A 57096-nucleotide genomic window follows, 5' to 3' on the forward strand; every position below is an offset into this window, starting at 1 on the left:
GTGGCGGCCAAGGAACGAGCCGTCCTTCGACAGCGGCTCGACGGGGCCGTCGATCTGCACGCGGGCGTTGGGCAGCTCGCGGCGGCCCTTGCCGGAGTAGGTGAAGAGCACGCCGATGCCGCCGTCGATGTCGACCCAGGAATCGGTCTTCGTGGCACCCGTGCGGGTGGAGAGCTCGTACAGCTCCGCCTTGCGTTCCGTGAGCGCGAGGGCGAGCTGCTTCAGGATCACGGCGCGCTGGTGGAAGGTGAGGGCACCGAGGGATGCCTGGCCGGTGTCGCGGGCGTAGGCCATCGCGCCGGCGAGGTCGAGGCCGGCGCTCGACACGCGAGTGACGATCTCGCCGGTCACGGCGTCGCGCACCTCCGCCGCGGGGTGCGCGGAGAGATCCGCGTCGGAGGGCTGCCACCAGGCACCCTGGACAAAACTCGGAAGGATCGGGTGAGTCATAGCGGCTCCGTTCATCAAGCAGTGGGGTTCGGGGTGTCGGGCCAGGCGTAGAAGCCCTGCCCGCTCTTGCGGCCGAGCGTGCCGGCGGCGACCATGTCGCGCAGCAGCTGCGGCGGGGCGAAGGTGTCGCCGAGGTCGCGCTGCAGCTGCTCGGCGATGCCGAGGCGCACGTCGAGCCCGACGATGTCGGTGGTGCGCAGCGGGCCGACCGGGTGGCGGTAGCCGAGCTCCATCGCGAGGTCGATGTCCGCGGGGGAGGCGACCCCCTGTTCGACCATGCGGATCGCCTCGAGGGCGAGCGCGACGCCGAGGCGGCTGGAGGCGAAGCCCGGCGCGTCGGCGACGGTGATCGGGGTTTTCCCGAGGGCGCGCACCCACCCGCGCGCGGTCTCGGGCAGTGCCTCGGCCGTGGTCTCGCAGACGACGACCTCGATCAGGGAGGACGCGGGGACCGGGTTGAAGAAGTGCAGCCCGATGAACCGTTCCGGATGGCTGAGCGCCCCGGCGAGCTGGCCGAGCGGGATCGAGGAGGTGTTCGACGCGATCGTGGCCGTCTCGTCGAGCTGCGCCTCGATGGTGCGCAGGGCGGTGTGCTTGAGGTCGAGGACCTCGGGCACGGCCTCGACGACGAGCTGAGCGCCTTGGAATCCTGTGGGATCCGCGGTGACGGTGAGGGCCGCACGGAGTACCGCGGCGTCGCCCGCGAAGCCGCGCGCGATCGAGGCGTCGATGCTGCGCTCGATCCGCTCACGCGCCGCATCGGCCGAGGCCGCGTCACGCTCCACGACGGTGACCCGGGCGCCGGCCAGCAGGAACGCGTGCGCGATCCCGCCGCCCATGCGCCCGCCGCCGAGCACGCCGACGCGCTCGGGAACGGCGCTGCCCGCGGTCTGATCCGTCTCGCTCATCACTTCTTCTTCCGTTCCAGGAACTCGGTCATGCGGCGCATCTTCTCGGGGCTCTCGAACAGGCTCGCCTGCTCGGCGAGGTCGATTGCCGGGTGTGCCTCGCGGGGGGCGCGGAGTACGCGCTTGGTGGCGCGGGTGGCCTCGGGGTCGAGCTTGCCGATCCGTGCCGCGATCTTCTCCGCGGCGGCGAGGGCGTCCTCGCCGGTGTCGTGCAGGTGGGTGACGAGCCCCGCCGCCAGCGCCTCCGTACCGTCGAGGATCCGACCCGCGAGCAGGATCTCGGCCGCGAGCGGCTCGCCGACGAGCTCGCGGAGCCGCCAGCTCGCGCCCGCCGCGGCGAGGATCCCGAGCCCGGTCTCCGGGTTGCCGATCCGCAGGGCGGGGGTCCCGACCCGGATGTCGGCGGCGTAGGCCAGCTCCGCCCCGCCGCCGAGGGCGAAGCCGTCGAGCGCCGCGATCACGGGCATCGGGAGCCCGGCTACGCGCATGAACGCGCGGGTGTTGATGCCCGCGCGGGCATCGGCGGCGCGGCGTTCGCGCAGCTGCGCGATGTCGGCACCCGCGGCAAAATCGCCGCCGGCCCCGTGCAGCACCAGGGTGCGCGGCGTGTGTTCCAGCTCGGCGCAGAGCTCGTGCAGGGCGTCGATCAGGTCCTGATCGATCGCGTTGCGCTTCTCGGGGCGGTTGAGGGTCGCGAGCACGTGCGTCCCACGATCCTCGATCCGGAGCGGCCCGCCAGCGGTCTCGGCGGTCACCCTTGTCGCGGCGCTCACGCGGTCACCCGCTCGATGATCGTGGCGGTGCCCTGGCCCACGCCCACGCACATGGTCGCGAGGCCGTAGCGCGAGTTCTCGCGCTCCATGCGGCCCAGCAGCGTGACGAGCAGGCGGGAACCGGACGAGCCGAGCGGGTGGCCGAGCGCGATCGCGCCGCCGTCCGCGTTGACCCGCGCGGGATCGAGGCCGAGCCGGCGCATGCACGCGAGCGACTGCGAGGCGAACGCCTCGTTCAGCTCGACCGAGCCGATGTCGTCGACCGTGAGGCCGGCGCGCTCGAGCGCCTTTTCGGTCGCCGGGACGGGTCCGAGGCCCATGATTTCGGGCGCGAGGGCGGCGGACACGCTGGTAACGATGCGGGCGCGGGGCACGAGCCCGTAGCGCTCCACGGCCTCGCCGCTCGCGACGAGCAGCGCGGAGGCGCCGTCGTTCAGGGAGGAGGCGTTGCCCGCCGTGACCACGCTGCCGCCGGCCACGACCGGGCGCAGGCCCGCGAGGACCTCGGCGGAGGTCTCCGGGCGGGGGCCCTCGTCGGTGTCGACGATCACGGACTGGCGGCCCTTCGGGGCGTTCACCGGCACGATCTCATCTGTGAAGTGACCGGCCGCCATCGCGGCGACCGCGCGGCGGTGGCTCTCGACGGCGAAGGCGTCGGCGTCCTCGCGGCTGATCCCGTCGACCCTGGCGACCTCTTCCGCGGTCTCCGGCATCGTAAAGGTGGCCTTGTCCCGTGCCGCAAGCAGCGGGTTGGTGAAGCGCCAGCCGATCGAGGTGTCATACTGCGCGCCGGGCTTCGCCCAGGCGCGTCCCGGCTTTTCCTGCACCCAGGGGGCGCGCGTCATCGATTCCACGCCGCCCGCGATGATCAGGTCGGCGTCGCCGGCCCGGATCGCCTGCGAGGCGCTCGCTACCGCGGTCATACCGGAGGCGCAGAGCCGGTTCACGGTATAGCCGGGAAGCGTGTCGGGCAGGCCCGCGAGCAGCACCGCGAGGCGCGCCACGTTGCGGTTGTCCTCGCCGGCCTGGTTCGCGGCGCCGAAGACGACCTCGTCGATCGCCCCGTTGGCGATGGCGTCCGGGCTGAGCCCGGAGCGCTCGACCGCCGCGCGCAGCACGATTGCCGCGAGATCGTCGGGGCGGACCCCCGCGAGTGCGCCGCCGTAGCGGCCGACCGGGGTGCGGACCCCTCCTACGAGATATGCCTCTGGCATGGGCGTTGACCTCCTCGTCTGCCCCGTCCGTCGGCCACATCGAATTAGTGACTGATCGGTCGGTAATGAATTCAGGATAGAGCGCCGAGGGGCTCCCACGCAAACCCTGCGCGGAAGCCCCTCGGGTGGTGCCTAAACGCGAGCGTACGCCGTGAGCGGCTGCTCGAGCAGGTCGACGACCGCGCGCAGGAAGCCCGCGGCGTACCCGCCGTCGCAGACGCGGTGATCGAACACGAGGGAGAGTTGCGTGATCCGGCGCGCCACGATCTCGCCGTCCACGACCCACGGCCGCTCGATGATCCGCCCGATGCCGAGGATCGCGACGTTCGGGGTGTTGATGATCGCCGCGGACCCATCGACGCCGAAGCCGCCGTAGTTGTTGACGGTGAAGGTCGAATCGCGCATCAGCTCCGGCGGGGTGCGCCCGTCGCGCGCGGTCACCGCGAGCTCGCGCAGTGCGCGGTCGAGGCCCCGGAGATCGAGGGTGTCCGCGCGCGGGATCATGGGCACCATGAGGCCGCGCGCCGTGTCGACCGCGACGCCGAGGTTCACGCCGTCAAACTGTGCGAGCTCCTCGCCGTCCCCCACGATGCGCGAGGCGAGCAGCGGGAAACGCTCGAGTGCGAGCAGCACGTAGCGGGCGAACAGCGCCGTGACCGATGGGGCCTTCTCGCCCGGCGCAGCCATCTGGGGGCGAAGCTCCCAGAGCTGCGTCACGTCGACGTCCACCCACACGGTCGCCTCGGGGATTTCGCTGCGGCTCCGGCTGAGCGTGGCGCTGACCGCCTTCCGGAGCGGTGAGAAGCGCTCGCGCTGGATCTCCCGGAGCGGGCCCGTGGGCCTGGCCGCGGTGGTGCCCGCCGCATCCGCGCCCGACGCCTGCGGTGCGGGGGAGACCGCTGGTGCCGTGCGCGCGGCCTCCGCGGCGCGCAGCACGTCGGCGCGGGTGACCGCCCCGTCGCTGCCGGTCGGCGGCACGGTGCGGGGGTCGATCCCGAGCTCGCGGGCAAGCCGGCGCACGATGGGCGAGCGCACCGCGACCGGGCGGCCCGGGGCGGCGGCGGCCGGTGCCGCGGCCGGTGCGGGTGCTGCCGCGGCCGGTGCTGCTGCGGCCGGTGCTGGCACCGCCGGCGCCGCCGCTGCCGGAGTCGTTGTCGGCGCCGCAGCGCGGGGTGCGGCCGATCCGGCGCGGCGCCGGCGGCCCTTCGCGGGGCCCGCCCCGGTGCCGTAGCCGATCAAGACGTTGCCGGATCCGGCCTGCTCCTCCGCGCGATACGCCTCCTTCTCCGCGGCGTGTGCGGCTGGAGCGGCGGCGTCGGTGGCGGCGTCGGATCCGTCGTTCACCTCGATGACGGGGGCCCCGGTGAAGATCGTGCCGCCCTCTTCGCCGTGCAGCGCGAGCACGGTGCCCGCGTACGGGGTGGGGAGATCCACGATGCTCTTCGCGGTCTCCACCTCGGCGATCACCTGGTCGAGGGCGATCTCGTCGCCGACCGCGACGGCCCAGCGCACGAGCACGGCCTCCGTGAGGCCCTCGCCCAGGTCCGGCAGGGTGAAGGTCTGCGTGGTCATCGTGCGTCCTCCCAGTGCAGGGTGTCGATCGCGTCCATGACCCGATCCACATCGGGCAGGTTCCAATGCTCGAACTTGGGTGAGGGGAAGGGGACGTCGAAGCCCGCGACCTTCCGTACGGGGGCTTCCAGGTACTCGAAGCACTGCTCAAACACGCGCGCCTGGATCTCGGAGGCGACGCTCGCGAAGCCGGGGGCTTCGGCGATCACCATGGCCCGGCCGGTGCTGCGGACGGCGTCCATCACGGTGGCGTCGTCGAAGGGGGTGAGCGTGCGAACGTCAACCACCTGCACGCTGCGGCCCTCGGCCTCGGCCGCCTCGGCGGCGGCCATCGCGACGGAGAGCGACGGCCCGTAGCTGATGAGCGTGAGATCGGTGCCCTCGCGCACCACCTGCGCCTGTCGCAGCTCGGCGACGATCGAGGTGTCGACCGGACCCTTCGACCAGTAGAGCTTCTTCGGTTCCATGAAGATCACGGGATCCGGCGATGCGATGGCCGCGCGCAGCAGCGAGTACGCGTCCTGCGGGGTTGCGGGGGAGACCACGGTGAGGCCCGGGGTGTGCGCGTAGTACGCCTCGGAGGAGTCGCAGTGGTGCTCGACGCCGCCGATGCCGCCGCCGTAGGGGATCCGAACCACGATGGGCATGCGGGTGGCCCCCTTGGTGCGGTTGCCGAGCTTCGCGACGTGGCTCACGACCTGCTCGAACGCCGGGAACGCGAAGGCGTCGAACTGCATCTCGACGACCGGGATCATGCCGTTCATGGCCATGCCAACCGCGGATCCCATGATGCCGGACTCCGCGAGCGGGGTGTCGAAGCAGCGGTCCTCGCCGAAGCGCTCGGTGAGACCGTCCGTGATCCGGAACACGCCGCCGAGCGCCCCCACGTCCTCGCCGAAGATGAGGACGCGGCCGTCTTCTTCGAGCGCGTCTGCGAGTGCACGGTTGAGCGCCGCCGCCATGGTCATGGTCTCGACCTGGGACCCTGGCGCCGCGTCGGATGCGCCCGCACGCTGCGGGGCTGCGGTGGGTGCGGGGGTGAGGGTTGCGGTGCTCATGCGTCGGCCTCCGTACGGCTGATCTCGTCCTGCAGGGTGTGCCACTGGGCGTCGAGGCTCGCGGGGCGCTCTGCGAAGACATGGGTGAAGAGGTCCTCGGGAGAGACCACGGGCTCGGCGTGCATCGCCTCGCGGAGTTCGGCTGCGGTGCGCTCGGCGGCCTCGGCGAACTCGGCCTCGAGTTCCTCGGTGAGCGCGCCGCGGTCACGCAGCAGGGTGCGGACGCGGTCCAGCGGATCGCGCTCGGTCCACGCCTGCACGGCCTCGTGCTCGCGGTAGCGCGTATCGTCGTCCGCGTTGGTGTGCGCGAGCATGCGGTAGGTGTGCGCTTCGACGAGGCTCGGGCCGTCGCCGCGACGGGCGCGATCGACGGCCTCGCCGAGCACCGAGAGGAGCGCGGCCACGTCGTTGCCGTCGACCCGTTGGCCGGGCATGCCGTAGCCGATCGCCTTGTGGGCCAGCGACGGCGCGGCGGTCTGCCGCGACAGCGGCACCGAGATCGCGAATTCGTTGTTCTGGATGAAGAACACGACGGCGAGGCCGAAGACGGCGGCGAAGTTCATCGCCTCATGGAAGTCGCCCTCGCTCGTGGCACCGTCGCCGCACATCGCGAGCACGACGGTGTCCTCACCGCGCAGCTTTGCCGCGTGGGCGAAGCCGACGGCGTGCAGCAGCTGGGTGGCAAGCGGCGTCGCCTGCGGGGCGACCCGGCGCTCGTGGGGATCGTAGCCGGAGTGCCAGTCGCCGCGCAGCAGGACCATGGTGTCCTCGGCGGCAACGCCGCGAGTGATCACGGAGACGGAGTCCCGGTACGTCGGGAAGAGCCAGTCGGTGTCTTCGAGCACCTGGGCCGCGGCGATCTGGCACGCTTCCTGGCCGTTCGAGGAGGGGTACACGGCGAGGCGGCCCTGGCGCACGAGGGCGTTGCACTGGTCGTTGATCCGGCGGCCGGCGACGAGGGCGGCGTAGGCGCGGGTGAGCGCGCCATCGTCGGGGGTCGCGTACGCGGTGTCGGGGGTGTGGTCACCGGCGGGGGTGACGAGCTGCACCGGGACGTCCCGGGGCAGGAGAGCGGTGGCCTCAGCGGACACTCTGGATTGAGACATCGGCTCCTCCTTGAGCTAGCGCGCACTCCCTGGTGAACGGAGGCGCAGTGGTGGTGCCCCTTACCGTAGCGATTGTCTTGATTCGCCGCGGCTTCGGTGGACATTTCATGCAAATTTGCGCGGAAAAGTGTACGATTGGTCATGCAATGACGCGAATCGCCGAGACGGGAGTGGCATGGAACTGGACGAGACGGACCGGGCGATTATCGAGGTGCTCCGCAGCGACGCGCGAGCCTCAATGACCACGCTGGCCGAGGAGGTGCACATCTCGCGCGCGGGGGCTCACGCGCGGGTGAAACGACTCCGCGATTCGGGGGTCATTACGGGCTTCACCGTGCGCACCGATCCCGTCAGATTTGGGCAGCACGCCTCCGCGTATGTGACGCTCTCCGTGGAGCAGCCCGCCTGGCAGGACGTGCGCGCGCGGCTGATGCGGATCCCCGAGGTCGAGCACATCGCGCTCGTCGGCGGCGAGTTCGATGTGCTGCTGCTCGTGCGGGCACGGGACAATCGTGACCTGCGCCGCGTGGTGCTCGAGGAGGTGCAGGCGATCCCCTCCGTGCGGACGTCGCGAACCCTGTTGATCTTCGAAGACTTCCCCAACCTCCCGGCGGGTGAACGCCGAGCCGCGGCTCTGAATTCCTGATCCGCAGACTTGTTTCCCGCCCCGACTCGAACACGTCGGCGAGCCGGGACGATTGTTGCTGCTCAGCCGGGGCCATGTACACTCGGAAACAGTCCGACCGGTCGGTCAGGATTTCGCGGGGGATATGAACGATGGAGTTCCTATGACAACTACTGCCCAGGTGAGCGCCAGCTCGCGTCGCACCGAAGAGCGGCGTGTGCTCGCCGGAACGGTGGTCGGGACCACGATCGAGTGGTACGACTTCTTCATTTACGCGCAGGCGGCCGGTGCCGTCTTCGCCACGCTGTATTTCGCTCCGGCGGGGGAAACCGTGGGTCAGGTCGTGTCCTGGGCCTCGCTCGGCATTTCCTTCCTGTTCCGGCCGCTCGGCGCGATCGTCGCCGGCCACCTGGGTGACCGGCTCGGCCGGAAGCGGATGCTTGTCCTCACGCTCGTCATGATGGGCGTCGCCACTGCGTTGATCGGCGTGCTGCCGACCTACGCGCAGATCGGGATCGCGGCCCCCGTGCTCTTGATCCTGCTCCGCGTGCTGCAGGGCTTCTCCGCGGGCGGCGAGTGGGGCGGTGCCGCGCTCATGTCCGTCGAGCACGCACCGAAGGGCAAGCGCGGCTTCTTCGGGGCCTACCCGCAGATCGGGGTGCCACTGGGCATGATTCTCGCCACCGCGAGCATGTGGGTCATCACCACGGTGCTCACCGAGGAGCAGTTCCTGTCCTGGGGCTGGCGGATCCCGTTCCTGCTGTCGATCCTGCTGATCGTGGTGGGCTACTTCATCCGCCGCACGGTCGAGGAATCGCCCGTGTTCAAGGAGCTTCAGGAGCGCAAGGGCGAGTCGCAGGCCCCCATCAAGGTCCTGTTCACGAAGCACACCCGCGAGGTCATCCTCGCGGCGCTGATCTTCATCGCGAACAACGCCGCCGGCTACCTGTTGATCGCGTTCTTCTCGACCTACGCAACGCGCCCCGTGGAGGCGGGCGGCCTCGGCCTGGAGCGCCCACCCGTGCTGCTCGCCACGACCCTGGCCTCGTTTGGCTGGCTGATCTTCACCCTGTACGGCGGAATCCTGTCCGACCGGATCGGGCGCGTGCGCACCTTCCAGATCGGCTACGTCCTGCTCGGCCTCTGGGCGATCCCCATGTGGTTCATGATCGACACCGGCAACATCGTGATGTACTTCGCCGCGCTGTTCATCATGACGATCGGCCTGGGCCTCTCCTACGGCCCGCAGGCCTCGCTGTACGCGGAGATGTTCCCCGCCGACGTGCGCTACTCCGGCGTCTCGATCGGCTACGCGATCGGCGCGATCTTTGGCGGCGCCTTCGCCCCGATGATCGCCGACCTCGTGTTCGGTGCCACCGGGGCGTCGTGGACGATCGGCGCCTACATCCTGGGCGTCACGATCATCTCGCTGGTCGCGGTGTCGCTGGTGAAGGAGCCGAAGGGCGTGAACCTCCACACCCAGACGACGGACGTCGTCACGCCGTAGCCCCGCGCGCGGGATCCGCCCCGATTCCGCGCTCCGCGAACCACTCATGCCGCCGCACTAGTGTGGCGGCATGAGTGTTTCTGAAGTGCCGCGCCTGGCGGCAGACGACGCCGCGGCGCGGGGACTGGCCATCGAGTTCGTCGCTCGGCAGGAACAGGGCCCGCCCGTGGACGGACGGGTCGGTGGCGTGCGCGTCGCGAAAACCGTGGTGGTGCAGCGCGGCGACGAGTTTGTGTTCGTCATCACCGATCTGGCCGCGCGTTTTTCCTGGCCGAAGCTCCGCGCTGTGCTCGGCGTCAACCGGGTGTCCCTCCCGACCGCCGAGGAGGTGCTCGCCGCGACGGGCTACGCACGCGGGTCGATCTCACCGATCGGCGCGCACACCCCGTGGCCCGTCGTGATCGACGCCGGACTGCGCGGCGAACGCATCGCCGTCGGATCCGGCTCGCATGGCTGGGCCGTGCTCGTCGAGGCGGATGCGCTCGCGCGGGCCTACGGGGCGACCGTGGCGGATGTGGTGCCGGATCCGGACACCGCGGGGGAGCCCGCGGCCGCGAAGTAGCCGAGCGCGGCCTCGCGCAGCGTCTCCTGCAGCTCCGCATCGTCCTGCGCCGCATTCCGCAGGCCCGGCTCCCAGCCGCCCGAGCGCATCAGTCCGACGGTGCGCTGCGTGAGGTCGTAGACGCCGAACGCGGCGGCACGACCGAGGTTCTGGGCGACGACATTGGCGCTGAGCGCGGCATTCGCGATCGCGCTGAGACCGATCAGGGCCTCGCGCAGCCGCGGCGAATCCGCGGCCGCAAGGAAGGTGGCGGTTCCCGTGACCTGCTGCAGCGCGTGGGCGGCCAAGCGGACGCTGCCGAAGAGCGAGTCGACGATCTCGCGCAGCGGCGCGAGGCGAGCCACCTCCGGATACGTGTCGGGGTAGAGCAGGGCGTCCACGGCCGCGGTCACCGCACCGCACTGCGAGTGCCCGATTACCGTGAATAGCTGCACGCGCGGCAGGTGGGCCGCGGCGTAGTGCAGGCTCCCGAGACACTCGGCCCCCGGCACGTTGCCCGCGATCCGGACCACGAACAGGTCGTTGGCGCCGCGCCCCAGCGCGAGCTCGATCGGCACCCGCGCGTCCGAGCAGCTCAGCACCGCCGCAAACGGTTCCTGATTCAGGATCCCGTCCTCGTCGGACGCGTTGACGAAGCCGAGCGCTTCCGGGTCGAGCCGCATCTCGATGTCGCCGCCCGTGGTGCCCAGGGCCCCGAAGCCGAGGCTGCCCTCGTTGAGGAGCGTGCGCGCCTCCTCCGGGGTGTGCGCCTCAACCGGTGCGGGACGGTCGGAGTGCGCGATCCAGCGGATCTGCAAGACATTGTCGGCGCTGCCGGAATTCGGATGCGGTGTGTCCCCCATGTCTGCATCGTACGGGGAAGCGCGACCCGTGGCTAGACTGGCGACGGTCGCGGGGTTCACGCCCGCGTGGGAACTGCAGGAGGCACGCGCATGACCGATCGGGAAACTCGCCACCGGGAGCTCGCAGAGCGGTTTCTGCCGGACGCCCTGATCGAGCGGATCCGGCAGCGGGCGGCTGAAACCGACCGCGAGAACACGTTTTTCACCGAGGACCTCGCCGAACTGCGGGAACACGGGTATCTCACCGTATTCGTGCCCGAGGAGTTCGGCGGCCCCGGCCTGACGCTGCACGAGGTCTCGCGGCTCCAGCAGCGGCTCGCCACGGCGGCGCCGGGAACGGCGCTCGCGGTGAACATGCACCTGATGTGCACGGGCGTGGCGCTCGCCATGCGGGAGCGCGGAGATCGCGCGCTCGACCACGTGTTCGCCGAGGCGATGGCGGGCGAGATCTTCGCGTTCGGGATCAGCGAGCCCGGCAACGACTGGGTGCTGAGCGACTCCCGCTCTGAGGCTGTCCCGCAGGAGGACGGCGGCTACCGGATTACCGGCACGAAGATCTTCACCTCGCTCTCGCCGGTCTGGACGCGACTGCTGACTCACGGTGTGGACCGCAGCGATCCGGCAGATCCGGTGCTGGTGTTTGGCTTCCTGGAGCGAGCCGCGCCGGGGATCACGGTCTCGGATCGCTGGGACGTGCTCGGGATGCGGGCCTCGCAGAGCCGCGCGACCCGCCTGGATGACGTGCCGATGGCGGCGGATCGCGTGGTGCGGCGGCTGCCGGTGGGCCCGCAGCCGGACCTCCTGCCCTTCGCGATCGCCGCGAACTTCCAGCTGCTGATCGCTTCCGTGTACGCCGGGGTGGCGCGGCGGGCGCTCGACGTTGCGGCCGAGGGGCTCCGGAAGCGCACGTCGGCACAGCGCGGGACGACGCTCGCCGAGGTGCCCGAGTCGCGGGTGCGCCTCGCGGACGCCCACCTCGACTTCCTCGTGGTACCCGCGCTGCTCGACTCGGTCACGCGCGACTTCGACGAGCTCGTGGACCACGGTTCCGGGTGGTCGCCGCGACTGGTGGGCGCGCGCCTGCACGCCACGTCGGCCGCGCGGCGTATGGCCGAGGTCGCGCTCCAGTGCGCGGGCGGATCCGGCTTCGACAACGGCCACGAGGCGAGTCGCCTGTATCGGGACGCCGCGGCGGGCATGTTCCACCCGCCGGCCGCCGACGCCGCGCGCCCGCTGTTCGCCGCGGCGCTGCTCGACGAGGCGTAGGGCCGGCGCCGCCGGGCGCGGCTGCCTGGCGTCGCCGGGCCTGCCTGCTTGGCTGGTGCCTGCCTGGCAGGCCGCCGGGTGCTGCCAGCTTGCCTGCCTGGCACCTGCCTGGCACTGCCTGCCTGGCGCTCAGGACCCCCGGACCCTCACCAACGCGCAGGAGATTCACGAATACGCAGGAGATTTCTGCCCGAAATTGGCCGTTGTCGCAGGATCTCCGAGGTTTTGGTGACTCCTGCGGGAAGGGGTTGCGTGTATCCCAAGCTGCTCGCGCAAGCTGCTCGCGCGCTGCCTGCCCGGACGCATGGTCCCCTGCCTACACGGTCCGCGCTGTCCGCGCGCTGCTTGGCCTGGATGCCCGGATCTCCCAGCGTTCACCAACGCGCAGGAGATTCACGATTTCGCAGGAGATTTTTCCCTGAAATTGGCCGTCGGCGCAGGATCTCCGTGGTTTTGGTGGCGCCTGCGCGAGGAATCGGGCTTCTCCGAAGCGGCTCGTGCGCTGCCCATCCGGTCGCCTGGCTCCCTGCCCGCCGGGTCTCCCAGCTCCCACCAACGCGCAGGAGATTTACGATTACGCAGGAGATTTTTCGCCGAATTCGGCCGTCGGCGCAGGATCTCCGTGGATTTGGTGACTCCTGCGCGAGGAGTCGGGCTTGTCCGAAGCTGTTCGCGCTGCCTATCCGGGCGCCTGGCTCTCTACGCAGGCTGCGTACGTGGCTGCCCGCTCGCTGATTGCCAGGCCGCTAGTGCACTGCCCGCCGGGTCTCCCAGCTCCCACCAACGCGTAGGAGATTTACGATTACGCAGGAGATTTCTGCCCGAGATTGGCCGTCGGCGCAGGATCTCCGTGGATTTGGTGACTCCTGCGCGAGGAGTCGGGCTTGTCCGAAGCTGTTCGCGCTGCCTATCCGGGCGCCTGGCTCCCTACGCACGCTGCGCACGTGGCTGCCCGCTCGCTGATTGCCAGGCCGCTAGTGCATTGCCCGCCGGGTCTCCCAGCTCTCACCAACGTGCAGGAGATTTACGAATACGCAGGAGATTTCTGCCCGAAATCGGCCGTCGGCGCAGGATCTCCGAGGTTTTGGTGGCTCCTGCGCGAAGGGCGCGAAGCACGCGACGGGCGGCGGGCGGCGGGCGGCGAGCGGCGACAAGCGCGGCGGGCAGCAGGGGGCGCGCCGGGGGCGAGTGGCTAGTCGCGGCCCCGGTCGGCGAGGGCGGGGATGAGGCCGAAGGCGACCCAGAGGCCGATCGCGTCGACGATGATGCCACCGGCGAACAGCAGGAACTCCGCGCCGGGAACGCTAAACGCCATCCCCATCATGTAGAAGCCGCCGAAGACGAGGATGGCGGACACCAAGAACCCGATGATCGTGGTGGCCCCGTGCCGCGGGTGGGGGTTCGGGACAAACGGCGACCGCTGCTGCGCCGGTGTCTCGCTCGCCGATGATGTGGGCGTCGCGGGCGTTCCGGGATGCGCGACAGGAGCCTGGTTCGTCATGTTCGTCCTCCAAGGATTCATGCACCAATGATTAGGGCACGAATTAATGATACGCCACGAGATGGAATCTGCGAAAATGGCGATATGAGTACGCCCGACCCGTTGACCCTGGAGCGACAGGTGTGCTTCGCGCTCACCGTCGCCTCGCGCGGCATTGTCTCGGCGTACAAGCCGGTGCTCGATCCGCTCGGGATCACCCACCCGCAGTACCTGGTGATGCTGGCGCTGTGGGAGCACCGCACGCTCGATCTGAGTACGCTCGCGAAGCTGCTGCACCAGGAGGCGTCAACCCTGTCGCCGCTGCTGAAGCGACTCGAGACTCAGGGCCTCGCGCGTCGGCAGCGGAGCGCCGCAGACGAGCGGCGACTGGAGATCACGCTGACGCCCGAGGGGGAAGCACTGCGGGCCCGCGCTGAGCAGGTGCCCATCGAGATGGCGCGGCGGCTGCGGATGACGCCCGCGGAGCTCACCGCGCTGCACCGCGCGATGCTCGAACTCATCGACGCCAGCCAGCGTTCGCTCGAGGAACCGGGGGAGTAGGGCGCCCGCGGCCCGCACTCAGTTTTTCGGCTTTTTCCACGCACTTCGCGGACAGTCGGCCCGCTCGACTTCGGGACGGTGCTACCGTGAAGATGGATTTTTCTGCCTGGAAACTGGATGCGAGGCACTATGCAGAAGCGGAACACCGGCGGGACGCGACGGATCATCGGCGTGCTCGGAGCGTGCGCGATCGCCGGGAGCCTGCTGATCGGCGGCCAGCTTGCGGCGGCACCAGCTCCCGCGCAGGCGCTGGATCTCCCCACCTGGGATGACGTGCAGGAGGCCAAGCAGAACCAGGCCACCGCGGCCAAGAAGGTGAAGGAGATCGAGGGCCTGATCGCCGACGGCGAGAAGGAACTTGACCGGCTCCGCAACCTCCACTCCACGACGATGGAGGAGCTGAACCAGGCCGAAGCGAATCTGACCGCGGCGGCTGCGAAGGCGCAGACGCTCCGTGCGCAGACCGAGGCGAGCCGGAAGGAAGCCGAGGAAGCGGCGGATCGCGCGGGCGTGCTCGTTGCGCAGATGTACCGCTCCGGCGGGGTGGACCGCAGTATGGAACTCTTCCTGGACGCCGACGCGGAAACCGCAGACGCGTTGCTGGAGCGGCTCGCGTCCATGTCGAAGGCAACCGAGCGCAACACACTCCTCTCCGAGGAAGCGCAGCAGGCCTCCAACACCGCCGACACGCTGGGCAAGCAGGCCACGGCGGCGGAGGCGGAGCGCGAGGAGCTCCGCGCCGACGTGAAGGCCAAGGAAGAGGCCGCCGCCGCCGCCATGACCAACCAGGGCGAAAAGGTGCGCGCGCAGGAGGCCCAGCAGGGTGAGCTCGAGGCGCAGCTCGCCGCCCTGAAGGATACGACGACGAAGACCGTCGATGGCTATCAGGAGCGGCTCCGGATCGAGGAGGAGCAGCGCAAGGCCGAAGAGGAGCGGCTCCGCAAGCTCGCCGAGGAGTACGCGCGGCAGCAGGCCGAACTGGCGCGGCAGCAGCAGGAAGCCGCCGAGCAGGCCGCCCAGGGTGGCGGCGGTGGCGGCGGTGGCGGCGGTGGCGGTGGCGGCGGTGGCGGCGGCGATACCGGCGGCGGCACCGGCGGTGGCGGCACTGGTGGCGGTGGCACCGGCGGCGGCACCTCGAACGGGTGGGTGATCCCCACGGCCTACAGCTTTGTTTCAGAGCAGTTCGCCCCTCCTGGGCGCCCCGACCACACCGGCATCGACCTCGCGGCTGGTTGCTACACGCCGATCGTGGCGGCCGCGGCGGGTACGGTCCGCGCGACGTACCACGAGTTCGGCATGGGCGGCAATATGGTGACGATCAACCACCCGACCGGCTGGCAGACGCGCTACGCACACATGGCCGAGTGGGCCTCGGTCGCCCCCGGCCAGTGGGTCGAGGCCGGCCAGCTCGTCGGCTACGTGGGCTCCACGGGGGCCAGCTCCGGCTGCCACCTGCACTTCGAGATGCGCCTCAACCAGGACGACGGCTGGTACGGCTTCGTCAACCCGGCCTGGTACATCAACTTCTACTAGGCGCGGACGCGCGGAAGACAGAGAACGGCCCGGGATCGCACGCGATCCCGGGCCGTTCGGTGTCTGTGCGAGGTGCGCTTAGTGGCCCTGCGCGGCGAGACGCTCCTGCGCCTCGACGATGAGCTGCTCCGCGTCCGCGGCCGAGCCCCAGGCGTCAACCTTGACCCACTTGCCGGGCTCCAGGTCCTTGTACCGCTCGAAGAAGTGCGCGATCTCCTTGCGCGTGTACTCCGGGATGTCGTCGACGTCCTGGATGTGCGACCAGCGCGGGTCCTTGTGCTGCACCGCGATGACCTTGTCGTCGCCGCCGGCCTCGTCGCTCATCTTGAGGACGCCCACGGGGCGGACCTTCACGCCCACGCCGGGGAACACCGGGTAGTCGAGCAGCACGAGCACGTCGAGCGGATCGCCGTCCTCGCCGAGGGTCTCCTCAAAAAAGCCGTAGTCGGCGGGGTACACGAAACCGGTGTAGAGCACGCGGTCGAGGTACACCCGGCCGGTCTCGTGATCGATCTCGTACTTGTTGCGGCTCCCCTTGGGGATCTCGATGACGGCGTCGAATGCTGCGGTCATGCGCGCTCCTTCGAATGATGATGGCGGGCGGGCGGCTCCCGGTCCCGACGGATTCGTGCAGCCACTAGGCTACCGGACTCACGCTCCGCGGATACGCTGAGGAGCATGACCGCCGCGCACACCATCCTGGACCGGGCTGCCGATCGCCCGCTCATGGCGATCCGGCGTGCCGTGCGCGAGACGCTGCGGCGCGCGATCGCGGCACCGGGCGAGGCCCCGCTCGTGCTGGTGGCGCTGTCCGGCGGGGCCGACTCCCTCGCGCTTGCGGCCGCGCTGGCGGCGGAGGGACCCCGGCTGGGGATCCGCGCGGGGGCGCTGGTCATCGACCACGGCCTGCAGCCCGGATCCGCCGAGGTGGCCCGGACGGCCGCCGCGCAGGCGACCGCGTGGCACCTGGATCCGGTGCTGGTGCGCCGGATCGCGGTCCCCGACAACGCCCCCGGCGGTCCCGAGGCGGCGGCGCGCACGGCACGCTATGACGCCTTCGCGGTGGCGGCAGCGGAGTCTGGGGCTCGCGCCGTCCTCACCGGCCACACGCGGAGCGACCAGGCGGAGCAGGTCCTGCTCGGGCTGGCCCGCGGCTCCGGCCTGCGCAGCATCGCCGGGATCCCGCCGCACCGGGAGCTGGGTCCGGGGTGCGTTCTCCTCCGCCCGTTTCTTGCCCCGGATCCCGAGATCACCCGGGCGACGACCGCGGCGAGCTGCGCGCGGCTCGGCGTGACCCCGTGGTCGGACCCGCACAATGCGGACCCACGGTACGCGCGGGTACGGGTGCGGGATCGGGTGCTCCCGGCCATCGAGGGGGAGCTCGGACCCGGGGTTGCGGCGGCGCTCGCGCGCACCGCGGACCTCGCGGCGGAGGACGCGGACGCGCTCGATGCGCTCGCGGCCGAGGCGTTGCACCGGGCCCGTTGCGAGGCGGACACCGGCGGCGTCGCGCTCGACGCCGAAACGCTCAGGGGACTGCCCGCGGCGCTCCGCAACCGAGTGATCCGGCAGCTCGCCGCCACGGAGTTCGGGGCGCAGCTCAGCCGGGAGCACACCGAGACCATTGCGGCGTTGGTGACCGACTGGCGTGGGCAGGGGCCGATCCCCGCGCCGGGAATCCGCGTTCGACGGGCGGCCGGTCGGCTCCAGTTTGAGGCGCAGGCGCGCGGCCCTGCTGCGTGAGGCACGCCCGGCGGGGCAGAGCCGAATCCCGTGTGAATTCGCCGTCTCGTGAGGAAATCATCCAGCGCCGCGGACTAACATAGCGACATGGATGCCAATCATCTGGGGGATGACCTCACCGTTGTACTGCACACCGAAGCCGAATTGATGGCCCGCCTCGCGGAGATGGCTCGCGAGATCGAAGCAGACTATCCCGCGGAGCCGCCGCTGCTCGTTGGCGTCTTGAAGGGCGCCGTGATGGTGATGGCGGATCTGGCCCGCGAGCTGCGCTTCCACGCGCAGATGGACTGGATGGCCGTCTCCTCCTACGGGGCTGGGACGAAGTCGAGCGGCGTTGTGAAGATCCTGAAGGATCTCGACGCCGATATTGCCGGTCGCGACGTGCTGATCGTCGAGGACATCATCGACTCGGGGCTGACGCTGTCGTGGCTGAAGGAGAACCTCGAGAGCCGGGGCGCGAAGTCGGTGCGCATCTGCACCATGCTGCGCAAGCCCGAAGCGCTGAAGGTGGAGGTCGATGTCGCCTACGTCGGCTTCGACATCCCCGTGCAGTTCGTCGTGGGCTACGGCCTCGATTACGCCGAGGACTACCGCAACCTCCGCGATGTCGCCGTGCTCGCCCCGCACGTCTACGGCGGCGACGCGTAGCCCGCTGGCCCAGCGGCCGCGGGATTCGCGGCCGCACCCGCGTGCGCCCTGAGCGGACATGACGCACTTCTCCAGTGCGATGTCAGTGCCATTGGCTACGCTTGCATCTGCTGGAATCCTCCGGCTCGCCTATTTCGAAAGGCCCTGACTTGGCAGAGAAATCCCCGAAGAGCTCACCGAAGAGCAAGAAGCTGTTCCGCGGCCCCCTGCTGTATTTGGTGCTCGCGCCGCTGATTGTGCTCCTCGGGTGGTCACTCCTGTCGGGCGGCAGCGTCCGAGAGGTCCCCACGAAGCAGGGCCTCGAGCTGCTCTCCGAGGGGAAGGCGAAGGCCGCGGAGATCGTCGACGGCGATCAGCGCGTGAACCTCACGCTCACCAAGGCGGACACCAAGCTCGGCACCGACGAGGTGTACTTCTACTACGTCTCGCAGCGCGGGGAAGCCGTGGTCGAGGCCGTCACGGACGCCAAGCTCAAGGACGGCTTCACCGATAAGGTGCCGCAGCCGAATCCGCTGTGGTCGCTGCTCGGTTTCCTGCTCCCGCTCCTCCTGATCGGCCTGCTGCTGTGGTGGATGCTGTCCTCCATGCAGGGCGGGGGCCGCGGCGTCATGCAGTTCGGGAAGTCGAAGGCGAAGCTCGTTTCGAAGGAGACCCCGCAGGTCACCTTCGCCGACGTCGCGGGTGCCGACGAGGCGGTCGAGGAACTCCACGAAATCAAGGACTTCCTTGACGACGCCACGCGGTTCCAGGCGGTGGGGGCCCGGATCCCGAAGGGCGTGCTGCTCTACGGCCCGCCCGGAACGGGCAAGACGCTCCTCGCGCGCGCCGTCGCCGGCGAGGCCGGGGTGCCGTTCTACACCATCTCCGGCTCGGACTTCGTGGAGATGTTCGTCGGCGTGGGCGCGAGCCGCGTGCGCGACCTCTTCAAGGAAGCGAAGGCGAACGCGCCCGCGATCATCTTCATCGACGAGATCGACGCCGTCGGCCAGCGCCGCGGTCAGGGCATGGGCGGCGGCCACGACGAGCGCGAGCAAACGCTGAACCAGCTGCTCGTCGAAATGGACGGCTTCGATCCGAAGACCAATGTGATCATGATCGCGGCGACGAACCGTCCCGATATGCTCGATCCCGCCCTGCTGCGCCCGGGCCGTTTCGACCGTCAGATCGGCGTCGACGCCCCGGACATGCCGGGCCGACTCAAGATCTTGCAGGTGCACGCGAAGGGCAAGCCGCTCTCGAAGAACGTGGACCTCAGCGTGGTGGCGCGCAAGACGCCCGGTTTCTCGGGCGCGGATCTCGCCAACGTGCTGAACGAGGCGGCGCTCCTGACGGCGCGCTCGAACGCGCAGCTCATCGACAACCGCGCCCTCGACGAGGCGATCGACCGCGCGATCGCGGGGCCGCAGCGCCGAACCCGCATCATGAAGGATCAGGAACGCCTGATCACGGCCTATCACGAGGGCGGCCACGCGCTCGTGGCGGCGTCGCTGAATCACTCGGACCCGGTGACGAAGATCACGATCCTGCCCCGCGGCCGCGCTCTCGGATACACAATGGTGATCCCGCTCGAGGACAAGTACTCGGTGACGCGCAACGAGCTGCAGGATCAGCTCGCCTACGCGCTCGGCGGTCGCGTGGCGGAGGAACTCGTGTTCCACGATCCGACGACCGGTGCCGGCAACGACATCGAGAAGGCCACGAGCACGGCGCGCAAGATGGTGACCGAGTACGGCATGTCGGCCGCGATCGGGCCCGTCAAGCTCGGCCAGGCTCAGCCGGGCGCCTTCATGGGGGAGTTCGGGCAGAGCCGGGACTACTCCGAGGGCATCGCGGTGTCGGTCGATGCGGAGGTGCGGGAACTGCTCGAGCAGGCGCACAACGAGGCCTACGAGGCGCTCGTCAACAACCGCGACGTGCTGGACCGCCTGGCCCGCGAGCTGCTGGAGAAGGAAACGCTCGATCACATCCAGGTCGCCGAGATCTTCCGCGACGTGCAGAAGCTTCCGAAGCGCCCCACCTGGCTCTCGCACGACGACCGGCCCGTGTCGCAGCGCCCGCCGATCGAGGTGCCCGCGGTGCTGCGCGCCGACGGCCCGATCAGCGACAGCGCGGCGGAATCCCCGGCCGCCGCTCCCGAGCCGGCGGCACCGGAGGCGCTCACGCCCGAGGCCCCCGACGCCCCGGCGCCGCAGGCACCCGCGCCCGAGGCCCCCGACGCCCCGGCACCGCAGGCGCCCACCTCGACGGAGCCGCCGCGGAACCTGGGCGTGCGCGACGCGGACGATTCCGACGGCCGCGCCCGGTAACGACATGAGTGAGACCGTGGATCGCGAGCGCGTCGCCGCGGCGGTGCGCGAGCTGCTGCTCGCGATTGGGGCCGACCCGGACAGCCCCGAGCTGGCGAGCACGCCAGCTCGGGTCGCCGAGTCGTACACCGAGTTTTTCGCGGGCATGGGCCAGGATCCCGCCAGCTACCTCAGCGACGCGATTCCGGTGGGCGCGGACACGGGGGAACTCGTGCTGGTGCGCGATCTCACGCTGCGTTCGATGTGCGAACACCATCTGCTGCCCTTCCGGGGCCGCGCGCACATCGCGTACCGGCCCGGCCGCAGCGTGGTGGGCCTGAGCGCGATCCCGCGCGTCGTCGATGCGCTGGCGGCACGCCCGCAGGTGCAGGAGCGGCTCGGGGAACAGATCGCCCAGACGCTCGCAGACGGGCTTGCCCCGGAGGGGGTGCTCGTGCTGCTGGAGGCTCGGCACGGCTGCGTCTCGGACCGCGGTGTGCGGCAAGCCGACGCGGTGACGGTCACCGTCGCCTCGCGCGGCGTGCTTGCCGACCCCGTGCAGCAGGCCGCGGTGTTCGCCTTGCTCGGCCAGGGCGGCTCGGACGGCGCGTCGTGAACATCCGCGGAGCGCGCACCCTCGTGATGGGGGTGCTCAACGTGACCCCGGACTCGTTCAGCGACGGCGGTGCGTACGAGTCGACGGAGCGCGCGATCGCTCGCGGGCTCGAACTCCGTGCGCAGGGCGCAGACCTCATCGACGTGGGCGGGGAATCGACGCGGCCGGGTGCCGCGCCGGTGCCGCCCGAGATCGAACAGGACCGCGTCGTCCCGGTGATCGAAGCCCTCGCCGCGCGCGGCATCGACGTGTCGATCGACACGATCCATGCGAGCACCGCGGCCGCGGCCGTCGCCGCCGGGGCGCGGGTGATCAACGACGTCTCCGGCGGGCTCCACGACCCCGAGATGCTCGCCGTTGCCGCGACCGCGAGTCGCGCGCACGGTGTCCGCTTCATCGCCGGGCACTGGCGCGGGATCCCGGATCCCGACCACGCCCACTCGGACTACGACGACGCCGTTCACGATGTCCGCGCGGCGCTCGCCGGGCTTGCGGCGGCGGCGCTGGCCGCGGGCGTGGCCCGCGATCACCTGATCCTCGACCCCGGCCTCGGTTTCGATAAGACCGCGGCGGACGGGTGGCGGCTCCTCGCGCAACTCGACGCGCTGACCGGCCTCGGCTTTCCCGTGCTCGTGGGCGCGTCGCGCAAGCGCATGCTCGGCGACGCGCTCGCGGAACTCCCGAAGGCGGCGAGCTCGGCCGGGGCGACGGCACCGAACGGCCACGAGCGAGATCTCGCGACCGCCGTGGTGAGCGCGTTCGCCGCCCAGGCCGGTGCGTGGGGCGTCCGCGTGCACGACGTCGCCGGAACGATGCAGGCGCTCGCCGTGCAGCGGGCCTGGACCGGCGGGGCGGCGAGCCGAGCGCTCGCCGCGCCCACCGCGACGCTGCCGACCGACCGCATTACGCTCACGGGACTCGAGGTGTTTGCGCATCACGGGGTGTTCGACTTCGAACGCGAGCGTGGCCAGCGCTTCCTCATCGACATCGAGGTGAGCGTCGACCTGCGGGCCGCTGCCGCGGGCGACGCGCTCGCGGAGACGGTGCACTACGGAGAACTCGCCGACGCGATCGTCGCGGCGGTGGAGCGCGACCCGGTCGACCTGATCGAGACCGTCGCGGAACGCATCGCCGAGGTGACGCTCGGCTTCGCGGGCGTCGCCGAGGCCCGGATCACGGTGCACAAGCCTGACGCGCCGATCGCGCACCCGTTCCAGGATGTGTCCGTCACCGTGGTGCGCGGGGGTGCGCAATGATCGTTCAGCTCGTTCCGGTCCTGCTCGCGTTCGGCGCGAACCTCGGCGACCGCGGTGAGACGATTCTCGCGGGACAGGAGGCGCTGGCGGCCGAACCCGGGATCCGGGATCTGCACGCCTCCCCGCTCCGCGAGACGATCGCGCTCACCACCGACGGCCCGGACCCGGACGCCCCGCGCTACCTGAACGGGGTCGCGCGTGCCGACACGACGCTCACCCCGCATCAGCTGCTGGACGTGGTGCAGCGGATCGAGGCGGAGCACGGCCGCACGCGCGACGTGCGCTGGGGGGATCGCACCCTCGACATCGACATCATCCTCTACGGCGGCCGCGCGATCCAGGACGACCGCCTCACGGTGCCGCACCCGCGCGCCTTCGAGCGCGACTTTGTGCTCTCGCCCTGGCTCGCGCTCGACCCCGACGCCGTGCTCATGGGCCACGGCCGGGTCGCGGATCTCCTGGCGCGGGTGGGGGACACGACGCGCCCACTCGCGATGCCGGCGTCAGGATCCGGCGCTCCTGAGCCGTCCGCTGAGACGCGGGGGGTCACCGATGCGCGGTGACGAACGCAGCAACCCGCTGGCCGTCGTCGCGGCCGGGGCTATGGGCATCGCGATCGGGCTGGTGATCCAGTTTGGCCTCTCCAGCCGGGGATCGGCGCCGTTCATCCCGCCGCTCTCCCTCGCCGTGATGCTCGTGCTCATCGCCGCGGTGGTGCTGACGCTGGGCATCCGGCTCCGCCGCACCGTGCTGAAGCGAGCCGGAGCCGTGAACCCGTTCCACGCGGTGCGGCTGCTCGCGACCGCCCGGGCCGGCCAGCTGGTCGGGGGACTGCTCGGCGGATTCGGGGGTGGGCTCGCGCTGTCGCTGCTCGGGCGCAGCGTTCCCGCGCCGCCGGCGACCTGGGTGCCGATGCTCCTGGTGCTGGGCGGCGGGATCGTGCTCGTCGTGTGCGCGGCCATCACCGAACACCTGTGCCGCGTCCCGCCCGGCGATGGCGACGGCACCGAGGACGCCGGCGAGGAGCCGGGGCCCGCCGGGCAGGCCGCGTACCGCAAGCCGTAGGACCCCGGGAACAGGTGGAATAGGCTGGTCCGCGTGACTACTGACGCCCTCCCACACGATGCGACGACTCCCGACCCCAGCTGGCCGACCGGCCAGGAGGCCTGGCAGCGGGTCTCCCCGGCGTACGCCTGGGCCGACCTGATCCTGAATCTCGCCTTCGCGATCGGCCTGGGCGTCGTTGCCGGCCTCATCATCTGGTTCAACGCCGGCGACCAGCGGCTCGTCCCCATCCTCATCCTGGCCGCCCTGGTGGTCGTGCTGCTGGTCAACGCGCTGCTGGCGTTCCGGCGTGTGCGCGCCATCGGCTATATTCTCCGCGAGGACGACCTGCTCTTCCGGCGCGGGATCATGTTCGAGCGGGTCATCGCCGTCCCCTACGGCCGCCTGCAGCTCGTCGACGTGACCCGCGGCCCGCTGCTGCGCGCCCTGGGCCTCGCCACGCTGAAGTTCGTAACCGCCTCCGCGGCGACCGGCGTGCAGCTGCCGGGGCTCAAGGTCGAGGACGCCGAGGCGCTGCGCGACCGGCTCGTCACGCTCGCCGAGACGCGGCGGTCCGGGCTGTGAGCCAGCCCGACGCGCACGCCCAGCCCGATCCCTCACCGGCACCCGCGGCCTCCGCCGCCCTTCCGGGCACCCCCGACGCCGAGGGCTGGCGGCGGATGCACCCGCTGTCGCCGCTGCTGCGGGGCGGCCTCGCCCTGCTCGTGATCGCCGGCATCGTCATCGCGAATTTCCGTGACCGGCTGGTCGAACTGTTCTTCGCCGGAGACCTGCTGGATTCGGAGGCGGCCTCTTCCGCGGTCGATGAAGCCGATCTGATCACCTTCATCATGGAGCGCGGATTGCTCGTGGTGGTGCTCGGCGGCGCGCTCGTCCTGATCCTCCTGATCGTCGGGATCTCCTGGTTGATGTGGCGCTTCGCGACGTACCGGATCACCGACGAGGCCGTCGAAACTCGGAGCGGGATCGTGTTCCGCAACCACCGCCGCGCGCCGCTGGAACGAATCCAAAGCGTCAACCTGCAGCGGCCCATGCTCGCGCGGGCCCTCGGGCTCACCAAGATCCAGATCGTCACGGCGGGCCAGGGCGGCACCGTGGAGCTCGCCTACCTCGGGCACCAGGACGCGAAGACCGTGCGCGAGCAGATCCTGCGCCGCGCGGCAGAAAAGCGGAACGGGCCCGGCGCGGGCGTGGCGCCGCTCGCTGAGATTCAGGGCGGTGCCGCCGTCGGGCTCGATGGCGCGGTGCTCCAGGCCGCGGACGGCCTCGTCGGGCGCGCGCAGGACTTCATCGACACCGATGTGGACGCGGAGGCGCTGGCCTCCCAGTCGCTCGTGAAGGTGCCGGTGGGGCGATTGCTCGGCAGTATCGCGCTGAGCTGGGAGGCCGTCTCGCTGGTGCTCGTGGTGCTCGCCGTGGTCATCGGCGGCGCGATTCTGTCGCCCTACCTGATCTTCGGCATCATCCCGATGATCATCGTGATGGCGGGCGTGATGCTCGGCCAGTTCAACAAGGGCTTCAATTTCACGCTCTCGCGCGGGCGCGACACCGTGCGCACGGGTGCCGGGCTCACCTCCACGATGACGGAGACGATTCCCTTCGGGCGGATCCACGCCATCGAGGCCCGGCAGCCGCTGTTCTGGCGCCCGCTCGGCTGGTGGAAGGTGCGGATCACCACCGCCGGCCACTCCATCGCGCAGGGCGGGCAGAACAGCTCGCAGAACGTGGTGCTCCCCGTGGGCGTCGAGGCCGATGTGCTGCGCGTGCTCGACACCCTGCTTCCCGGAATCGGTGACGACGAGGCCGAGATCGCGGCGCTCCGTGACGGCCTGAGCGGGCCGGCACACGGGTACCTGGGTGCCGGGCCGCGTGCCGGCTGGGTGCTGTGGTGGGGCCGTGCGCGTGCCGGCATCGCGATCGAGGGCCTCGGCAGCGAGGACGCGACGCTCCGGATCCGGCGCGGGGTGCTGACCCGTTCGCTGTCGATCATGCCGATCGTGCGCGCCCAGTCCGTGCAGTTGCGCCGCCCCCTCGTGCACCGTGCGCTGGACCTCGCGTCGATTCAGGCGCACACCGTGCTCGGCCCGGTGCGGATGGAGGTGCGCGGGCTCGGGCTGGGCGACGCGCAGCGCACCTTCGACGCGCTCGCGGCCGCCGTGCTCAGGATCCAGGGGGCGGAGGCTCAGCGGATTGCCCGGGCCCACGCCGAAGGCCGCGAGCCGGAGCCCCCGGTACCGCCCGGGCCGAGCGGCACGTCGCCGAGCGAACCCGCCGCGGCCGCGGAGCAGCCGTGAGCGTGGGCGCTGCAGAGTCCCGCCTCGGCGTCGGCGTCGTCGGGGCCGGCCGCGTCGGCCCCGTTCTCGCCCGCGCGCTCGCGGGGGCCGGACACGCGATCACGGGCATCTCCGCGGTCAGCGCCGAGAGCCGCGAGCGGGCCGAAGCGATGCTGCCGGGCGTGCCGATTCTGGAGGTGCCCGAGGTGGTGCGCCGGTCTGAGCTGGTCCTGCTCGCGGTGCCGGGGGACCAGCTTCCGGGCCTCGTCTCGGGCCTCGCGGCGACCGGGGCCTGGCAGCCCGGACAGCTGGTGATCCACACGGCGCCCGAGCACGGCACGGCGGTTCTCGCCCCGGCGCTCGCGGCCGGGGTGATCCCGCTGGCGCTGCACCCGGCGATCGTCTTTACCGGCACGAGCCTCGACCTGTCGCGCCTGTCGGGTGCCACCATCGCGGTGACCGCGCCCGCGCCGGTGCTGCCGATCGGGCAGGCGCTCGCGGTCGAGATGGGCGCGGAGCCGATCGTGGTGCGCGAGCAGGATCGGGCGGCGTACGCCGACGCGATGGCCGCCGCCGGCGAGCTCTCGCGCGCGGTCGTGCGGCAGGCCACCGAGGCGCTGCGCGAGCTGGGCCTAGAACGCCCGGACCGGGTCGCCGGAGGGGTCGTGCGTGCCGCCGTGGAAGAGGAGCTCCTCGCGGCGGCCGGGCGTGAGCTGCCCGAGCAGCCCGAGCAGCCCGAGCTGCCCGAGTAGCGCCCCGAGCACCCGCCGCCGCGCCGAGACACACCAGCCACGCGCCCCGGAGCGCCCGCGAACGGCCGCGGCACCCTCGCAGGCGGGCTCTGGCCTAGGATGGACGGGTACGTCAGCCCCAACGGAGGACCCACCCCCAATGAGTGATCAGAGCGCAGCCCACGCACCCGCGACCCCGGACGAGACCGCCCCGGCCATCAGCGCCGAGGAAGTGTTCGAGCAGAAGCGCGTGCGCCTGGAGAAGCGTGACAAGCTGAACGCCGGTGCCGAGCTGGGCGGGGGCGCGTACCCGGTCGCCGTGCCGGTGACCACGACGATCCCCGCGGTGCGCGCGGAGTGGGGCCACCTGGAGGACACCCCGGACACCGCGTCGGGGGCGACGGTCGGCATCGCCGGCCGTGTCGTGTTCCAGCGCAACACCGGCAAGCTCTGCTTCGGTTCCCTGCAGGCCGGCGACGGCACACGCCTCCAGGTCATGGTGAGCCTCGCCGAGGTGGGCGAGGAATCGCTCGCCGAGTACAAGGAGCTCGTCGACCTGGGCGACCACCTGTTTGTGAGCGGCGAGGTGATCTCGAGCCGCCGCGGCGAGCTGTCAATTATGGTTCGCGAGTGGCGGATTGCCGCGAAGGCGCTCGCGCCCCTGCCGAACATGTACGCCGAGCTGAACGAGGAGACGCGGGTGCGCCAGCGCTACCTCGACCTGATTCAGCGCGAGCAGGCACGTCGCAACGTCGTGACCCGCGCTCGCACCATGGCGAGCCTGCGCCAGACCTTCGCCGAGCGTGACTTCATCGAGGCGGAGACCCCGATGCTGCAGACCATGCACGGCGGGGCCTCCGCGCGCCCATTCGTCACGCACTCGAACGCGTTCGACACGGAGCTGTACCTCCGGATTGCGCCGGAGCTCTACCTCAAGCGCGCCGTCGTGGGCGGGCTGGAGCGCGTCTTCGAGATCAACCGCAACTTCCGCAACGAGGGCGCGGATTCCACGCACAGCCCCGAGTTTGCGATGCTCGAGGCCTACCAGGCGTACACGGACTACCACGGCATCGCCGACCTCACGCAGGATCTCGTGCAGAACGCCGCGCTCGCGGCAAACGTCGGGACCGAGCGCGAGGGCACGCACGTTGTCGAGTGGGCCGACGGCACCCTCTTTGACCTGGGCGGCGAGTGGGATCGCATCTCGATGTACGGCACGCTCTCCGAGGCCGCCGGGCGCGAGATCACCCCCGAGACCTCGGTGGCCGAGCTGCAGGCCATCGCGGATGCCGAGGGCGTCGAGGTGAAGCTGCCGAACCACGGCAAGCTCGTCGAGGAACTGTGGGAGCACTTCGTGAAGGACGGGCTGACCCGCCCCACCTTTGTCATGGACTTCCCGGTCGAGACGAGCCCCCTCACCCGCCACCACCGCTCGATCCCGGGCGTCGTGGAGAAGTGGGATCTGTACGTGCGCGGCTTCGAGCTGGCGACCGGCTATTCGGAGCTCGTGGACCCGGTGGTGCAGCGCGAACGCTTCGCGCAGCAGGCGGCCGAGGCCGCCCGGGGCGACGACGAGGCCATGGGTGTCGATGAAGAGTTCCTGCGCGCGCTGGAGCACGGCATGCCGCCGTCGGGTGGCATGGGGATGGGCATGGACCGCCTCCTGATGACCCTGACCGGGCTCGGGATCCGCGAGACCATTCTGTTCCCGCTGGTGAAGTAGCGTCACCGCGGCGCGTGGGGGCCGTGTGGTCCCCACGCACACAGACTTCCCGGGGGCAGAGCAGGTAGAGTGGGGCACATGGATAACTGGTGGATGAACGCGGTCTGGTCGCTCACTCCGACCGTACTGATCGGGCTCTTCTTCTGGCTCGTGCTGCGCCTCATTTTGCGCGCGGATCGCACCGAGCGCCGCGTGTACGAGCGCATCAACGCGGAGGAGCGGGCGAAGGCCGGCCTCCCCGTGCGCGACGACACGTAGCCCGCGAAGCCGCCCCGAGGGGCGGCGTCGTGCCCCCGGCCCGCTACAGTAAGGTGCGTGGGCGCGTGTACGCGCTGCCCGGATCGGGCGTGGCCGCACCACGAACGGTGCTGTTGCGGAGAGGGCGCGCATGGAAACAAACTGGTTTGGTCTGAACTGGCCGTTCTGGTGGACGCTTGCGTTCCTGATCATCGACAACGTCGTCCGGATTGTGGCGCTGTTCGTGGTGCCCCGCAACCGCCGCCCCACCGCCGGCATGGCCTGGCTGCTCGCGATCTTCCTGCTCCCCGTTCCCGGACTGCTGCTGTTCCTGATTATCGGGAGCAAACGCTTGCCGCGTGAGCGTGAGGAAAAGCAGGAGGCGATCAACCAGTTCGTGGCGCAGATCGCGGAACGCGAGGACAACGGACTCACCGCCTCCGAAGAGCATCTCGAACCGGAACTCCGGGGTGTCGTGCAGCTCGGCCGCTCCCTCGGAGCGCAGCCCATGCTGCGCGGGAACGCCGCGACGATGACGATCGACTACGAGGACTCGCTGGCGCAGATGGCGGCGGCGATCCGCGAGGCGAACGAGTACGTGCACGTCGAGTTCTACATCCTCGTACACGACGCGGCGACGGACGAGATCTTCAGCGCTCTGCGCGACGCGGTGCAGCGCGGCGTGCGCGTGCGTGTGCTGCTGGATCATATCTCCGCGGTGCGGAACCCGGGCACGCGTCGCACGGCGCAGAGCCTGGACGATATGGGGGCCGAGTGGGCGTACATGCTGCCGGTTCGGCCGTGGCGCGGCGAGTATCAGCGTCCGGACCTCCGCAACCACCGGAAGCTGGTGGTTGTCGACGGCCGGATCGGTTTCATGGGGTCGCAGAACCTCGTGGACTCCAGTTACAACAAGGCGTCGAATCACCGCCGCGGTCTGCACTGGAAGGATCTGATGGTCCGCGTTGAGGGCCCGATCGTGCTCGGCCTCGAAGCGGTGTTCCAGGGCGATTGGTACCTGGAGACGGGCGAGTATCTGACGAACCTGATCGACCCGCTGGAGGCGGTGGATCAGCCCGGGGTGCTGGAGTGCCAGATCGTGCCGAGCGGCCCGGGCTACGAGGGCGAGAACAATCTCCAGGTGTTCGTGTCCCTGCTGTATATGGCGCAGCGCCGGATCAGCATTACGAGTCCGTACTTCGTGCCGGACGGCTCCATCATGAACGCCCTCCGCGCTGCGACGGCGCGCGGCGTCGCAGTGGAGCTGTTCGTCTCGGAAACGGGAGATCAGGCCGTGGTGTACCACGCGCAGCGCTCCTACTATGAGGAACTGCTCCGCGCGGGCGTGCGGATCTGGATGTACCGGCCGCCCATCATCCTGCACTCGAAGCATTTCACGATCGATGACACGGTCGCGGTCGTGGGGTCCTCCAACATGGATCAGCGTTCTTTCGGCCTGAACATGGAGATTTCGATGGTGGTGCACGGGCGGAGCTTCGTGCAGGATCTCGACGCTGTGAGTGACGAGTACCGAGCGAACTCCCGTGAGCTCACGCTCGACGAGTGGATGCAGCAGCCCTTGCGCTCGCAGCTGCTCGACGGCCTCGCGCGGCTCACCTCCGCGCTGCAGTAGGGGAAGCGCCCGTGCGGCCGTCGGCTACGAGCTGGCTGGCTCCAGGTCGCGATCGCCGGTGCCCTGCGCGCTGAGATCGCCGAGGACGTCGAGCCTGATCGCCGTATGCCGGGCCGCCGAGTCGCTGGCGGTATCGGGCCGCCGCAGGATCCAGACCTCGCCGTTGGCGATGCGCGGCATCGGCGTGCCCGTCAGCCGTCCGAGGCCCGCTCGGATCATTGCCCCGTGCGCGACGACGATCGAGCCGGGTGCCGCCGCGAGGATCCGGTCGAACGCGGATGCCGTGCGCGTCCCGAGCGCCTCGAGCGTCTCCGCATCGGGAATCTCCAGGCCCGGCCAGCGCTCGTGCGCCTCCGGCACGCACACCCCCTCGGCGGCCCCGAAGTCCCGCTCCCAGAGCTCCTCGTCGATGCGCGGCGCGGGGAGCGCGAGCCCGCGCCCGATGATCTCCGCGGTCTCGCTCGCGCGGGAGAGCGGAGAGGCGAACAGCCCCCGCCACAGGCCCAGCGTCTCGGCGGCCCGCGCGAGTGCCGCCGCGGTGTCAGCGGCCTGCGCGCGTCCCGTGTCATTCAGGGGAATCTCGGTGCGCCCCTGGATGCGCCCGGCCAGGTTCCAATCGGTTTCACCGTGCCGCACCACAGCGATGTGGTGGACGGCCGATCCAGTGGACGCGAGTCGAGGGGAAGACGGAACGGTCATGCCAGCTACGCTAGCGCCTGTGCTCCGGGAATGCCCTGCACGGCACGGGAGCGCCCCGGGTGCTTCGCCACGCGCCGTCCGTGTCACGCCGCTGGCGAACAGGCCCCCAAAGTTCCGGTTCTGCCCGTACTCTGGGTGCATCGGCAGATCTGGACCGCGATCCGCCTGGGAGGTTATAGATGTTCGAGAGATTCACCGACCGCGCTCGCCGCGTTGTCGTCCTCGCCCAAGAAGAGGCGAAGATGCTCAACCATAACTACATTGGGACTGAGCACATCCTGCTCGGCCTGATTCACGAGGGTGAGGGCGTCGCCGCGAAGGCGCTCGAGCAGCTCGAGATTTCGCTGGATGCTGTGCGTGCACAGGTGACCGACATCATCGGCACCGGCCAGCAGCCGCCGGCCGGCCACATCCCCTTCACGCCGCGTGCGAAGAAGGTGCTGGAACTGAGCCTCCGCGAGGCGCTCCAGCTGGGCCACAACTACATCGGCACCGAGCACATCCTGCTCGGCTTGATCCGCGAGGGCGAGGGCGTCGCCGCCCAGGTGCTCGTGAAGCTCGGCGCAGATCTGAACCGCGTCCGCCAGACGGTGATCCAGCTGCTCTCCGGCTACCAGGCCGGGAAGGAGAACGCGACCGTGGGCGCGCCGGAGCAGGCCGGCGGAGAGGCCAAGGGCTCGCAGGTGCTCGACCAGTTCGGGCGCAACCTCACCCAGGCCGCGCGCGAGGGCAAGCTCGACCCGGTGATCGGGCGCGAGAAAGAGGTGGAGCGGGTCATGCAGATCCTCTCCCGCCGCTCCAAGAACAACCCGGTGCTGATCGGCGAGCCCGGCGTCGGGAAGACGGCCGTCGTCGAGGGCCTGGCGCAGGCCATCGTCAAGGGCGAGGTCCCGGAGACGCTGAAGGACAAGCACGTGTACGTGCTGGATCTCGGCTCGATGATCGCGGGGAGCCGCTACCGCGGTGACTTCGAGGAACGCCTCAAGAAGGTCACCAAGGAGATCCGCAACCGCGGCGACATCATCATCTTCATCGACGAGATCCACACCCTCGTGGGTGCGGGTGCCGCCGAGGGCGCGATCGATGCCGCAAACATTCTGAAGCCGATGCTGGCCCGCGGCGAGCTGCAGACCATCGGGGCGACCACGCTCGACGAGTACCGCAAGCACTTCGAGAAGGATGCGGCGCTGGAACGTCGTTTCCAGCCGATCCAGGTCGCGGAGCCGTCGCTGCCGCACTCGATCAACATTCTCAAGGGTCTCCGCGACCGCTACGAGGCGCACCACAAGGTGTCGATCACGGACGGCGCGATCGTTGCCGCCGTGAACCTTGCGGACCGCTACGTGCAGGATCGCTTCCTGCCGGACAAGGCGATCGACCTGATCGACGAGGCCGGCGCGCGCCTGCGTCTCTCGATCCTGTCGAGCCCGCCCGAGCTGCGCGAGTTCGATGAAAAGATCGCCGTGGTCCGCGCCGACAAGGAACAGGCCATCGAGAATCAGGACTTCGAGGCCGCCGCGAACAAGCGCGACGAAGAGAAGAAGCTGATCGCCGAGCGTCTCCGCCTGGAGAAGCAGTGGCGCGCCGGCGACGTCGCGACGAACGCCGAGGTCGATGAGGGGCTGATCGCCGAGGTGCTGGCTCAGGCTACGGGCATCCCCGTGTTCAAGCTCACCGAGGAGGAGACTAGCCGTCTCCGGTTCATGGAGGAGGCGCTGCACCAGCGCGTCATCGGCCAGAACGAGGCAATCTCGGCGCTCGCGAAGACGATCCGTCGACAGCGCGCGGGCCTCAAGGATCCGAAGCGTCCCTCGGGCTCCTTCATCTTCGCCGGCCCCACGGGCGTCGGCAAGACGGAGCTCGCGAAGGCGCTCGCGGAGTTCCTGTTCGACGACGAGGACGCCCTGATCTCGCTCGACATGTCCGAGTACGGCGAGAAGCACACCGTGTCGCGCCTGTTCGGTGCCCCTCCCGGGTTCGTCGGCTTTGAAGAGGGCGGCCAGCTCACCGAGAAGGTCCGCCGCAAGCCGTTCTCGGTCGTGCTGTTCGACGAGATCGAGAAGGCGCACCCGGACATCTTCAACTCGCTCCTGCAGATCCTCGAAGAGGGCCGTCTGACCGACGGTCAGGGTCGCGTGATCGACTTCAAGAACACCGTCATCATCATGACCACCAACCTGGGATCCTCGGCGATCGCGGGCGGTCCGGTCGGCTTCCAGCTCGAGGGCGATTCCTCGGTCGGGTACGACATGATGAAGGGCAAGGTCAACGAGGAGCTGAAGAAGCACTTCAAGCCCGAGTTCCTGAACCGTGTGGACGACACCATCGTCTTCCCGCAGCTCACGAAGCCCGAGCTGCTGCAGATCGTGGACCTGTTCGTCAAGCAGCTGAAGGATCGCCTGCTGGATCGCGACATGTACATCGAGATCTCGACGGCAGCGCGCGAGCGCCTCGCCGAGATCGGCTACGATCCGACGCTCGGCGCGCGGCCGCTGCGCCGTGCGATGCAGCGGGAGATCGAGGATCGGCTCTCCGAGAAGATCCTGAGCGCCGAGCTGCTCGCGGGCGACCTGGTGAAGGTCGACCTGGCCGACGGCCAGTTCACGTTCGAGACCGAGTCCCGCTCCGCGAAGGAGCACGGCGAAACGTCCGCTTCGGCGGCCGCCGCCGTGGCCTCGACCGCGGCGACGCCGAACACCACCGCGGAGTAGTCTCAGCGCTCCGCGCAGCCCCACGAAGGCCCCCTGCTTCGGCAGGGGGCCTTCGTGCGTGTGGGGTCGCCGCGCCGACTAGACTTGAGCCATGAGTGCCGCACCCGAGATCCGCATCCGCAACGCGCGAACGGGCGATGTGGTCCGCATGGTCGAACTCATGGAACCCCTGGTCGCCCGACGTATCCTTTTGGGGAAGGACCTCGTGGACCTGTACGCGGCCGTCCCCGAGTTCATCGTCGCGACCGATGCGGAGGAGCGTGTGATCGGTTACGGTGCCGTGCACGTGATGTGGGAGCAGCTCGGCGAGGTGCGCACGCTCGGGGTGTCCGAGCAGTGGCTGGGCCGGGGGATCGGCCACCGCCTTCTCGACGCCCTTGAGGACCGCGCTCGCGATCTCGGGCTGACGCAGCTCTTCTGCCTCACCTTCGAAACCGACTTCTTTGAACGGCATGGTTTCGCCGAGCTCGGCGAGGACACCGAGCTCGTTGCGTCGGACGTGTACGCGGAGCTGCTGCGCTCCAACGATGAGGGCGTCGCCGAGTTCCTCGACCTCGCTCGGGTGAAGCCGAACACGCTCGGCAACACGCGGATGCTGAAGCAGCTCTCCTAGGCGAGAGCGGCTACGCTGGCGCCATGTCGACCCTGCGAGATCCCGTCGGTCCCAAGGACCGGAAGGTCTACATTCGGCGTCGCTTGCTCGTCCTGGCCGGACTGCTCGCATTGATCGCGGTGATCGTCCTGGTGATCGTGAAGCCCGGATCGGGGAACGACGTGCCCGAAGCCGGGAAAGTCGAGGTCCCGGCGGGGCTCGAAACCGAAGCTCCGGACGCCGAGCCGGACGCGGACGGGTCGGCCCCGGAGGCCTGCACCGCGGGGCAACTGACCGTGACCCCGGTCACCGACAAGGGCGACTATGCCGCCGGGGAACTGCCCGCGCTCTCGCTCACGGTCGAGAACACGGGCGAGGCCGCCTGCACGGCGGACCTGGGCACCGCGGGCATGGCCCTCGTCGTCTCGAGCGGTGACGATGAGGTGTGGCGATCGGTGGACTGCCAGGAGAATCCGGAGTCGCTGCCCGTGATTCTTGATCCGGGCACGCCGGTCGAGAGCGAGGCCGTGCAGTGGGACCGCACGCGCTCCAGTGCGGAGACCTGCAGTATCACGCGGGACCCGGTGAACGCGGACGGCGCGTCCTATCACCTGCGCGTGTCGATCGCGGGAACCCAGGGCAGCGGCACCGCGCAGTTCCTGTTGTACTAGCCGGCGAGCCCGCTCTGGGCTGGGGAGGCCTGCTCGCTGCTCGCTCCGACCGGCCGTGAGCCCGGTTCGGCCGGGAGCACGATCGCGCCGCGGAACGCCGGATCGCCCCAGCGGGTCACTCGGTCGATCGTGGCGAAAGGCAGCGGCAGGGCAAACGTGTCGACCCAGGTCTCGCCGTTCGGGGCCTGCACCCACGGGTCCGCGATGAGCAGCGCGTCGCCCACGACCTCGGTGGCCAGCACCCAGTGCGGGGTCGGGTCGGCAATGAGCTCGGTCAGGTCGATGAGCAGCAGCACCTGGGCGCCCCCGCGCACGAATGACACGATCTCGTCGACCTCGAGCCAGCGCCGTTCGAGCGGCAGGCCCAGCGCCTCCGCCTGGCGCAGCGATTCGAGCTGTAGGTCGATGCGCAGCTCCTGCTCCCAGGTCTGCTCGGAGAATTCCTCGATGAACACGGGATCGGGGGTGCTCAAGAAGATGTGGGGTCGCGCACTCAGGGTGCCCGAGTCGGCGCCGAGCTTCGCCGTCTCGACCGCGAGGCCGATCGGCTCGCAGGCCGGGAGGTTCGTTGCGCGCCGCCAGAACGCGATCTCCGCGGCCCGGTTCTCGGCACCGTTGTCGGCCTGGAAGTCACCAAGCCCACGCTGCTCCAGCGCGGTGAGCGCTGCGACCGCGCCGCAGGTCACATCGGTGGTCTGCCCGTAGTAGGGAGCGGTGCGCGTGGGCGCAGGAACGCGCCAGAACGACCAAGCCGCAACCGCGCTGGGCTCCTCCGCGCGGGTGCTGGGCACCGAGGGCACGGGGGTGCCGGCCGCCGCGAACCCGGCGGCTTCGAGCGCCGCGCGCTGGGCCTCGGTGAGTGGCGCGAGCGTGAGGTGCTCCTCGAAGTGCACGGCAAGAGGTGCGGGGTGCTCCTCGGTTCCCGGTTCGCCGGCGAGGTCATCGCGCGCGGCGGCGACGAGGGCCGCCCACACCTCTGCGGACCCGGCCACCACATCCACGATCTTGCGATACGCGGAGAAGGGGCGGGCCGCGGTGAGGGCTGCGCCCAGCACCGATCCCGAGCTGTCGCGCGCAGTGCTGGTGCGCGGGGTCCAGAGCTCGCGTTCCACGTCCCAGAGGGCGGCGCGCTCGGCCGCGTTCGCGCCGAGAGCTGCAGCGTCGCGCAGCTCAGTGGGCAGCGCCGCCCCCGACTGCGAATCGAAAGTGATGTCGTGCGTTGCGGAGGTCATGCCCGCTCCTCTCGTGGAAGTGATGTGTCTCGCTCGTGCGCGATGCTGTCGCGCTCGGCAGCCGCGACGAGCACCTGGGTATAGGGGTGCTGCGGATCTCGGAGGACCGCAGCGGTGTTGCCGTGCTCAACGATCTCGCCCAGCCGGAGCACCGTGATGCGGTCGGCAATGCGCGCCACGACCCCGAGATCGTGCGTGATGAAGAGCATCGCGAGCTGGAGCTCGTCGCGCAGCCGGGCGAGCAGCGCGAGAATCTGCGCCTGCACGGACACATCGAGTGCCGAGACACTCTCGTCGCAGATGAGCACCTGCGGGTTTGGCGCGAGCGCCCGTGCGATCGCCACGCGCTGCCGCTGCCCGCCGGAGAGCTGCGCGGGCCGGCGATCAGCCAGCGCGGGATCGAGCTCGACGAGTCGCAGCAACTCGTCGACGCTGCGGCCCCGCTGACCGCCCGCGCGCAGCGCCTCATCGAGCGACTCGCGGATGGTGAACACCGGGTTGAGCGTGGAGTACGGGTCCTGGAACACGACCTGGATCTCGCCGGGGGTGCGGCCGCGCCGACCCGCGGGGAGCGTACGCCCGGCGAGCCGGACTTCGCCCGTGTCAGGCCGCTCGAGGCCGGCGATTGCGCGCGCGAGCGTGGTCTTCCCGGATCCCGACTCGCCAACGATCGCGAGCACCTCGCCCGCGGCGACGGACACCGTGGCGTCGGCGAGCGCGGTGGTGGCGCCGAACCGCTTGGAGAGGTGCTCGGCCTCAAGCAGCGGCTCCGGCCGGGCCTCAGGCTCACGCAGCTCATCCGTGACGGACAAGTTCGCGGCGATGAGCTGGCGCGTGTACGGGTGCTCGGGGGCGCGAAGCACCTCTGCCGTCACGCCACGCTCCACCACCTCGCCCTGCCGCATGACGAGGACGCGGTCGGCCCGCCCCTCGATGACCCCCAGATCGTGACTGATGAGGATCAGGCTCATCCGGTGCGCGAGCTGCAGCTCGCGGAGGAGATCGAGCACCTCGCCCTGCGTGCTGGCATCGAGCGCGGTGGTCGGCTCGTCCGCAATGAGGAGGCGCGGCTCGGCCGCAAGTGCCGCGGCGATCGCGACGCGCTGCCGCATGCCGCCCGAGAGTTCACCCGGGTACTGCCGCGCGACTCGCTCGGGCAAACGCACCTCCGCGAGACGGCGCAGCACCTCCTCGCGCACGACGGACGTGCCGATGCGCTGTCCGGTTGCGGCGGCGCGCGCTTCGATCGTGTCGGCGATCTGCGCGCCACAGCGCAGCACTGGGCTGAGACTCGTGAAGGGATCCTGCAGGAGCAGCACCGCGCGACGCCCGCGCACGGCCGCCCAATCCGCGTCGCGTGCGGAGGCGAGATCGTACGCGTGGTCGTCGATGCGCGCATCGCCCGTCGCGTGCACTCCGCGGGGGAGGAGTCCGGTGAGCGCGCGGGCGGTCATCGACTTTCCGGAGCCGGACTCGCCGATCACGGCGAGCAGTTCGCCCGGCGCGACCGTGAAATCGACGGGAGCGACGAGCGTTCGCTCGCCCGCCACGACGCGCAGACCGGAGACGGCAACACCGGGGGGCGTGCCCTGAGCGTTGAACTGTGTGTCCGATGAGGTGATCACTGCATCCCCCGTTCGCGGAGTCGCTCGCCGAGGTGATCGCCGAGCACGTTGATGGCCATCGCGACGAGCACGATGAGAATCGCTGGCACCACCATCATCGCCGGGTTGTCGCCGAGGATGCCGCGGCCGTCGGTGATCTGGCGGCCCCAGTCGGGGGTGCCGGGCGCGACGCCGATTCCGAGGAAGGAGAGCGAGGAGAGCGTGACGAGCGCGATCGCGAGGTTCAGCATGAAGTTGGTCATGATGAGCGGCCACACGTTCGGCACGATGTGCTTGAACATGATGCGCGCGGGTGACAGTGACAGCATCTGCGCGGCCTCGATGTACGGCCGCGGCGCCTGCTCGGTGACCCCGGCGCGAAGGATCCGGATGTCCGAGGGGCAGAAGAGCAGCACCAGCATGATGACGGTCACCCAGTAGCCAGCGCCGAAGATACCGGCGACCACGAGCGCGACGAGCATGACCGGGAGCGAGAGCAGAATGTCGACCACGCGGCCCACGATCCAATCGACCGGTCCGCGGAGGTAGCCGGCTACGGTGCCGATGAGGATGGCGAGCAGCATCGATCCCGCAGCGATGACGACGGGGCCAGCCACCGCGGATCCCGTGCCCGCGAGCGTGAGCAGCAGCACATCTCGCCCCAGCTCGTCCGTGCCGAGCAGGTGCCCGGGGGAGCCCGCGGGCAGCAGCGAATCGAGGATGCTCTGCGTCGTGGCGAGCTCGGTGAGGAACGGCGAGGCAATCGCGGCGAGCACCACGAGCGCGAGGAACACCGCGGCGAGCGTAGACACCCAGTCGCGGGGGCGGCCGGGCGCGACCCGCACGCCGTTGAGCAGGGAGACCTGTCGGGTCCGCGGGGTCATGCGCTCAGCTCCCGTGCTCGGACTCGCGGATCGAGCAGCAGGTAGCTCATGTCCACGAGGATGGTGATGATCGCGATCGCCGCCGCGACGAGGAGGGTGATCGCCTGCACGACGGGCAGATCCTTGAAGAGCACGGCCTCTTGCAGCAGCTGGCCGATGCCCGGCAATGCGAAGACGGTCTCAACGATGATCGTGCCCCCGATGATGAAGGTCAGAATGAGCCCGGCACTGGTGACGATCGGGATCAGGGCCGCGCGCAGTGCGATGCGCCGCACCCGGCCCTCGGGGATGCCGCGCGCCCGTGCGAAGGTGATCGCGTCGCTCTCGAGCTCGCGGAGCACCGCGGCCCGCGTCATGCGCATCAGGATCGCTCCGATGCCTGCGGCGAGCACCGCGGCGGGCAGGAAGAGGTGCCACAGCTGATCGAGCGGGCCGTCGCCGGCACCGTACGCGGGGAAGATGGGGATCGCGATCGCGAAGACGGTGATCGCGAGGATCGCGAGCGCGAAGCTCGGCGCAGACAGCCCGAAGAGCGCGGTGGCGCTCGCGACGCGGTCGACGGGGGTACCGGCGCGCGCGGCGCTCACGATGCCGAGCGGCACCGCGGTGATGAGCGCGAGCACAAACGAGAGCCCGATGAGCAGCGAGGTGATGCCGAGCCGGCTGCCGATCACCGCGGTGACCGGCTGCTGGAGCCGGATCGAGACGCCGAAGTCACCGCGAACGGCGCTCCACAGCCAGTCGACGTACCGCACGAGGAACGGGTCATCGAGGTGGTACTGCGCCCGGATCGCGGCGATCGCTTCGGGCGAGCTCGGCCGGTTGCCGAGCAGGTTCTTCACGAGATCGCCCGGGGCGAGGTACAAGAGCGTGAAAGTGAGGAACGAGAGCACCAGCAGGATGACGAGCACCCCGCCGATGCGCAGCGTGAGCGTGCGGGCCAGGCGGCGCCCACCGGGGGCGCCGCCTGCGCGTGTGGCTGACATGGGGTGCTTACTTCGCCTCAGCAGCGAACAGCTGCGCGCCCCACGGTCCCGTGAAGGTGTACGGGCCGTAGTCGGTGAGCCCCACGTTGTTCGAGAAGGCCGTGACCGACTTGCCCCACCAGATCGGCGCGTTCACCACGTGCTCCGCATTGAGCGTCTCGAGTTCGAGCAGCTGTGCGGCGCGTTCGGTCGGATCGGTGAGCGCGTTTGCCTCCGCGATGAGTGCGGCGGCCTCGTCGCTCTCGAAACCGTTCGGGTTGTCGGGGCCCACGAGGTAGCTGTTTACCTCGGCCGGGTCGCCGGTCGTCGAGAAGTACCACATGAATCCGAGGCCGTGCTCGCCGTCACCGATGGTGGCGAGCCACTCCTCGATGGGCACCTCGCGCACCTTCACCGTGATTCCGATCTCGCCAAGGTTCTCGGCAATCGCCTGCGCGGCGATGCCCAGCTGCGGGCCCGTGTTCGGGTAGGTGAGCTCGGTCGTGAGGTCCTTCGCGTCCGTCTCGGCGATGAGTTTCTTCGCCGCGTCGAGGTCGAGGTCGTGCTGCGGGGTCTTCGCGAGCTCGGCGCGCGCCTCGTCGCCGTCGAACGCCTGGGCGAGCGACTCGGGGGTCATGATCGCGCTGGCGGCCTCGCCGTAGCCGCGCAGCAGCTTCTCAGCGATGGCGGTGCGGTCGACGCTCAGCGCGATCGCCTCGCGCACCTTCTGATCGTCGAACGGGGCCACGCGCTGGTCGAAGAGCAGCCCGACGTACGAGAGGTCGTTCATCGACTCCACGCGCATGTCGCTGATCTTCTGCCACTCGGCAGCCTGGTTGATCGGCACGTTGAACGCGATGTCGATGTCGCCCTTCTGTGCGGCGGCGAGACGGGTGTTCGCGTCGGGGATGAAGTTCACACGGATGCTCTTCGCCTTGGGCACGCCGCCCCACCAGGTGTCCACGCGCTCGAGGAGCACGTGCGAGTCGGGCTGGAACTCGGTGACCTCGTACGGGCCCGTGCCCATGAGCAGGGACGCGCTCGTGCCGACCTTGCCGGCGTGCTCCTCCCAGAACTTCTGCTGGGTGACCACGAGGGCGCCCGAGTTCGAGAGGTTCACGAGGAACGTGGCGTCGGGGGCCTTGCTCGTCACGGTGACCTCGCGGTCGCCGGTCTTCTCGACCGACGCGAGGTTGTTCAGGTAGTACGAGATACCCGGGGAGAGCTCGGGATCCTGCGCGCGCTGCAGGCTGGACACGACGTCCTCGGGTGTGACCGCGTCGCCGTTCTGGAACTTCGCGTCCGCGCGCAGCGTGAACACGTAGGTGGAGTCATCCGGCGTCTCCCAGGCCTCGGCGAGGGCGGGGATGATCGCGCCGCTCGCGTCCTGCGACACGAGCCCCTCCTGCACGGTGGCGGCGAGGTTGTAGTTCAGGATCCCGCTCTCCTGGCCGATGTAGAGGTTGGCGAGCGAACCGGGGAACGCGACCGTGACCTGATCGAGTTCGGCACCCGTGTCGACGAGCTCGACCGCGGGCTGTTCGGCGGGGGTGCCGCCGCCCGAGCAACCGACGAGAGCGAGTGTGGCGGCGATCGCGGCGGCTGCGGCGAGGCGCACGCGGCCACGGCGGCTCACGAGTGTGGGGTGAGTGTGCATCTGTGTCGCTCCTTTGCGTACCCGGAGCCGAGTGGCTCCGCCCCCGCACGGTCGCGGTGGGTGCTGGATCGAGTGTACTGGCGGCGCGGGGCAGCCACCGGCGCGGACGGGGCCGGTGCCGAAAGCGTAGCCGAGCATGTGGCACCGCGGCGCGGCGCGGTGACTTGCGGGGTAATGTGCGCCGCCGCGATCCGGCCCCCAAGCAAAACGGAGAGCACCCCAGCCGAAACGAAGAGCTGGCAGGTGGCGCCCAGACCTAGCCTGGAGTTCAGGGCACGACACCGTGCACGAACGAAGGAGCAGGCGTGCAGATCACAGCTGGGATCGCCGGGTCATCGATGCGGCCGTCGCTGGGCCGGCCGCTGGCTGAGATGGAGCGAGGGTGCGCCCCCGCAGTCACGGACGCACTGACGCGCGCGGTGGCGCAAGACGCGCTCCGCTATCTGGCGCAGGAAGATGTTTCCAGGTTGCAGCGCGGCGTCGCGGCGTGGCTGAGCGAGCGCTACGGGTGGCAGCCGAACATCGACTCGATCCGCCCGGTAGCCGACCTCGTCGCGGGGTTCCGCGCCGTGCTCACGCACCTGCTCCCCGAGGGCCAGCCCATCATCGTGCCCACCCCGGGCTACATGCCGTTTCTCTCGGTGCCGCAGCAGATCGGCCACCCGGTCATCGAGGTGCCCATGCGTCGCGATGGCGCGGCGGGCTGGCGCTACGACTTTCCCGCGCTGCGCGCCGCGTTTGAGGCCGGGGCCCGGCTCCTGGTGCTGTGCAACCCCCACAACCCGATCGGCAAGGTCGCGACGGAGGCCGAGCTCGCCGAAGTTGAGGCGCTCGTCGCGGAGTTCGACGGCGTGGTGTTCGCCGACGAGATCCACGCTCCGCTCGTGCTCGGCACGGGTGAGCACATTGTGTACGCGGCGCGCACGGAGCGCGCCGCCGCGCACACGATCACCGCGACCTCGGCGACGAAGGCGTTCAACATTCCGGGCGCGAAGTGTGGGCAGCTGATCTTTTCGAACCCGGAGCAGCTCGCCGAGTGGCGCCGGGTGGGCCACTGGCATGAGCACCAGACGGCCGTGCTCGGCGTGGTGGCGACGACCGCAGCGTACGCCGAGGGGCGCGAGTGGCTGCGCGACACCGTGGGCGAGCTCGCCGCAACCGTCGATGAGGCGGTGGCGCTGCTTCGAGCGACGGCCGCGGAGACCGGGATCCGGGTGATCGCCCCCGAAGCGACGTACCTGCTGTGGCTCGACCTCAGCGAAACGGGGCTGCTGCGTGAGGGGCAGAGCGCGGCCGAGGCGGTGCGCGAGGCGGCGCAGGTCGTGGTGACGGACGGCTCGTCCTGCGGGGCCGCGGGCACCGGCAGCGTGCGATTCAATGCGGCGCTCAGCCACGCGGATACGATGGAGGCGGTGCGGCGTCTCGTCGCCGCGGCCGCCGCGGCACCGCGCGCGGCGTAGCGAACCGGCGACACGATCGCCGCGCCGTACGAGCACCGGGCGCGAAGGAGGCAGGCATGGCAGACGGGATTGATCCCCGGGCTTTGATGTCGTTTCGTGCGGTCGCAGAGCACGGCTCGTTCGCGGCGGCGGCGCGCGAGCTCGGGTGGACGCAGCCGGCGCTGAGCAGCCAGGTGCGCAGGCTCGAGGAGAGCCTCGGGGTCACCCTCGTGACTCGCACCGTCAAGGGCGTGCAGCTCACCGAGCCGGGCCGCCGACTGCTGCACCATGCCGAAATCATCGATGGCCATCTCGAACGCGCGGCGCGCGAGGTGGCGGGGCTCGTCGACGAGGGCCAGCGCACCGTACGCGTGGTCGCGTTCCCCTCGGCGTGCACGAGTATCGTTGCCCCGGCCATGTCCGAGCTGCTCGCGCGCGGCACCGCGGGCGGCAGCGCGGGGGCACCCGGCATCGCGATCGAGCTCGAGCAGCAAGAGCCGTTCGCCGTGCCCGAGCTGCTGCGGCGGGGCACCGCTGACGTCGCGCTCGTGTTCCGCTATGAAGGGGAGGCCTCCCCGGACTTCGGCGCGGAGGTCACCGAGATCCCGATCGGCTGGGATCCGCTGCAGCTCATCGTGTCGCAGCGTCGCGGCTCAGCCGGAGCGAAGCGCCGTCCGCTTGTAGAGCACGCGCGGGATCGCTGGGTCACCGGGTGCCCGGCCTGCCGCCAGCACTTCCTGCGCATCGCGGAGCGCGAGGGGTTCGTGCCCGACATCCGCCACGCCACCGACGACTACATGGTGGTGCAGGAACTCGTGGCGCGCGACATGAGCGTGTCGGTGGTGCCGCGGCTCAGCCTGCTGAGCTACCGGCACCCGGGGGTGCGCGCGTTCGGCATCGGCGAGGGGGACGGGCGACAACTGCTCATCCTGCACGCGAAGGGCGAGGTGCGCCAGGAGGTGCACGATGTTGTTGCGGCGCTCGAGCGCGCGGCCGCGCGGGTGCTCGATCCGGTCGAGTTCGGCACCCGGCCCGGCGCGGGCGAGAACGCCTAGCGTCCCGTCAGGCCTTCCACGCGCAACGCAAGCCAGAGCTCGGCGCGGTCGTCGGCGTCGGCGAGCGTGCGCGCGGTGAGCCGCTCGATCCGCGTGATGCGGTCGCGCAGCGTGTTGCGATGAATGCCGAGTGCGGTCGCCGCCGGTCCGCGCTGCCCATCCGCCGCGTAGACGGCGCGCAGCGTGGCGCGCAGCATCTCGGCCTCGTCGCCGGGGAGCTCGGTCGAGTGGAGGGAGAGCGGGCCGAGCACGCGAGTACTGAGCTGAGACGTGTCGTGCGGGGCGAGGCCTGTGGGATCGCCGGGCGCGCCTGCGGTGGGGTCGGAGAGTGCGACGAGTGCCTCGAGGAACGGCGTATCGCGGTCGGCCCACACCACCGTCGGAACGCGCGGAGCCGCGTAGAGGGGCGCGGTCGCCGAGAGTGCGCTGAGCCGCGAGCCTGCGGAGCGGAGGCTGAGCTCGGCGGTGGCGGGGTCGGTCGGGCGCCCCAACACTGCGTCGAGGCCGTGTTCCGCGGCGACCTCGAGCAGGTGCGCCGTCGCCTCGGGGGTGTCCGCGCAGAGCTGCCACGCGAGGGCGAGGCCGGGCGCCTGCGCGGGGAGGCCGCCCGGGGTGATGAAGCGGTCGTGGCCGCTGCGCGGCCGCCGCCGCCAGTTGGACACGTCCTCGGGGGACCCCTGCACGGCGACGGCGCGCACGCGCTCGGGCAGCCGCACACGCGTGGAGAGGATCTCGATCGTTGCGGGGGTCGCGCTCCCGGTGAGGAGCGCCCAGGTGAAGCGCTCCCAGCGCTCGCGCTCGCGGCTCTCCTCGGCGTCCGCGCCGCGCAGGCCGAGCCACAGCACGATCGAGCCGGCGGCGATCACCGCGTGCCCCTCGGGGGTGAGCGGGGTGGCACCAGCGACCGCGAGCCGAAGCGAGCCCTCGCGATCGAGGCGGATCGTCTCCGGTTCGGTCGCTGCGGTCGTCGCGCTCGTCGCGGCCGCGAAGCCCGCGGTGCTCGCGAGTACCGCGCCGTCCGACGTCAGCAGAGCCAGCTGCTTGCCGGTGGCCTGCGCGATGCTCGCGAGCACCTCGGCGGGATCCTGCTTGCCGCGGGCCCCGTCGAGCAACCGCTGCTGGGCTTGGAGTGCGCCGCGGGCCGCGCGCAGCTCGTCCGCGCGCACGAGCCCGGCGACGGCCTTGCTGATCGCGATGAAGGGCGTCGGGAGCGGCACCTCGAAGAGCGCCACCCGGTACATGCTGGCCGCGCTCACGAGCGCGGGAGGGATGCGCTCGTGGTTCACGCCGACGCCGAAGCCGATCGCGGCGACCCGCGCCCGGCTCAGGCTCGCCACGAAGTCGCGCCACCGCGGGTCTCCCGACTCGAGCGCGAGCCCGGTCGTGAGGATGATCTCGCCGCCCTCCAGGTACTCGCCAAGGTCGAGCAACTCGGTTGTCGAGAGCCACGAGATCTCCGGATCCCCCGGACCGGACTGCACGAGAGTAAGCCCCAGCTGGGGGAGCGCGAGCAAATCGGAGAGTGACGCCATGCTGAGATTCTTGCACAGGTTGAGCGCCCGGGGGTATGCAATGGCGCGCTCGGGTATCCGTCACCCGACACGTACACTGGCCACACGCGCAGCGCGGCATCGACGCCTGAGCGACGAGACGAACGGACGGGGATTCACTGTGAACGACCACGCGGAGCAGGCCACGGCAGGCGCCCTCGCCGGAATTCGGGTCGCCGACTTCTCACGGGTCTTGGCCGGTCCGCACGCCACGATGATCCTCGCGGATCTCGGTGCGGACGTGCTGAAGATCGAGAGCCCCGAGGGAGACGGTACTCGGCAGTGGAATCCGCCGACCAACGCGATCGGCCAGAGCACGTACTTCGCCGGGGTGAACCGCGGCAAGCGCTCGGTCGTGTGTGATCTCCGGGATCCGGCCGGCCGTGAGCGGGCGTGGGAACTCGCCGCGACGGCTGACGTGGTCATCGAGAACTTCAAGCCCGGCACGATGGACAAGTTCGGGCTCAGCTACGCGGAGGTCGCGGCGGCGAACCCCGGCGTCGTGTACTGCTCGATCTCCGGTTTCGGTGACACGGCGGGGCGCGATCTGCCCGGCTACGACCTTCTGGTGCAGGCCGTCGGGGGCCTGATGAGTATCACCGGGCAGGAGGGCGGCGACGCGACGAAGGTCGGCGTGGCGCTCGTGGACATCCTGACGGGGCTGAACTCGGTGATCGGGATCCAGGCGGCCCTGCGTGCGCGAGACACCGCGGACTCGCCGACGGCGGGTCACGGCCAGCACGTGAAGGTGACCCTGCTCGGCTCGCTGCTCTCCGCGCTTGCGAACCAGGCGTCGTCGACGCTGGAGACCGGGATCTCACCGACACGGATGGGAAACGCGCACCCCTCGATTTCGCCCTACGAGACCTTCGACGCGGCGGACCAGGCGCTCGCGCTCGCCGTCGGGACCGACGGCCAGTTCGCGCGCCTGTGCGAGGTGCTCGGGGTGCAGGAGCTCGCGAGCGACGAGCGCTTCGCGAGCAACCCGCAGCGCGTCGCGCACCGAGTCGAGCTGCGGGCCGCGCTCGAGGTGCCGCTGCGCACGCGCCCCGCGGAGGAGTGGATCACGGCGTTCACCGCGGCGAACATCCCGGCGGGCCGCGTGAATACGATCGCGCAGGCCATCGAGCTCGCGGAGTCCCTCGACCTCGCTCCGGTGGCGGAGACGCCGGCGGTTGCGGCGGACGGCACGTCGCACACCCTGCGCTCGGTCGCCCTGCCGATCTCGCTCTCCGGCACGCCCGCCCGCTACTCGGCGCCGCCGCCCGGCGTGGGCGAGCACCAGGACGCGACCTGGCGCGAGGCCTGATCGCCCCAAACTTTCGGGCGGGAATGCCGTGCCCGCCGCCACGTCTTGACACATCCGTTTCCAGCTAGAGGAGCACACCATGACCACCACCATCGACCAGTTGTTCAACGTCGCCGACTTCGTGACCGAGGAGGAACGCGAGTGGCAGCTGAAGGCGCGCGAGTTCGCGCAGACCAAGATCAGCCCGATCATCGATCAGGCGTTTGAGGATCGCCGGCTCCCGGTCGAGCTGCTCCCCGCCGTGGGCGAGTTCGGGGCGTTTGGCATGTACATGCAGGGCTACGGGCTGAAGGGCGCGTCCTCGGTCGCCTACGGTCTCGTGGCAATGGAGTTCGAGGCCGTCGACTCCGGCTTCCGGACGGCGCTGTCCGTGCAGGGGTCGCTGGCGATGGGCGCAATCTACAAGTTCGGCTCCGAGGAGCAGAAGCAGCAGTGGCTGCCTGCGATGGGCCGCGGTGAGGCAATTGGTTTCTTCGGGCTCACCGAGCCGCAGGGCGGCTCCGACCCCAACACGATGCTCACCTCCGCCCGCCGCGAGGGTGACCAGTGGGTGCTGAACGGGAAGAAGCGCTGGATCGGCCTTGCCACCATTGCGAAGGTGGGCGTGATTTGGGCGAAGGACGAAGAAGGCGTGGTCCGCGGCTTCGTCGTGCCGACCGACACCCCGGGCTTCCAGGCGACCGCGATCGAGAACAAGCTCTCGATGCGCGCCTCGCTGCAGACCGAGATCGAGCTCACGGACGTGCGGCTGCCGCTCGACGCGATCCTGCCGGACGCCAAGGGCCTGTCGGCCCCGTTCAAATGCCTGAACGAGGCCCGCTACGGCATCGCCTGGGGTGTGATGGGTGCCGCGCGCTCGTGCCTCGAGGTCGCCGTGGAGCGCTCGCAGACCCGAGAGGTGTTCGGTGCGCCGATCGGCTCGAAGCAGATCATCCAGGCGCAGCTCGCGGACATGTTCCTCGAATACCAGAAGGGCCTGCTGCTCGCGCTGCACCTCGGCCGGATGAAGGACGCGGGCACGCTCTCCTACGATCAGATTTCGGTGGGCAAGCTGAACAACGTGCGCGAGGCCATCAAGATCGCTGGCAACTGCCGGTCGATCCTGGGCGGCGATGGCATCACGAGCGATTTCCCGGTGATGCGGCACATGGCCAACCTCGAGTCCGTGCGGACCTATGAGGGTACCGACGAGGTGCATCAGCTCGTGATCGGGCGCGCGCTGACGGGGATCGCCGCCTTCTAGAGCTCAGCGCACGGCGCACCGTCAAGAGCGGTGGGATCGGGAATCATTCCTGATCCCACCGTTTCTTATGTGTCCGCTCAGGCGCATTCGCACGTAGTTTCCATAACAGTTGTTTGCACGGTTTATCTGTAAGTTTCCTGGACTTACAGGAAAGTCTGTGCCTAGGCTGTGGCCATCACTGGGGGGTGGTCACACTGGTACGACGCAGCGCTCACAGCCACGGCATGACGCAGGACCCGAGACGGACCTCGCGGTCCCTCGGCCGGAGGATGTGGCGCCGACTCGGACTGGCAGGGCTCGCGGCGCTCGTCGCCACCAGCGGCGCGATCTCGGCGCAGTGGGGGGTCGCCGCCGATCCCGCCCACGCGGCGGATGAGATCGCGGCCCCGGAGGTCTACAAGATGCAGGGATTCTACGACCGCATCGACGACGTCATCGACGAGCTCCGTGCCGACTTTGTCCTCAAGGTTCCCCACGGCTTGATCAACGCAGACACCGGTGCGCAACAGCCGGTCGACGGGAAATATCTTCACATCGGCTACGACTACAACTCCAGTTCCGCCCTGCGGAGCATGCGCTATCTGCAGACGATGGGGACGGGGCGGCCGGGGGCGGAGAACTGGGCGAAGAACCAGGACGAGTATTTCACCGTTCACAAGGTGATCCCGTCCGGAAAGTTCGACTTCCTCGTGATCTCCGTCGAGGGTGATCTCAATATCCTCGACAACGCGGCGGAGAATAACACGCCCGGTGGCTACGAAACGCCCATGAACTGGTACTTCAGTTACGAAACGGGTGTCCCCACGACGTCGACCACCTGGATCCGGAACGCGCTCACTACGGAGACCGTGCGGTACTGGGCGTATATGGGGAGAACCGCAAGCACCACGGCGGAGCGCACCATTACCGGCCCGCAATTCAAGATGCAGTGGGACAGCATCTACAACCTGTGGAGCAACCGTCAAGCGAACTGGGGACAGACGCTCGACTACGGCCTCAATGGCTACCCGGAGGGCGTGTTGCCGCCCAACGCCATCCCTCTTGATCTCGTGAACAACGCGACGCGCAATAGCAACCCCGAGCAGGGCAACGCGGGAACGGTGAGCGACAGCTACTGGTACGCCTGGGTGCACGAGGACGGCACGTTGATCGACACGATCAATACCGCGCCGATCCACGTGACGGGAGTGACGCCCCGGTCTCGAGGCAACAGCGCCAATACTCTCATCTCCAAGAACATCGAGCAGGCGGGAAATACGGCACCGCAGTTGGGGTGGACGCCGGAGCAGGCCGCCCAGGGCCTCACCGAGCGGGTCGGCGTCGACGGCTCCGTGGACTTCACCGACGCGGGCGGAACCGGATACTACCGACTCCTGGCGTGGCCGGAAGCGCGCGACCCGCTCACACCGTCCGGTGATTACGGCGCGCCCCGCATCGCCTACACAGCGGCCGACCTGTTCGACGCGAACGGGATGATCACGCCCGAAGCCGATGGCGTGAAGTGGACGCCCGGGACCGCGTACTACAAGTACGACATCATCATGCCCGATCCGCCGGTGATCACGGTTCCGGAGCATCAATCGCACACGAACGTGAATGCCACCGTCACGATCTCGGGAACCGGGACGCCGGGGCATACGATCTCACTCAAACTGATCGCGGGAACCAGCATCACGAACGTCAATGACCCCACGCTCACCACCCTGGTGGATGGCGATCACGAGGGCGTGCAGGCCGGGGACGTGGTGGTGGACGCCTCGGGAAACTGGACATTCACGTACACGCCCGACACACTACTCGCCGACGGCACCTATACGGTCGCGGCGGTGCAGACCGACCAAACGCCGGGGAACTTCCACCTCACCAGCGGTCTGTCCAACCCGCAGACCGAGACGGATCCGAGCGACTGGGGGATGACATTCACGATCGACACCGTCGCACCGGCCGCTCCCGCGTTCGTGTGCCCCGCGACCCCCACCACTGAGACGACACCGACCTTCACTGGCTCCGGCGTCGAGGCCGGCGCGAAGGTCTTCATCTCCCAGGACGGGGAACGGATCGGGGAGGCGACCGTGACCGAGTCCGGGTGGAGCTACACGGTGGATCCCGCGCTCACGAACGGGAACTACGTCTTCACGGTGACGCAGGTTGACGCGGCGGGCAACGAGTCCACGGTGAGCGCTCCGCCGTGCGAGTTGCGGGTCGCCGTCGCGGTCCCCGCCACGGGAACGAAGATCGTGGTCCCGGTGCACTTCCCGAGCCCGGATCTGCCCGAGGCCGCGGCCGAGAACTGGGAGATCACCGCGAGTGACGGTGACGAGACCGTCGTCATGAGCGGGGACACCCCGGCGGAGCTCTCCCGGGACACGGTCTACACCGTCGGGGAACGACTGCGCACCGATCCCGCGCCCGAGGCGAGCGCGGCTCGCTACACGCAGCTCGGTGACCTCGTGTGCGTCGACGGCGAGGGGGCTCCACTGCCCGACGGCGTGGTGGATCCGGACGCGAGCACCGTGACGATCGCGGCGGATCTGGATGTCGCCGAGCCGATCGCGTGCACCCTGAAGAATCAGGCCGCACAGGTGAGCTTCGTCACCCAACGGCTGGGTGGGCAAACCACGGCACCGGCCGCAGGTTGGTCGCTCGGGGTGACCGGTGCAGAACCGGGCTATACCTCGGCGTTGACCGATACGGTGCCCAGCGATGTGGCCCGCCCGGGTGAGGTGAGCCTCACCGCGGGAACCCCCGAGGGGCTCTCCCTGATCGGGATCCAAGCGCTCGACCTGTCCCGTGCCGAGTGCGCCGCGCACGCGCCGGACGCGACGGCGGCCCCGCAGGACTGCTGGATCCCGCTCGAAGGGAGTGGTGATCCGACGGCGAACCTCGCCCAGGGGAGCCACGCGGTGTTCCGGCTCGTGGCGGCGACGCCCGCGGACCTTCCGGCGCTCCCGATCACCGGCGGGCTCGGAAGCTGGTCCTTCATGGTGGGCGGGGCGGCAGTGTTCGCCCTCGCCGGTGGAGCGTATTTGCGCCGCCGGTACCTCCTGATGGCCGGCCCGGGGACGGATAGCTTCCGGGGGGACGATCTTGCCGGACCGAGTCCTGACGGGAGGAGTGAATGAGGTACCGCACCTCGTGCTCATGGGGGCGGTGAGCTCCCGCCGCACCTGCGACACCCGGGCATCATGACCCAGACCAACGGAACACACTCAACTCCGTTCACGCGCTGTTGCGCGGCTCGTGAACGGCGACGAAAGGACACACCGTGAGGAATACACCCACTCGTCGACGGACGGTGACGGCGCTCGTTGGCGCCGCCGCACTTGTTCTCGGCTCCACCGCACTCCTCGCCGGGCCCGCGTTCGCGGATCCGGGCGACGGCGGCGACGGCACCCTGACCATCCACAAACTCGAGCAGCCCGAGGGCGGCAACCTCGGCCCCAACGACGGTTCTGAGATCGACGTCTCCAGTGCAACCCCGCTCGTCGCGGGCTTCACCGTCTGCACGATCGATGACATCGATCTGACGGACGCCGCGGATTGGGAGCGGCTCAAGGGCATCACCCTGACGCTCGACGGCAACGGCGATCCGGTTGCCACCGAGGGCGGCACGAGTCTGGCGCTCACCTGCGGGACTGAGCAGATGACCCAGGCATCCGATGGCACGACGGCCTTCACCCTGCCGGCCGACAAGGCCTATGTCGTGTACGAGAGCACCGTAGCCGAGAACGCTATTCCGGCGGCGGCTCCGTTCCTCGTGACCGTCCCGTACCCGGGCAACGGGGCGGCCGGACAGGACACCTGGAACTACGCCCCGCACATCTACCCGAAGAACACCCTGGCGGGTGGCGGAGCCACGAAGGACGGCGAAGTCGTCGGCGACAAGGTCACCTTCGACATTGCGGTGCCGATCCCCCCGCTCGGCGAGGGGGAGACCTACACCGAGCTGCGCGTCAACGATCAGCTCGGGTCCTTCCTGAACTACACCAGCGGCTCGGTGACGTTCGAGGACGCGAGTGGGAGTCCGGTCACGCTCGTCGCGGGGACTGACTACACCCTGACTCCCGCCGACGGCGCGGGGACGGGCGGCGACGAGGTTGTGCTGACGTTCCTCACCCCGGGCCTCGCGAAGCTCGACGCGAACACCGGTGGCACGGTCCGCCTGCAGATCACTGCGGACGCGACCGGATCCGGCAGCACCGCGAACGAGGCGCAGATCACGATCAACGGCACCACGACCGACCCGGGCACCGGGCCCTCGGTCGTCGATCCGGAGGAGTTCTTCTCCGGGGCGCACATCGTGAAGGAAGCGAAGAACAAGGGTGCGGCCGCGAATGTTCCGCTCGCCGGTGCCACGTTCGACGTGTACACCGCAGCCGAGGGGCTCACGGACTGCCCGGCAGAACCCGATCCTGCCGCGACCCAGGTCATCGATGCCGCGGAGTCCGGTGCCGACGGCAAGACGCCGAACCAGGTGCTGGGCGAGGGTAAGTACTGCGTCTATGAGGTCGGCGTTCCCGCCGGTTACAAGCCGATGAGCGGCGGGATGCTGCTTGAGGTCACGGGCGAGGACGCGTCGGTGACCGTGGTCAACACGCAGATCGGGGCTGACGAGGGAGACCTCCCGGCGCTGCCGATCACCGGCGCGATGGGCAATGTGCTCCTGGTTGCCGGCGGTGCGGCGCTCCTGCTCGTGGCTGGCGCACTGATCGCCGCGCGCCGCAAGCAGCAGCAGTAACACGCAGCGCGGCCCCGCACGTGGTGCGGGGGCGAGTGGCCGCCGGGCGAGACCCGGCGGCCACACCTGTTGTCATCACCAGGCAGGGGAGAGGGGCCACACGTGGCGATCACCGAGGAGAGCCAGACCGCGCCGGATCGCCGTGTCGTCAGGACCTGGCGTTTCGGGTGGCTGAACGTCATCATCGCGGTGCTGCTGCTCGGCGGGCTCACGCTGGTCACCTACCCGACCGCGGCGTCCTGGGTGTCGCAACGCAACCAGTCGAACGTGGTGTTCGACCAGACCCGTGCGAACTCGGAGATCGCGAGAGACAAGATCGAGCAGGTCTTCGCGAAAGCCCACGAGTACAACGACGCGCTCGTATCCGGCGCGTTTCTCGCGCCCGGCTCGAACATCGCTGAGGGGACGGGCGGTGCGCTGCCGGGGATGGTGGATCCCCATGAGTACTGGAAGCTGTTGAACGCTGATCCCACGGGCACGATGGCGCGGCTTCGGGTCCCCGCGATCGATCTCGATCTCCCCGTCTACCACGGTACGAGCGACGCGACGCTGCTGAAAGGCGTCGGACACCTGCAGGGCACCTCGCTGCCCGTGGGCGGTGAGGGCACCCGCTCGGTGCTGACCGGGCATCGCGGCCTCGCGAACGCGACAATGTTCACGAACCTCGATCGCGTGCAGGAGGGCGATACCTTCAGTGTCGAGGTGCTCGGCGAAGTGTTCACGTATCGGGTGTTCGATGTGAAGGTCGTGGCCCCCGAGGACACCGAAGAGATCCGCGCCGTGCCGGGCAAGGACCTGATGACGCTCATCACCTGCACCCCGCTCGGGGTGAATACGCACCGGATCCTCGTCACGGGCGAGCGTGTGACGCCCACGCCAGCGGCAGACATTGATGCCGTCGGAAAGCAGCCGGAGGTCCCCGGGTTCCCCTGGTGGCTCGTCGGGTACGGCGCGGGTCTCGGGGTGGTCGGGCTGTGGGTGTGGCGCTCCGGGTACGCGCCGAAGCGCGCGCGACGGCTGGGGGATACGCTGGAGTGAGACACGGAGCCGGGGGTCCGGTCCCCGCCGCACCGCGTGGTGCTCGATCTCACGGAGGAACTCGATGACGCACACAGCCGCCCCGCTCACCCGTGTCCCCTGGGGGGCGGTCGTGGCATTCACGCTGCTCGCGATGGGGCTGGCGTGGCTGATCGCGCTCCCGCTGTGGCTGGGCGATCTCTCCGAGCCCGGGACCGCGGCCCTGTTCGCTCCCCTCGTGCAGGTGATGATGTTCACGCCGGCGCTGGCCACGCTCGTGGTGGTGTTCCTCTTCCGGGTGCCGCGCGGTGGCCCCGAACACCGCGGGGCACGGCTCCGCTTCCTCGGGATGTGGCCGCTGCGCCCGGCGAAGCGCGTGGTCTGGTTTACGGTGGGGGCGATGTTCGCGCCGCTCCTGGTGATCGCGGCGAGCATCGCCATCGCCGCGGCATTCGGGTGGGTGACGCTCGATCTCGTCAACTTCTCGGGGTTCGCGGAGACGCTCGCGGCGTCAGTCCCGGAAGAGGCGGCCGCGTTGCTGCCCCCGGCGGGGACCATCGTCCTGTTGCAGCTGATTTCGCTGCCGTTCGGGGTGATCTATAACTGCATCTTCACCTTCGGAGAGGAGATCGGCTGGCGGGGCTGGCTGTTGCCCGCGCTGCGCCCGCTCGGCACCTGGCCGGCACTCGTGATCTCCGGCGCGATCTGGGGCGTGTGGCATTCCCCGGCGATCTTGCTCGGGTACAACTTTGGCCTGCTTGACTGGCGGGGCGTTGCGCTGATGACCGTGGCGTGCGTGCTCTGGGGGATCCTGCTCGGCTGGTCGCGGCTGCGCACGGGCTCCGTGTGGCCGGCGGTCGTGGGGCACGCCGCGCTCAACGCCGGGGCGGCGATGGTCGTGCTCGTCGCCGCGTCCGGGGTCGAGGTGAACCCGGTGCTCGTGCTGCCGCTGGGCGTCGCTGGGTGGATCGCGGTCGCCGTGGCGATCGTCGTGCTCGTGCTCACGGGGCAGTTTGCGCCGTCTCGGCAGCCGCCGCTCGCGGGTCCGCGACCGCCGAAGATCATGGCCCCCGGACCGGCGGTCGCACCGGCCTCGGTTCTTCCGCCGTCGGGCGTGACACAGCCGGGCGTGACGCCGTCAGGTGTGACGCCGCCGGGCGTTACGCCGCCGGGTTCGGAATCTTGAGTGTTCCCGCGACGATCTCGTCGCGGAGCTGAGCCACCTCTGCCAGCACGTCCGGGTGATCCATGATGGTGCACTCGGATTTTTCGGCGTCCGGCGTGAGGCTTACGAGGGTCATCCCGCCCTCGGCGAGTCCGAAGGACGCGGTTGCCTCGGAGGAGCTCTTGCCCGCCATGATCTGCCCGACCACGGTGGTGATCACCGTGTCGACGGACTTGACGGTCCCGTCGACGACTGAACCGGGAGCGATCGGACACTGGTTCTCGTCGACCCCGTAGGCTGCGAAGCCCTGCGCCTTCGCAGCCTCTATCACCCCCTCGTTCGAGCGCGCCGCGACCCCGAAGACCTGATCCGCGCCGTCGCGGGCGAGCCCGCTCGCGAGCTCAGCCCCGCGCTCGGGGTTCGCATAGGGGGCCTGCTCGGCGCCGATGACGGGGCTCGCGAGCACCTGGATGTCCGGGCTCACCCGCTGCGCTCCCGCCGTGAAACCCTGCGCATACTTGTGCAGCAGCGGGGTGTCTTCCGCGAGGACGGATCCGATGCGCTGGGTGGAGGTGAGCCGCGCTGCCTCGACCCCGAGGAGGTAGGCCGCCTCGTGCTCCCGGAAGGTGGCCTGGTACAGGTTCTCCGGGGCCCCCTCCACGGTGGTGTCGATGAGGAGGAAACGCTGTTGCGGATTCTGTTCGGCGACGGTGCGTGCGGGTTCGGCGAATGACGCCCCGAGCATCACAATCACCTCCGGTGCCTCCGCAACGGCCGCCTCAAGGTTCGCGCGGCGTGTTGACTCGTCCGTCGCTTCGAGCGTGCGCGGCTTGCCGTCGAAGGACCGCGCGACCGCCTCGATGCCGGCCTTGCCGGAGGTAAAGAACCCGTTTTGTCCGATCGGGTCGGCGGTGAGGTACACGAATGTGGGGCCCGACACCGCGGGTGCGGGATCGGCCGGCGTTCCCGGAGCGCAAGAGGTGAGGGCGAGGGCGGCGGCGAGACCACCCGCACCGAGCGCGGCGCGGACACGAGAAACCGGCATGGCGGGCCTTTCGGAGAGCGGCGGAGACGACACCGCGGGACGCGGGCCGTGGGCGTGGGAGCGCACCCCCTCCAGCCTATTCGTCCGCCCGTGTTTCGCGCCGGTCGCCCACTGCTCACCTGCTGTTCACGGAGGACTTGCGCGTGTCTCGGCACACAAGCGCGCGCGGAGCGCGTAGCGTGTGAGCTATCGGGCAGGGTGCCCGATCGAGGCGGCCAGCCACCTCGATGGGAGTGACGGTCGTCTCGCTGATCCGGGGCTCGGGCCCCGGGGCAGAGGAGCCATCGTGGCCAACATCAATCACCCCGCACCATCCGCCACCTCGCCTGCAGCTTCGCGTGCAGACGGGGATCCGGGCCGCACGCCAGACCAGGCGCTGCGAACCTACGTCCTGGACACCTCGGTGTTGCTCAGCGATCCCCGGGCGCTGTTCCGCTTCGCCGAGCACTCGGTGGTGCTCCCCGTCGCGGTCGTGATCGAGCTGGAACGCAAACGTGACGATCCGGATCTGGGACACTTCGCGCGGCGCGCGCTGCGCATCCTCGACGAGTTGCGTGGCGAGCACCTGCGGCTCGACTTCCCGGTGCCGGTTGGCGACGCGGGCGGCACGCTCCGGGTGGAGTTGAACCACACCGGGATGGAGTCACTGCCGTCCGGGATGCGTCTCGGCGACAACGACACGCGAATCCTCGCGGTGGCCCACAATATCGCCGCGGAGGGCTATGACGTCACGGTGATCTCGAAGGATCTGCCGCTCCGGCTCAAGGCTGCGGCGCTCGGTCTGGGGGCCGAGGAGTACCGGGCCGAGCTTGCGAGCGACGACACCTACACCGGCATCGCCGCCCTGGATCTCGACGAGGAAGAGATGCGGGTGCTCTGGGAGGATGAGCGGATCGACGGGGTGACGGCTGCGGAGGACATCCCGTTGGGGACCGGGCTTGTGCTGCACTCGCCGCGGGGTTCGGCGCTGGGTCGGATCGATGGGCCGGGCGGCGTGCATCTTGTCCGCGGTGACCGCGAGGTGTTCGGCGTGACCGGCCGGAGCGCGGAGCAGCGGCTCGCGATCGACCTGCTCCTCGACCCGAAGGTCGGCATCGTGTCGCTCGGCGGCAGCGCCGGTACGGGCAAGTCGGCGCTCGCGCTCGCCGCGGGGCTCGAAGCGGTGCTCGAACGCCAGCAGCACCGCAAGGTGATGGTGTTCCGGCCGCTGTACGCGGTCGGTGGGCAGGATCTCGGGTATCTCCCGGGCGACCACCAGGAGAAGATGAACCCCTGGGGACAGGCGGTGTTCGACACGCTGGGTTCGATCGTCTCCGAGAACGTCCTTGATGAGGTGGTGGCTCGGGATCTCGTGGAGGTGCTCCCGCTCACCCATATCCGGGGCCGGTCGCTCCACGATGCGTTTGTGATCGTGGACGAGGCGCAGTCTCTGGAGCGCGGCGTGCTCCTCACGATGCTGAGCCGGATCGGACAGAACTCGCGGGTGGTGCTGACCCACGACGTGGCGCAGCGTGACAACCTCCGCGTCGGCCGCTACGACGGGATCGCGGCGGTGATCGAGAAGCTCAAGGGGCACCCGCTCTTCGGGCACGTGACCCTGACCCGGTCCGAGCGGAGCGAAATCGCGGCACTCGTTACGGAGCTACTGGGGGAGTAGCCGGGGCGTCGCTCGACAGGTCGGAATGCCACTTCCCCGTGGCGGAAAGATTTTCGGCCGCACTCGCCGCCGCGGCCTCCGGGTCGCGGCGGCGAATGGCGTCGAGCACCTCGTCGTGGCCGCGGGGCTCGTCGCGGCAGAATCCTTCCCGCGTCTGCGCGTTGCGCATGGACTCGTGAAGCCGCGGCAGGAGCGC

The 57096-nt window shown here is 70.0% G+C and carries 50 protein-coding genes (2 of these 50 running past the window's edge); 31 read left to right on the forward strand and 19 right to left on the reverse strand.

Features of this window, described 5'->3' with window-relative positions; genetic code table 11:
- The 7 genes from paaZ to pdhA form a co-directional block, all read right to left on the reverse strand.
- Nucleotides 1-450: the start of a phenylacetic acid degradation bifunctional protein PaaZ gene (paaZ, locus tag D3230_RS06905; RefSeq protein WP_202344298.1), read on the reverse strand. 1602 nt of this gene lie to the left of the window's left edge; the window shows 450 of its 2052 coding nt (coding positions 1-450); it begins with the start codon at nt 448-450; its stop codon lies off the left edge, out of view.
- A 14-nt stretch (nt 451-464) separates the two neighbouring features.
- Nucleotides 465-1358 (reverse strand): 3-hydroxyacyl-CoA dehydrogenase family protein, encoded by an 894-nt coding sequence (locus D3230_RS06910; RefSeq protein ID WP_202344299.1) that lies wholly within the window; start codon nt 1356-1358, stop codon nt 465-467.
- Nucleotides 1358-2131 carry an enoyl-CoA hydratase/isomerase family protein gene (locus tag D3230_RS06915; RefSeq protein ID WP_337249121.1) on the reverse strand — a complete coding sequence of 258 codons (774 nt, stop codon included), beginning with the start codon at nt 2129-2131 and terminating at the stop codon, nt 1358-1360. Before D3230_RS06915 ends, D3230_RS06910 begins: the two co-directional genes overlap by 1 nt.
- Complete coding sequence (locus D3230_RS06920; protein WP_202344300.1) at nt 2128-3345, reverse strand: thiolase family protein; 1218 nt, start codon at nt 3343-3345, stop codon at nt 2128-2130. Before D3230_RS06920 ends, D3230_RS06915 begins: the two co-directional genes overlap by 4 nt.
- A gap of 132 nt (nt 3346-3477) precedes the next feature.
- Complete coding sequence (locus tag D3230_RS06925; protein WP_202344301.1) at nt 3478-4917, reverse strand: dihydrolipoamide acetyltransferase family protein; 1440 nt, start codon at nt 4915-4917, stop codon at nt 3478-3480.
- On the reverse strand, nt 4914-5975 hold the full coding sequence (locus D3230_RS06930; RefSeq protein ID WP_202344302.1) for an alpha-ketoacid dehydrogenase subunit beta: 1062 nt from the start codon (nt 5973-5975) through the stop codon (nt 4914-4916). The genes D3230_RS06925 and D3230_RS06930 overlap by 4 nt, the downstream gene beginning before the upstream one ends.
- On the reverse strand, nt 5972-7081 hold the full coding sequence (gene pdhA, locus D3230_RS06935) for a pyruvate dehydrogenase (acetyl-transferring) E1 component subunit alpha (RefSeq protein WP_202344303.1): 1110 nt from the start codon (nt 7079-7081) through the stop codon (nt 5972-5974). Before pdhA ends, D3230_RS06930 begins: the two co-directional genes overlap by 4 nt.
- Before the next feature lie 175 nt (nt 7082-7256).
- Here pdhA and D3230_RS06940 point away from each other — a divergent pair, with 175 nt between their 5' ends.
- The 3 genes from D3230_RS06940 (at nt 7257) to D3230_RS06950 (ending at nt 9775) form a co-directional block, all read left to right on the forward strand.
- Complete coding sequence (locus D3230_RS06940) at nt 7257-7727, forward strand: Lrp/AsnC family transcriptional regulator (RefSeq protein ID WP_202344304.1); 471 nt, start codon at nt 7257-7259, stop codon at nt 7725-7727.
- Between the two features lie 142 nt (nt 7728-7869).
- Nucleotides 7870-9213, forward strand: coding sequence for an MFS transporter (locus tag D3230_RS06945; RefSeq protein WP_202344305.1), 1344 nt, complete (start codon nt 7870-7872; stop codon nt 9211-9213).
- 70 nt (nt 9214-9283) lie between these two features.
- On the forward strand, nt 9284-9775 hold the full coding sequence (locus D3230_RS06950) for an aminoacyl-tRNA deacylase (RefSeq protein ID WP_202344306.1): 492 nt from the start codon (nt 9284-9286) through the stop codon (nt 9773-9775).
- Here the strand turns inward: D3230_RS06950 and D3230_RS06955 are convergent.
- Complete coding sequence (locus D3230_RS06955) at nt 9706-10617, reverse strand: carbonic anhydrase (RefSeq protein ID WP_202344307.1); 912 nt, start codon at nt 10615-10617, stop codon at nt 9706-9708. The genes D3230_RS06950 and D3230_RS06955 overlap by 70 nt on opposite strands.
- A gap of 90 nt (nt 10618-10707) precedes the next feature.
- Between D3230_RS06955 and D3230_RS06960 the strand changes: the two genes are divergently transcribed.
- The gene (locus D3230_RS06960) at nt 10708-11883 is read left to right on the forward strand and encodes an acyl-CoA dehydrogenase family protein (RefSeq protein WP_202344308.1); all 1176 of its coding nucleotides are present in this window, start codon (nt 10708-10710) and stop codon (nt 11881-11883) included.
- A 1192-nt stretch (nt 11884-13075) separates the two neighbouring features.
- On the opposite strand, the gene D3230_RS06965 is transcribed toward D3230_RS06960, so the two are convergent.
- Nucleotides 13076-13384, reverse strand: coding sequence for a hypothetical protein (locus tag D3230_RS06965; RefSeq protein WP_202344309.1), 309 nt, complete (start codon nt 13382-13384; stop codon nt 13076-13078).
- Nucleotides 13385-13468: 84 nt separating this feature from the next.
- On the opposite strand from D3230_RS06965, the gene D3230_RS06970 reads away from it, so the two are divergent.
- Together D3230_RS06970 and D3230_RS16200 are read left to right on the forward strand one after the other, a co-directional pair.
- Complete coding sequence (locus D3230_RS06970; RefSeq protein ID WP_202344310.1) at nt 13469-13924, forward strand: MarR family winged helix-turn-helix transcriptional regulator; 456 nt, start codon at nt 13469-13471, stop codon at nt 13922-13924.
- Between the two features lie 129 nt (nt 13925-14053).
- Nucleotides 14054-15457 carry a peptidoglycan DD-metalloendopeptidase family protein gene (locus tag D3230_RS16200; RefSeq protein ID WP_202344311.1) on the forward strand — a complete coding sequence of 468 codons (1404 nt, stop codon included), beginning with the start codon at nt 14054-14056 and terminating at the stop codon, nt 15455-15457.
- Nucleotides 15458-15535: 78 nt separating this feature from the next.
- Here the strand turns inward: D3230_RS16200 and ppa are convergent, their stop codons facing one another.
- Nucleotides 15536-16030 (reverse strand): inorganic diphosphatase, encoded by a 495-nt coding sequence (ppa, locus tag D3230_RS06980; RefSeq protein WP_202344312.1) that lies wholly within the window; start codon nt 16028-16030, stop codon nt 15536-15538.
- A 105-nt stretch (nt 16031-16135) separates the two neighbouring features.
- Here ppa and tilS point away from each other — a divergent pair, with 105 nt between their 5' ends.
- The 13 genes from tilS (at nt 16136) to cls (ending at nt 29667) form a co-directional block, all read left to right on the forward strand.
- Nucleotides 16136-17200: a tRNA lysidine(34) synthetase TilS gene (tilS, locus tag D3230_RS06985; RefSeq protein WP_202344313.1), complete on the forward strand. Its 1065-nt coding sequence runs from the start codon at nt 16136-16138 to the stop codon at nt 17198-17200.
- Nucleotides 17201-17287: 87 nt separating this feature from the next.
- Nucleotides 17288-17848: a hypoxanthine phosphoribosyltransferase gene (hpt, locus tag D3230_RS06990; RefSeq protein ID WP_202344314.1), complete on the forward strand. Its 561-nt coding sequence runs from the start codon at nt 17288-17290 to the stop codon at nt 17846-17848.
- Between the two features lie 149 nt (nt 17849-17997).
- Nucleotides 17998-20154 carry an ATP-dependent zinc metalloprotease FtsH gene (gene ftsH, locus D3230_RS06995; RefSeq protein ID WP_202344315.1) on the forward strand — a complete coding sequence of 719 codons (2157 nt, stop codon included), beginning with the start codon at nt 17998-18000 and terminating at the stop codon, nt 20152-20154.
- Nucleotides 20155-20158: 4 nt separating this feature from the next.
- The gene (gene folE / locus D3230_RS07000) at nt 20159-20749 is read left to right on the forward strand and encodes a GTP cyclohydrolase I (RefSeq protein ID WP_202344316.1); all 591 of its coding nucleotides are present in this window, start codon (nt 20159-20161) and stop codon (nt 20747-20749) included.
- The gene (gene folP, locus D3230_RS07005) at nt 20746-22005 is read left to right on the forward strand and encodes a dihydropteroate synthase (RefSeq protein WP_337249122.1); all 1260 of its coding nucleotides are present in this window, start codon (nt 20746-20748) and stop codon (nt 22003-22005) included. Before folE ends, folP begins: the two co-directional genes overlap by 4 nt.
- Nucleotides 22002-22568, forward strand: coding sequence for a 2-amino-4-hydroxy-6-hydroxymethyldihydropteridine diphosphokinase (gene folK, locus D3230_RS07010; RefSeq protein ID WP_202344317.1), 567 nt, complete (start codon nt 22002-22004; stop codon nt 22566-22568). The genes folP and folK overlap by 4 nt, the downstream gene beginning before the upstream one ends.
- Nucleotides 22558-23070, forward strand: a complete 513-nt coding sequence (locus D3230_RS07015) for a DUF3180 domain-containing protein (protein WP_202344318.1) — start codon at nt 22558-22560, stop codon at nt 23068-23070. Before folK ends, D3230_RS07015 begins: the two co-directional genes overlap by 11 nt.
- Before the next feature lie 33 nt (nt 23071-23103).
- Nucleotides 23104-23634, forward strand: a complete 531-nt coding sequence (locus D3230_RS07020) for a PH domain-containing protein (protein WP_202344319.1) — start codon at nt 23104-23106, stop codon at nt 23632-23634.
- Complete coding sequence (locus tag D3230_RS07025) at nt 23631-25364, forward strand: PH domain-containing protein (RefSeq protein ID WP_337249123.1); 1734 nt, start codon at nt 23631-23633, stop codon at nt 25362-25364. The genes D3230_RS07020 and D3230_RS07025 overlap by 4 nt, the downstream gene beginning before the upstream one ends.
- Before the next feature lie 2 nt (nt 25365-25366).
- Entirely contained in the window at nt 25367-26095 is a 729-nt protein-coding gene (locus D3230_RS07030; RefSeq protein WP_420029024.1) for a DUF2520 domain-containing protein, read from the forward strand.
- Between the two features lie 139 nt (nt 26096-26234).
- Nucleotides 26235-27797: a lysine--tRNA ligase gene (lysS, locus tag D3230_RS07035; RefSeq protein WP_202344321.1), complete on the forward strand. Its 1563-nt coding sequence runs from the start codon at nt 26235-26237 to the stop codon at nt 27795-27797.
- Nucleotides 27798-27875: 78 nt separating this feature from the next.
- The gene (locus D3230_RS07040; RefSeq protein WP_202344322.1) at nt 27876-28055 is read left to right on the forward strand and encodes a hypothetical protein; all 180 of its coding nucleotides are present in this window, start codon (nt 27876-27878) and stop codon (nt 28053-28055) included.
- A 130-nt stretch (nt 28056-28185) separates the two neighbouring features.
- Nucleotides 28186-29667, forward strand: a complete 1482-nt coding sequence (cls, locus tag D3230_RS07045; RefSeq protein ID WP_202344323.1) for a cardiolipin synthase — start codon at nt 28186-28188, stop codon at nt 29665-29667.
- A gap of 24 nt (nt 29668-29691) precedes the next feature.
- On the opposite strand, the gene D3230_RS07050 is transcribed toward cls, so the two are convergent.
- The gene (locus tag D3230_RS07050) at nt 29692-30366 is read right to left on the reverse strand and encodes a histidine phosphatase family protein (protein ID WP_202344324.1); all 675 of its coding nucleotides are present in this window, start codon (nt 30364-30366) and stop codon (nt 29692-29694) included.
- A 179-nt stretch (nt 30367-30545) separates the two neighbouring features.
- Here D3230_RS07050 and D3230_RS07055 point away from each other — a divergent pair, with 179 nt between their 5' ends.
- From D3230_RS07055 to D3230_RS07065, 3 genes are all read left to right on the forward strand, one after another.
- Nucleotides 30546-33077, forward strand: a complete 2532-nt coding sequence (locus tag D3230_RS07055; RefSeq protein ID WP_202344325.1) for an ATP-dependent Clp protease ATP-binding subunit — start codon at nt 30546-30548, stop codon at nt 33075-33077.
- 91 nt (nt 33078-33168) lie between these two features.
- Nucleotides 33169-33690, forward strand: coding sequence for an amino-acid N-acetyltransferase (locus D3230_RS07060; RefSeq protein ID WP_202344326.1), 522 nt, complete (start codon nt 33169-33171; stop codon nt 33688-33690).
- A gap of 23 nt (nt 33691-33713) precedes the next feature.
- Entirely contained in the window at nt 33714-34340 is a 627-nt protein-coding gene (locus D3230_RS07065; protein WP_202344327.1) for a DUF4232 domain-containing protein, read from the forward strand.
- On the opposite strand, the gene D3230_RS07070 is transcribed toward D3230_RS07065, so the two are convergent.
- The 5 genes from D3230_RS07070 to D3230_RS07090 are packed head-to-tail and all read right to left on the reverse strand — an operon-like array spanning nt 34337 to nt 40682.
- Entirely contained in the window at nt 34337-35572 is a 1236-nt protein-coding gene (locus tag D3230_RS07070; RefSeq protein WP_202344328.1) for a peptidase C39 family protein, read from the reverse strand. The two genes, D3230_RS07065 and D3230_RS07070, sit on opposite strands and share 4 nt — an antisense overlap.
- A complete protein-coding gene (locus tag D3230_RS07075; protein ID WP_337249124.1) occupies nt 35569-37197 on the reverse strand; it encodes an ABC transporter ATP-binding protein in 1629 nt (542 codons plus the stop codon). Before D3230_RS07075 ends, D3230_RS07070 begins: the two co-directional genes overlap by 4 nt.
- The gene (locus D3230_RS07080) at nt 37194-38060 is read right to left on the reverse strand and encodes an ABC transporter permease (protein WP_202344329.1); all 867 of its coding nucleotides are present in this window, start codon (nt 38058-38060) and stop codon (nt 37194-37196) included. Before D3230_RS07080 ends, D3230_RS07075 begins: the two co-directional genes overlap by 4 nt.
- Entirely contained in the window at nt 38057-39046 is a 990-nt protein-coding gene (locus D3230_RS07085) for an ABC transporter permease (RefSeq protein ID WP_202344330.1), read from the reverse strand. The genes D3230_RS07080 and D3230_RS07085 overlap by 4 nt, the downstream gene beginning before the upstream one ends.
- Before the next feature lie 7 nt (nt 39047-39053).
- Nucleotides 39054-40682: an ABC transporter substrate-binding protein gene (locus D3230_RS07090; RefSeq protein WP_202344331.1), complete on the reverse strand. Its 1629-nt coding sequence runs from the start codon at nt 40680-40682 to the stop codon at nt 39054-39056.
- Between the two features lie 305 nt (nt 40683-40987).
- Here D3230_RS07090 and D3230_RS07095 point away from each other — a divergent pair, with 305 nt between their 5' ends.
- Together D3230_RS07095 and D3230_RS07100 are read left to right on the forward strand one after the other, a co-directional pair.
- Entirely contained in the window at nt 40988-42142 is a 1155-nt protein-coding gene (locus D3230_RS07095; RefSeq protein WP_202344332.1) for an aminotransferase class I/II-fold pyridoxal phosphate-dependent enzyme, read from the forward strand.
- Between the two features lie 56 nt (nt 42143-42198).
- Nucleotides 42199-43176 carry a LysR family transcriptional regulator gene (locus D3230_RS07100; protein ID WP_202344333.1) on the forward strand — a complete coding sequence of 326 codons (978 nt, stop codon included), beginning with the start codon at nt 42199-42201 and terminating at the stop codon, nt 43174-43176.
- Here the strand turns inward: D3230_RS07100 and D3230_RS07105 are convergent.
- Nucleotides 43173-44708 (reverse strand): PucR family transcriptional regulator, encoded by a 1536-nt coding sequence (locus tag D3230_RS07105; protein ID WP_202344334.1) that lies wholly within the window; start codon nt 44706-44708, stop codon nt 43173-43175. The genes D3230_RS07100 and D3230_RS07105 overlap by 4 nt on opposite strands.
- A 139-nt stretch (nt 44709-44847) precedes the next feature.
- On the opposite strand from D3230_RS07105, the gene D3230_RS07110 reads away from it, so the two are divergent.
- The 6 genes from D3230_RS07110 to D3230_RS07135 all read left to right on the forward strand — a co-directional run bounded on the left by D3230_RS07110 (nt 44848) and on the right by D3230_RS07135 (nt 54219).
- Entirely contained in the window at nt 44848-46035 is a 1188-nt protein-coding gene (locus tag D3230_RS07110) for a CaiB/BaiF CoA transferase family protein (RefSeq protein WP_337249125.1), read from the forward strand.
- A 79-nt stretch (nt 46036-46114) separates the two neighbouring features.
- Entirely contained in the window at nt 46115-47278 is a 1164-nt protein-coding gene (locus D3230_RS07115; RefSeq protein ID WP_202344336.1) for an acyl-CoA dehydrogenase family protein, read from the forward strand.
- A gap of 224 nt (nt 47279-47502) precedes the next feature.
- A complete protein-coding gene (locus D3230_RS07120) occupies nt 47503-50400 on the forward strand; it encodes an Ig-like domain-containing protein (protein ID WP_202344337.1) in 2898 nt (965 codons plus the stop codon).
- A 143-nt stretch (nt 50401-50543) separates the two neighbouring features.
- Nucleotides 50544-52016: a SpaH/EbpB family LPXTG-anchored major pilin gene (locus tag D3230_RS07125; protein WP_202344338.1), complete on the forward strand. Its 1473-nt coding sequence runs from the start codon at nt 50544-50546 to the stop codon at nt 52014-52016.
- 102 nt (nt 52017-52118) lie between these two features.
- Nucleotides 52119-53054 carry a class C sortase gene (locus D3230_RS07130; RefSeq protein WP_337249126.1) on the forward strand — a complete coding sequence of 312 codons (936 nt, stop codon included), beginning with the start codon at nt 52119-52121 and terminating at the stop codon, nt 53052-53054.
- A gap of 64 nt (nt 53055-53118) precedes the next feature.
- Nucleotides 53119-54219: a CPBP family intramembrane glutamic endopeptidase gene (locus D3230_RS07135; RefSeq protein WP_202344339.1), complete on the forward strand. Its 1101-nt coding sequence runs from the start codon at nt 53119-53121 to the stop codon at nt 54217-54219.
- Here D3230_RS07135 and D3230_RS07140 read toward each other — a convergent pair.
- Nucleotides 54194-55243, reverse strand: coding sequence for a BMP family ABC transporter substrate-binding protein (locus D3230_RS07140; RefSeq protein WP_202344340.1), 1050 nt, complete (start codon nt 55241-55243; stop codon nt 54194-54196). The two genes, D3230_RS07135 and D3230_RS07140, sit on opposite strands and share 26 nt — an antisense overlap.
- A 295-nt stretch (nt 55244-55538) precedes the next feature.
- On the opposite strand from D3230_RS07140, the gene D3230_RS07145 reads away from it, so the two are divergent.
- Nucleotides 55539-56900 (forward strand): PhoH family protein, encoded by a 1362-nt coding sequence (locus tag D3230_RS07145; RefSeq protein WP_202344498.1) that lies wholly within the window; start codon nt 55539-55541, stop codon nt 56898-56900.
- Here D3230_RS07145 and D3230_RS07150 read toward each other — a convergent pair.
- Nucleotides 56878-57096 carry the 3' end of a FadR/GntR family transcriptional regulator gene (locus tag D3230_RS07150; RefSeq protein WP_202344341.1) on the reverse strand. Its footprint extends 483 nt past the window's final position, so 219 of the gene's 702 nt are visible here — the last part of the coding sequence; the start codon falls outside the window, past its right edge; it ends in the stop codon at nt 56878-56880. The two genes, D3230_RS07145 and D3230_RS07150, sit on opposite strands and share 23 nt — an antisense overlap.

Origin of the sequence: Leucobacter chromiireducens subsp. solipictus, assembly GCF_016758195.1 — a bacterium.
GTDB classification, from domain to species: Bacteria; Actinomycetota; Actinomycetes; order Actinomycetales; family Microbacteriaceae; genus Leucobacter; species Leucobacter solipictus.

Coding starts and splice junctions, on each gene's coding strand:
- D3230_RS06910 (WP_202344299.1), bottom strand. CDS start 1,358: ATGAGCGAGACGGATCAGACCGCGGGCAGCGCCGTTCCCGAGCGCGTC.
- D3230_RS06920 (WP_202344300.1), bottom strand. CDS start 3,345: ATGCCAGAGGCATATCTCGTAGGAGGGGTCCGCACCCCGGTCGGCCGC.
- D3230_RS06925 (WP_202344301.1), bottom strand. CDS start 4,917: ATGACCACGCAGACCTTCACCCTGCCGGACCTGGGCGAGGGCCTCACG.
- D3230_RS06930 (WP_202344302.1), bottom strand. CDS start 5,975: ATGAGCACCGCAACCCTCACCCCCGCACCCACCGCAGCCCCGCAGCGT.
- pdhA (WP_202344303.1), bottom strand. CDS start 7,081: ATGTCTCAATCCAGAGTGTCCGCTGAGGCCACCGCTCTCCTGCCCCGG.
- D3230_RS06940 (WP_202344304.1), top strand. CDS start 7,257: ATGGAACTGGACGAGACGGACCGGGCGATTATCGAGGTGCTCCGCAGC.
- D3230_RS06945 (WP_202344305.1), top strand. CDS start 7,870: ATGACAACTACTGCCCAGGTGAGCGCCAGCTCGCGTCGCACCGAAGAG.
- D3230_RS06950 (WP_202344306.1), top strand. CDS start 9,284: ATGAGTGTTTCTGAAGTGCCGCGCCTGGCGGCAGACGACGCCGCGGCG.
- D3230_RS06955 (WP_202344307.1), bottom strand. CDS start 10,617: ATGGGGGACACACCGCATCCGAATTCCGGCAGCGCCGACAATGTCTTG.
- D3230_RS06960 (WP_202344308.1), top strand. CDS start 10,708: ATGACCGATCGGGAAACTCGCCACCGGGAGCTCGCAGAGCGGTTTCTG.
- D3230_RS06965 (WP_202344309.1), bottom strand. CDS start 13,384: ATGACGAACCAGGCTCCTGTCGCGCATCCCGGAACGCCCGCGACGCCC.
- D3230_RS06970 (WP_202344310.1), top strand. CDS start 13,469: ATGAGTACGCCCGACCCGTTGACCCTGGAGCGACAGGTGTGCTTCGCG.
- D3230_RS16200 (WP_202344311.1), top strand. CDS start 14,054: ATGCAGAAGCGGAACACCGGCGGGACGCGACGGATCATCGGCGTGCTC.
- ppa (WP_202344312.1), bottom strand. CDS start 16,030: ATGACCGCAGCATTCGACGCCGTCATCGAGATCCCCAAGGGGAGCCGC.
- tilS (WP_202344313.1), top strand. CDS start 16,136: ATGACCGCCGCGCACACCATCCTGGACCGGGCTGCCGATCGCCCGCTC.
- hpt (WP_202344314.1), top strand. CDS start 17,288: ATGGATGCCAATCATCTGGGGGATGACCTCACCGTTGTACTGCACACC.
- folE (WP_202344316.1), top strand. CDS start 20,159: ATGAGTGAGACCGTGGATCGCGAGCGCGTCGCCGCGGCGGTGCGCGAG.
- folK (WP_202344317.1), top strand. CDS start 22,002: ATGATCGTTCAGCTCGTTCCGGTCCTGCTCGCGTTCGGCGCGAACCTC.
- D3230_RS07015 (WP_202344318.1), top strand. CDS start 22,558: ATGCGCGGTGACGAACGCAGCAACCCGCTGGCCGTCGTCGCGGCCGGG.
- lysS (WP_202344321.1), top strand. CDS start 26,235: ATGAGTGATCAGAGCGCAGCCCACGCACCCGCGACCCCGGACGAGACC.
- D3230_RS07040 (WP_202344322.1), top strand. CDS start 27,876: ATGGATAACTGGTGGATGAACGCGGTCTGGTCGCTCACTCCGACCGTA.
- cls (WP_202344323.1), top strand. CDS start 28,186: ATGGAAACAAACTGGTTTGGTCTGAACTGGCCGTTCTGGTGGACGCTT.
- D3230_RS07050 (WP_202344324.1), bottom strand. CDS start 30,366: ATGACCGTTCCGTCTTCCCCTCGACTCGCGTCCACTGGATCGGCCGTC.
- D3230_RS07055 (WP_202344325.1), top strand. CDS start 30,546: ATGTTCGAGAGATTCACCGACCGCGCTCGCCGCGTTGTCGTCCTCGCC.
- D3230_RS07060 (WP_202344326.1), top strand. CDS start 33,169: ATGAGTGCCGCACCCGAGATCCGCATCCGCAACGCGCGAACGGGCGAT.
- D3230_RS07065 (WP_202344327.1), top strand. CDS start 33,714: ATGTCGACCCTGCGAGATCCCGTCGGTCCCAAGGACCGGAAGGTCTAC.
- D3230_RS07070 (WP_202344328.1), bottom strand. CDS start 35,572: ATGACCTCCGCAACGCACGACATCACTTTCGATTCGCAGTCGGGGGCG.
- D3230_RS07080 (WP_202344329.1), bottom strand. CDS start 38,060: ATGACCCCGCGGACCCGACAGGTCTCCCTGCTCAACGGCGTGCGGGTC.
- D3230_RS07085 (WP_202344330.1), bottom strand. CDS start 39,046: ATGTCAGCCACACGCGCAGGCGGCGCCCCCGGTGGGCGCCGCCTGGCC.
- D3230_RS07090 (WP_202344331.1), bottom strand. CDS start 40,682: ATGCACACTCACCCCACACTCGTGAGCCGCCGTGGCCGCGTGCGCCTC.
- D3230_RS07100 (WP_202344333.1), top strand. CDS start 42,199: ATGGCAGACGGGATTGATCCCCGGGCTTTGATGTCGTTTCGTGCGGTC.
- D3230_RS07105 (WP_202344334.1), bottom strand. CDS start 44,708: ATGGCGTCACTCTCCGATTTGCTCGCGCTCCCCCAGCTGGGGCTTACT.
- D3230_RS07115 (WP_202344336.1), top strand. CDS start 46,115: ATGACCACCACCATCGACCAGTTGTTCAACGTCGCCGACTTCGTGACC.
- D3230_RS07120 (WP_202344337.1), top strand. CDS start 47,503: ATGACGCAGGACCCGAGACGGACCTCGCGGTCCCTCGGCCGGAGGATG.
- D3230_RS07135 (WP_202344339.1), top strand. CDS start 53,119: ATGACGCACACAGCCGCCCCGCTCACCCGTGTCCCCTGGGGGGCGGTC.
- D3230_RS07140 (WP_202344340.1), bottom strand. CDS start 55,243: ATGCCGGTTTCTCGTGTCCGCGCCGCGCTCGGTGCGGGTGGTCTCGCC.